This is a genomic window from Streptomyces sp. CB00316 (assembly GCF_001905595.1).
Lineage (GTDB): Bacteria > Actinomycetota > Actinomycetes > Streptomycetales > Streptomycetaceae > Streptomyces.
The window spans coordinates 1-48266 of the sequence record NZ_LIXI01000019.1 but is presented as its reverse complement, the minus strand read 5'-3'; the positions used below and the strand labels follow the sequence as shown (position 1 = coordinate 48266).

The following is a 48266-nucleotide window of genomic DNA, read 5'->3' as shown; positions in this document are numbered from 1 at the left end:
CCTCGCCCAACGCCCCGCCGAAGATCCGGAAATCATGCGCGTAGACGAAGACCGTCCGGCCCTCGACCGTGCCCCAGCCGGTGATGACACCATCGGTGTACGGCCTCTTCGCCTCCAGACCGAACCCGGTCGCCCGGTGCCGGCGCAACTGCTCGACCTCCTTGAACGACCCCGCATCCAGCAGCAGCCCGATGCGCTCACGCGCGGTCAACTTGCCCTTGGCATGCTGCGCCTCGGTCGCCTTGTCACTCGGTCCGCGTAGTGCTTCGGCGCGGACCGCGGCGAGTTCATCTCTTGCGGCCAGTGGCATACCCAACCCCTTTGTCGTATCTGCCGGTCAGCTCAGCGATTCGCTGCCACGGTCCGGGCGACGCGTGTGTCGACGTAGGCGCACAGGGCGTGCAGCGCCTCGCGCGCCGGTCCCGGAGGCAGCGGGTCCAGTGCTGCCCCGGCCCGGTCCAGTCGGAGGCGCAGATGGCCCCGGGCGGCGGCCGGAGCGGCCGACGCGGCGAACAGCTCCAGCGCGCGGTGCCGGTCTCCCGGGTCCGTCAAGGGCCCGTTCGCGAGGAGTCCGCGCAGTTCGGCGTTGGCCGGGCTCCGGTCCGCCACGGCCAGGATCACCGGAAGGCTCAGCACCCCGGCGGCCAGGTCCTTGCCCTGCTCCTTGCCGATGAGCGCGGTGGGCGCGGCCAGGTCGAGGAGGTCGTCGGATATCTGGAAGGCGATGCCGAGTTGGCGGCCGTACTCGGCCAGGGCGCGCCCGTGCGCCGCCGGAGCCCCCCCGCGCAGGGCTCCGGCCGCCGCGGCCATCGAGAGCAGGGCGGCGGTCTTGCCCGCGGTGACCTGGAAGAAGTGGTGCACCGGGTCCTCGCCCTCACCGGGTCCGGTCATCTCGCGCAGCTGCCCCACGACCAGGTCGCTCGCCACGTCCGCGTGGAAGCGCACCATGTCCGGGCCCAGCTCGGCCGCGAGACGGGCGGCCCGGGCGAGCAACCAGTTGCCGCCCGCCACCGCGAGGCGGGCACCCCAGCGGGCGTTGACGCTCTCCACTCCGTGCCGCAGGTCCGCCCCGTCCATCACGTCGTCGTGGTAGAGCGAGGAGATGTGGACGAGTTCGGCGACCACGGCCGTGTCGACGACGCCGTCCCGCCAGGGCTCCCCGAACTCCGCCCCGAGCAGTACCAGCAGCGGGCGCAGCCGTTTGCCGCCCGCCGCGGCGAGATGGCCGGTCAGCTCGGCCACCCGGGGGTCGGGGGCGCCCGTCGAGCAGTCGAGCAGACGCTTCTCGACGGCGCGCAGCGACTCGGCGGTCCGATCGCGGAATGACGGATCGTGGTCGACGACGTGGGCCAGCAGTTCGCGGCCGGGTGAGGAGGTGACCACCGTGCCGCCTCCTGCTACGGCCCTTCGCCTTCGTTCGGGAGCTGCGGCGGTCATCACCGGAACCTCTTTCTCCGCGCGTCGCGGGGTGCACGAGACTGACGCACACGCATCGGACCGGCGCCCGGCCTCCTGCGAGACCGGGCCCCGGCGTCCCGGCGGCAACGGGGGAGGTACCGCCGGTCAGGGAGGCTCCGCGAACGGGGCGAGCTCTGCGCCTGATGCGCCCATCGAACTCTGCCCGTGTCGTGCACGGCAATGGCCGCTACAGGAAGCTGCGAGGCGGTCGGGTCCGGGTGCTCGCGGGGGCCGGAGTATAGAACGGGGATAGGACGGGGATAGACGTGTACCCAACCCTGGAAGAAACGCCCGCCCTGGGCGGCTCGAAGAGGAGGGGAACATGAGCCAGGAGGCTGCACCGGATCCGACAGGAGCGCCGGAGGGCGACGATCACCCGCAGGCCCCGCGTCCGTCAGGCCCGGACCAGGCGGGAGCGACGGGCTCGTACGGGGACGGGCCGGCGGGGTGCGCGCCGTCCGCCAGGGCGGGCGCGGCGGTTGATGCCGATCCGGAGGACAGCTCGGCCGCGGACGAGGAGGGCCTGCGCTGGGCCGCCCTGCTGGCCGCGTTCATCAACGACATGCAGATGCCGCCGGCCGGCCAGGCGGACGAGCCGCTCAGCCCGTCGGCCGACTGACGGACCAAGGGCCCTTCGGCGTCTGGAACGGTGCTGCGGGGCGCCTCGTCCGGCTCAGCAGGCGGACCAGCGGCGTGCACCGGTAGTACGGCTGCGCGGGGTCCGGCCGGTCGGCCGCCGCACCGGTGGGGCGCCCGGCGGGCGGGGCCGTGCATTCCAGCAGCCCGCCCTCGACCAGCGCGTCCAGGGCGCCGCGTGCCTGGGACTCGGTCCAGTTCAGCCGTCGCGCCGCGTCGGCCGGGGCAAAGGCACCCGGCTCCGTCCGGGCCAGTGTGCGCAGCGCGGAGCGCAGGGGGGCTTCGAGCCTCATGACACCGGCGCGCAGCGCGTTCCGCAGGTCGTGCGCGCCCCCACCCCACTCGTCCACCCGGACCTCGCCCCGCTCCAGCCGGTCCACCAGCCGGGAGACCGGGTACTGGGGCCGGGCGACCAGCCGGGCGGCACAGAACCGCAGTGCCAGCGGCAGTCCGTCGCACAGGTCCAGCAGTGCGCGTGTGGCGTCGGGTTCGGCATGGAGGCGGTCGGCCCCTGCCCACGATTCCAGCAGCTCCCGTGCGGCCGCGGCGTCGAGCCGCCCGACCCGCACGGCCGAAACCCCCTCCAGCGAGACCAACGGGCGGCGTCCGGTGATCAGCACCCGGCAGCCGGGCCCGCTGGCCAGCAGCGGCCGCACCTGTCGTTCGTCCACGGCGTTGTCGAGCACCACGAGGACGCGGCGCCGGGAGAGCGCGCTGCGGAACAGCTGGACACGCTCGTCGAGACTGGCGGGCAGGTCCTCGCCCCGCAGGGGCAGCAGCGCGCGCAGGAAGCCGCCCAGCACATCCAGCGGATCCTTGGCGCGGCCGCTCTCGTCCCGGAGGTCGATGTAGAGCTGGCCATGACGGAAGTCCTCACGGCATGCGTGTCCCGCGCGCACGGCCAGGGCTGTCTTGCCCGTCCCGACCGCGCCGCTCAGGGCGACGCCCCGGCAGGAGTCGGGCCGCTCACGCAACCCGGCGGCTATCCGCTCCAGTTCGGCACGCCGACCGACGAATCCGGGTGTGTCCATCGGCAGCATGGCCGGTGCCAGACCGATCCAGGGGCTGAGTGCCCCCTGCCGCGCCTGGCCCGCCACCGCGGCGGGTCGCGGTGCGCCGCCGGCCGTGCGCGGTACGGTCAGGATCAGCGGCTCGGCGGCCGCGGGAGGGGGCAGCGCCTCCTCCAGAACGGCGCGGTGGAGCCGTCGCAGGCTGGCGCCGGGGGCCACACCCAGTTCCTCAAGGAGGACCCGCCGTCCCTGTTCGTACACCCGCAGGGCGTCCATCTGCCGGTCGCAGCGGTACAGGGCGGTCATCAGGTGCCCGCGCAGCGACTCCCGGGTGGGGTGCTTCGCCACCAGCCGGGTGAGTTCGGGCAGTGCGTTCTCGTGCCGTCCCAGAGCCAGGACAGCCGCCATGCGGTTGTCTACGGCGCGTAACCAGGCCTCCTCCAGCAGGGGCAGTTCAGCGCGTGTCAGGAACTCGGTGACGTCCGCCAGTGCCGGGCCCTGCCACAGTGCGAGCCCCCGCTCCAGGCACTTCGCCGCCTCGGCGTAGCGGCGCATCGCCACATCCGCCCGGCCCTGCTCCGCCAGTTGTTGGAACACCTCCCAGTCGAACCACGCGTCGCCCAGGTTCAGGCAGTACCCACGGTGTTTGCGCACCAGCCGCAGTCCGGGCCCGCAACCGCGCCGCAGTCGGGAGACGTACGTGTACAGCTGGGCGGACTTGGTCGCCGGTGGCGTCGTCCCCCACAGCAGGTCGGCGAGCCACACATCGGAGACGAACCGGCCGGGGGAGATGAGGAGCGCCGCGAGTACCGTGCGCTGCTTGGCCGCGGTGAGCAGGATGCGGGACCCTCCGGACCAGACCTCGGTGGGTCCGAGGATCCTGAACTCCATCCTCTCCGCGGGCTCTTCGCCACGCATCATACGAGCAGCCGCTCGCTCTCCGGGGGAGGCGGGGGTCATGCGTCCGACGCTTCGCCCAGCCTCAGGGCCGCGCCGCTCGCGGCGCTGACGGCCCCTCCGGCCGGGCCCCCGGTCAGCAGCGTGGCCGGACCGGTCAGGGCGAGCGCAGCGACGGCGCGGCCGCCCGGCCCGCGGACCGGGGCTGCCAGGGTGGCGGTGGAGCTGTTCGCCGAGTCGAGGGTCTGCGTCCAGCCCCGGCGGCGCACCTGGACGAGTGTCTCCGCGGTGAGGCGGGCACCGACGAGCCCCTTGTGCAGCGCTTCGGGTTCCTCCCAGGCGATCGGTATCTGGGCCGCCGCGCCGGGCCACGCCGTGAGGACGGTGCCCACCGGAACAGGGTGCGCCGTCAAGGTCCCGGCGGCGGCCACGCAGAGCTTCCCCTCCTCGCACGAGCGGTAGAGCCGAGCGCTGACACCGGTGCGTGCGCGCAGTTCCGGCAGCAGGGACCCGGCCTGGGACCGCATCCGGTCTCCGTGCTCCAGGATCGCCATCTCGCTGAGCCGGGGGCCGAGCTGGTAGCGGCCCCTCGCGTCGCGGGTGACCAGCCGGATTTTCCGGAGCGCCAAGGCCGGCCGGTATGCGGTCGGCCGGGTCGGTCCGGTGACCGCGACGATCCGGGAGACGGAGGCGGGCCCGCCCTCCAGCACGCTCAACAGTCGGGAGGCCTTGTCCTGGACGCCCACGCCGCTGTCGTGGTGAAGCGCGAACGCCGGGCAGGGGAAGGCGGTCATCAGTCACCCTTCGGGGAATCGGCCGACTCGGCACGCCGGACGATGAGAGGGGAGCGGCCGCCGGACGGCAACGCGACCGGGCAGCCGGGGGCGCACGACGCGAGGGTGGGGCAGGGGCCGTCCGCCGAGCCGGGGGGCGCAGCCTCGCGGAACCGTCCGCCGCCGATGCCGGCCTTCATCCTCTTCGCACCTCGCGTGAGCGGTACTTCGTAGCGTTGCTGCCTCCGGCTCGTCCTGGCGGACTCCGATCGACGCCACAAGTTCTAACCGGCCGCCTCCCAACCGGGCAACGGGCGCTTCAGGAAGCTGCTAGGTGTAGTGCCCTGCGAGGCTGGGGACGCGGCCTCGCCGCCGCACGCACCGTCGTCGCCCGAAAGATGGCCGGGGCCATCGGCGCTCACGGCTCGCCCCGAAGCGGCGCGCCGTGCGGGGCCACCGACTCGATACCGTTCAGCAGGCCCAGCTCAGCGGCCAGCACCCCGGCCTGGAAGCGTGAGCTCGCATCCAGCAGCGTCATGATCTCCGCGACATAGCGCCGGTAGGTGCGTACGGAGACCACGAGTTCGCGGGCGGCCACCTCGTCGGTGACACCGGCGCGCAGGGCACCGAGGATCTGCTGGGCGAGATCGGTCCTGCAGTGGTCACCGAACCTGATGCGGGCGGCGGCGGGCACCGCATTGCGCCACACTCCTTCGTAGAGCGTGCACAGGGTGTGGATGACATCGGGCACCCGGATGAGCGAAGCTCTGCGCCCGGTCGGCGACTCGGTCGAGACCAACCCGGTCGCCGCGTCGACGATGACCGCCTGGAGGGGCGGCACCCGAGTCACCCTCACCTCGACGGGGGAGTCCTGCCGGCTCTGCTCGCGGACGAAGTCCTCGTCGATCATCGCCGGCGAACAGAGCAGGCGCAGCCGCACGGTAGCCGGCACCAGCCCGATCAACTCGCGCAGGGTCGACCTGCTGTGGGCGCCGCAGCTGGGCCCCGAGGCCAGGACCACGTCGAGGCTGCTGGTGGCCCCCAGCACCAGCCTGCGCGCCTCTTCCAGCACCTTCGCCGGCCGGCCGTCCAGGGCGAGGATCTGCTGATCCCGGGAGACGCGGCTGCGGTGGCGTTCGACCGTGGACTCGATCAGGGCGCGGACCTCGAGCAGGGCTCGCTCGATCGCGTCCCGCCCCTCCCCCGGCCCGTCGGGGCGGCCCCGGGCGTCGTCCGACCCCCGCTCCTCGGGACCTTTTGCCGGTCTCCCGCCCTCGGCGCTGGGCTCTACACGCTCGCTCGATCCCGTCCCAGGCGTCATCCTGGCCATGTCCTCGTGCCCCCGATGTCCATGTCCCTGCCGCCGCGCACACGGTCAGCACCGTTCCAGCAGTCCCAGTTCAACGGCGCGTACCCCGGCCTGAAACCTGGAGTTCGCACCGAGCACGCGCATGATCTCCGCGACGTGCCGCCGGTAGGTACGCAGCGAAACGTCGATCTCCCGGGCGGCCACGTCGTCGGTGCGCCCCGCCCGGAGCTGCTCCAGAATGCGCCGCGCCAAGGTGCCTCGCAGATCCCGGTCCAGCCGTAGTTCGTCGGCGACTGGACGAGCGCTCGCCCACGCACCCGCGAAGAGCAGGTCGAGCGCGCCCACCGCAGCGGGATCGGTGATGACCGCCGCGTGCCGACCGGCGGATCCGTTGCCCGACTGGACCAGAGCGGTCCGTCCGTCCACGATCAGCGCCTCGCGTAGTTCGCCCTTGGCCATGCGTATTTCCAACGAGGTGCCGTCGAACGCCCGGCAGGCGTCGGCCGACAGCTCCAGCGCGCGGCCCGCCGCGAGCAGCCGTACAGCGAGCTGCCGTCGCCCCTGCGGCGGTTGCGGGGGCGGCCTCATCGCCCCCGCAACCGCCTGGATCACCACGGACGAGTGCTTCCAGTTGCCCGTTACCGCGAGGTGCGCCGAGTACTTCGCGCTCGCCATGACTTGCTTGACCGCCTCGTCCACCGAGCCGTCGTCCGCGCGCACCAGCAACGAGGTGCGGTCCGGTCGGCTCCGGTGCAGCGACATCGAGGACTCGATCAGCGCCCTCGCCTGCAGGAGCGCCCGCTCCACGGAATCGTCGTGCTGCACGTTCTCCGGTGCATCCGCTACCCCCGAACCCATTCCGTTCCCCATCAATGTTTCGTACCGCAGCCCGGAACCCAATGGCAGCGACTGAATGGAATTCCTTCAGGAGGCCCGCCTGCCAGACGAGATTGACCGAAAACAGTATCCGGATCCTTGGGAACTCATACGCCACCGCACAACTCGACTCGCCCAGACAGTAGATCGCGTGCGCGAACCAGTCAACGGTGGCTGGTTACATGTGGACCTCCCGCTTTCACGACGTGCCCGCCGATCCGGCACAGTTCGCCCCTTCGGCAGGAAGATGCCATCCAGTCGCCTCCGATCCTGCTATCCACTGCACTCACATTCCGCTTTCGGTGTAGAGCGTAAGCGAGCGGTCACCCTTCGTGGCCTCCCCTGTCTCGTAGTGGCCATAGGTCACATCTGCGCCACGGCGCGACCCGCCCTCCTCTCGTGGGCGAATCGGCCTACTGGAAAGGGGGTTGCTTGCCTGAAGGTGGCGCTGGGGGTCGAGGCGCGGCAGGTCGGCCTGGTCCGCCCGTGCCGGGGGGTCGCAACGGCCCCCTCGGCGGACGGTGGGCCTTTCCTCGCGCGTCGCGCCATCCGATCTGAGCGAAGTGCAACCGCGGCGGCACTGCACAGCGTCTCCATACGCGTGCACCCGCCCTTCGCCATTGCGATAGCTTTAGCAAATATGATTAATCCTCAACTCTTTCCGACTTTCCAGCCCCTGCCGGTAATGTCGCGTTCAGCCTCGCGACACACAAATTCTTCGGTGAACGCTCAATTACCCACGAGTAGAAGGGCTCCGCGCGCCTCCGTCACGCCTTTCCTCGAGCCCTTGACGGTGCCGGGTGCGAGGAATAACGCGAAGCTCCCGGAGCGGTGGGCCGCCCGGCCGTCTCCCGCCGTCGGCTCCCGCGCCCCTGGGGGCTCGTGGGGCCTGGGTGTGCGGCCGTTCCCGGCGCGGCTCCCGCGCCGAGCGGGAAGGGATGCGCGCGGGGCGGGGGGCGAACTCGGCCCGGTGCTGCCCGATGGCGACGGGCCCGTGCCGCGACCGTGAGTCCGAACTGCGGGCCGTTGCCGAGTGCGGGGGTGAAAAGGCGGGTCGGCGGCCGGCAGAGGAGCGCGGTCTTGTGATGAAGTAATGAGCATGTCAAATTCCTTCTCGGTACGTCCCCACACGTCACCCGAGAAGGAGCCCTCCATGAGACGCGACTCCCGTGCGCGCCTGAGCCTTTCCCTGCTGCTCGTCGCCGGCGCCCTCGGCCTCGGCGCAACCCCCGCCACCGCCGCCGAGGTCCACGCCGCCGCCGCTGCCTCCTCGGCGGTCCCCTCCGCGTCCGCGTACGCACTCGACGCCGCTGTCGAGCGCACGCTGGGCGCCGACACCGCTGGAACCTACCTGGACCGGAAGACCGGCGACCTGGTCGTCACCGTCACCACCGACCGGGCCGAGGGGCAGGCCCGCGCCACCGGAGCCACCGTGCGCCGGGTGACCCGCAGCGCCGCCCAACTCGACGCCGCCATCCAGACCCTGGAGGCCGAGGCGAAGATCACCGGTACCTCCTGGGGCATCGACCCGCGCACCAACCAGGTCGCCGTCGAGGCCGACTCCTCCGTCTCCGCACGGGACATGGCCCGCCTCGAAGCCGTCGCGAAGCGGCTCGGCGGAGCCGTGAGCATCAGCCGCGTACCCGGCGTCTTCCACCGCGAGGTGCTGGGCGGCGGAGCCATCTACGGCGGCGGCAGCCGATGCTCGGCCGCCTTCAACGTCACCAAGGGTGGGGCCCGTTACTTCGTGACCGCCGGGCACTGCACCAACATCTCCGCCAACTGGTCCGCCAGCTCCGGCGGTGCGGTCATCGGCGTCCGGGAGGGCACCAGCTTCCCGACCAACGACTACGGCATCGTCCGCTACACCGACGGCTCCTCGCCCGCCGGAACGGTCGACCTCTACAACGGCTCCACCCAGGACATCGCCTCCGCCGCCAACGCCGTCGTCGGCCAGGCGATCCGCAAGAGCGGCTCCACCACCAAGGTGACCTCAGGCACCGTCACCGCCGTCAACGTCACCGTCAACTACGGTGACGGGCCCGTCTACGGCATGGTCCGCACCACCGCCTGCTCCGCCGGAGGCGACAGCGGCGGCGCCCACTTCGCCGGTTCCGTGGCCCTCGGCATCCACTCCGGCAGCTCCGGCTGCTCCGGCACCGCGGGCTCGGCCATCCACCAGCCGGTGGTGGAGGCGCTCTCGGCGTACGGCGTCTCGGTGTACTGAGCCGCAGCCACCGCCGTACCGCGTACGACCCCGACGCCCGCCCGGACCCCACCGCGCACCCCGGTCCGGGCGGGCCTCGGCCGTGGCCCGCGTCGCCCCTGCGTGCCTGGTCGGAGCGGGTGCCTGGGAAACTGGGAACATGACCGAGCTCCCCGCGGTGCGCGCCGCCCACACCTATGAGCTGACCGCGGCTGTACGGGACGAGATCCGCACCCTGCTGGACACCGCCTTCGAGGGCGACTTCGGCGACGACGACTGGGAGCACTGCCTCGGCGGCGTGCACGCCCTGGTGCGCGACACCGGCGGACTCCTCATCGCCCACGGCTCGATCGTCCAGCGCCGGGTGCTCCACGACGGCCGCCCGCTGCGCGCCGGATACGTCGAAGCCGTCGCCGTCCGTCCCGGCCGCCGCCGCCAGGGGCTCGGCCACCGGGTGATGGCCGCGCTGGAGCGGGTCGTCGACGGGGCGTACGAGTTCGGCGCCCTCTCCGCCTCCGACGCCGGCGCCGCGCTCTACGCGGCCCGCGGCTGGCAGGTGTGGCCGGGGAGCCTCGCCGCCCTCGGCCCGCACGGGACCGTGGCACTGCCCCAGGAGGAGGGCGGTACGTACGTCCGCCCGGCCGCCGGCCGCACGCTGCCCGCCGCCGGTCACCCGCTCGTCTTCGACTGGCGCGACGGCGACCTGCTGTAGGGCGGGCGCGGGAGGCGGCCGTCTCAGATAGTAGGAAGTCCGACTAACTGTAGAGACAGAGCGGCCCGACTGTCCTAGCTTTGTAGGAGCCGAACGAATCGCTCGATCGAGCGTCTGTGGCGGTTGCGGGCGCACGCCCCGAAGCAGGTCACCCCCTGCGGCGTACGCTCCCCGCTCCTTCCGGCACCTCGAAATCCGATCCCGGCCCGGCCTCGGCGCCGCACCGCGATGTGCGGCCTGCCCCCGGCATCCATGCGATCTCAAGGAGTCGATCCATCATGGCCAACACCACCACCCGCCGCGTCCGTCACTCCTCCCGCCAGGCGGAGGCCGAGCGCAAGAACGCCGCCGCCGCCCTGCAGCGCGCCCTCGACCGCCGGGACAACGGCGGCGCGACCGGCCACTGAGCCGCCGCGGCGGCCGCGGAGGCCCGCCCGCTCGCACCACTCGCCGCTCGCCCCCACCCCGTGCGGTCCGCACGCCCCCAGCAGTCCGCACGCCCCGAACACCCTTGCACTCGTCCGCATGGTGGACGTCGGATGTCATGGGGTGGGACGCACCGTTAGGCTCCCCGCATGTCTCGCAGCATCGATCTCGCAGTGATCCCCGGTGACGGAATCGGCCAGGAAGTCGTGGCCCAGGGCCTCAAAGTCCTCAACGCTGTCCTCCCGCGGGATGTGAAGCTGGAGACCAAGGAGTACGACCTTGGCGCCCAGCGCTGGCACCGCACCGGCGACACCCTCCCGGACGCGGAGCTGGAGGCGCTCAAGAACCACGACGCCATCCTCCTCGGCGCGATCGGCGACCCCTCCGTGCCGTCGGGCGTCCTGGAGCGCGGGCTGCTGCTGAAGCTGCGTTTCGCCTTCGACCACTTCATCAACCTGCGCCCCTCCAAGCTCTTCCCGAACACCGCGACCCCGCTCGCCGGCCGCCCCGACATCGACTTCGTCGTCGTCCGCGAGGGCACCGAGGGCCCGTACACGGGCAACGGCGGCTCGCTGCGCACCGGTACCCGTGCCGAGGTCGCCACCGAGGTCAGCGTCAACACGGCGTACGGCGTCGAGCGCGTGGTCCGGGACGCCTTCGAGCGGGCGGCGGCCCGCCCGCGCAAGAAGCTGACGCTGGTCCACAAGAACAACGTGCTCGTCTACGCCGGCCACCTGTGGAAGAGCACCTTCGACCGGGTCGCCGCCGAATACCCGCAGGTCGGCACCGACTACCTGCACGTCGACGCCGCGACGATCTTCTTCGTCACCCAGCCGGAGCGCTTCGACGTCATCGTCACCGACAACCTCTTCGGCGACATCCTCACCGACCTCGCCGCCGCCGTGACCGGCGGTATCGGCCTGGCCGCCTCCGGCAACATCAACCCGACGGGCGCGTTCCCGTCGATGTTCGAGCCGGTCCACGGCTCCGCCCCCGACATCGCGGGGCAGGGCAAGGCCGACCCGACCGCCACGGTCCTCTCCGTCGCCCTCCTGCTGCGCCACCTCGGTCACGAGGCCGAGGCCGTGCGCATCGAGGACGCCGTCTCCGCCGACCTCGCGGAGCGTGGTGGGTCCACCACGCGCACGACCGACGAGATCGGTGACGCGCTCGCGGTACGCGTAGCGAGCTGACCCGACGACTCCACTTCGAAGCCGCCGGGTGGCATCAGCGCCCGGCGGCTTCACCTGTGCGGCCCCCGGGTGCCACCATCGACCCCTGGACCGCATTCCCACCATTTCGTGCACGGCCCCCCGCAAGAGATAATCGAACGCGGGGCCGTGGCTCGCGGTGAAGCTCGGACGTCCTAGGACCTGACCGGAAATCGTCGGTCATGAACGGGTGTGGGCGCGGTCCATCACACACAAGACCGGTGAAGGACACGCACTCATGACGACGCCCACGATCGAGCTCAAGCCCTCCTCGAACCCGCTGTCCGACGCGGAGCGCGAGGCGATCCTGGCCAACCCCGGATTCGGCCGGCACTTCACCGATCACATGGTGACGATCCGCTGGACCGAGGGCCGCGGCTGGCACGACGCGGAGCTGGTCCCCTACGGCCCGCTGTCGCTGGACCCGGCCAACATGACCCTGCACTACGCGCAGGAGATCTTCGAGGGGCTCAAGGCCTACCGCCAGCCGGACGGCTCGGTCGCCTCGTTCCGCCCCGACGCCAACGCCCGCCGCTTCCAGCGCTCGGCTGCCCGCCTCGCCATGCCCGAGCTGCCCGTCGAGACGTTCATCGAGGCGTGTGACGCGCTGGTCCAGCAGGACAAGGCGTGGGTCCCGGCGCACGGTGGCGAGGAATCGCTGTACCTGCGCCCGTTCATGATCGCCACCGAGGTCGGCCTCGGCGTGAAGCCGGCCAACGAGTACCTCTTCCTGGTCATCGCCTCGCCCGCCGGCGCCTACTTCCCCGGCGGCGTGAAGCCGGTCTCCATCTGGCTCTCGGAGAACCGCGTCCGCGCCGTCCCCGGCGGCGTGGGCGACGCCAAGACCGGCGGCAACTATGCCGCCTCCCTCCTCGCCCAGGCCGAGGCCGCCGCACACGGCTGCGCCCAGGTCGCCTACCTCGACGCCGTCGAGCACAAGTGGGTCGAGGAGCTCGGCGGTATGAACCTGTACTTCGTGTACGAGCAGGAGGACGGCTCCCGGAAGATCATCACGCCCTCCCTCACCGGCTCCCTCCTGGCCGGCGTCACCCGCGACTCCCTCCTCAAGGTCGCCCGCGACCTCGGTTACGGCTCCGAGGAGGGCCGCGTCTCCGTCGACCAGTGGCGCGACGACACCGCGAAGGGCACGCTCACCGAGGTCTTCGCCTGCGGCACCGCAGCCGTGATCACCCCCGTCGGCAACGTGAAGACCGCGAACGGCGAGTGGACCCAGGGCGACGGCACCCCCGGCGAGGTCACCATGAAGCTGCGCGACCGCCTGCTGGACATCCAGCGCGGCATCGCCGAGGACACCCACGGCTGGATGCACCCGCTCGGCTAGGGCTTCCCGCCCCAGGACCAGGCCGCACCAAGGCTCCTCGCCGGTGCGGCCTTTTCCGTACCGGCGAATAGAGCGCCGCTCCAAGAAGTCCGTACGGGGATTACATCCAGCCCAACAGCATGGTTAGAGTGGCACTCTAAAAACTGCGACCAGGAGCCCTCATGCCCGCCACCTCCGCCCCCTTCCGCATGCCCCCCGAGTGGGCCCCCCACGAGCGCACCTGGATGGCGTGGCCCGGGCCCAATCCCACCTTCGCCTCCGCCGCCGAGCTGGAGGAGGCCCGCCGCGCCTGGGCCGCCGTCGCCCGGGCGGTACGGCGGTTCGAGCCGGTCACGATGGTCGTCGGGCCGGGGCAGGAGGAGGGGGCCGCAGCCCTCCTCGGGCCCGATGTGGAGCTGGTCGTCCGGCCGCTCGACGACGCCTGGATGCGGGACATCGGGCCCACCTTCGTCACCGACGGCCGCACGCTCGCCGCCGTCGACTGGACGTTCAACGGCTGGGGCGCCCAGGGCTGGGCCCGCTGGGAGAGCGACCAGCACATCGCCCGGGCCGTCGCCGAGCTGACCGGGGCCCCGGCGCACAGCTCCCCGCTCGTCAACGAGGGCGGCGCCCTCCACGTCGACGGCGAGGGCACCGTCCTGCTCACCGAGACCGTCCAGCTCGGCAAGGAGCGCAACCCCGGCTGGAGCAGGGAGCAGGTCGAGACGGAGATCCACGCCCGCATCGGCACCGAGAAGGCCATCTGGCTGCCGCGCGGGCTGACCGGCGACTACGGGACGTACGGCACGCTCGGCCATGTCGACATCGTCGCCGCCTTCGTCCGCCCGGGCACCGTCGTCGCCCACGTCCAGCCCGACCCGGCCCACCCCGACCACGAGGTCACCCGCGAGCTGCTGGCCGTCCTGCGGGCCGCCACGGACGCCCAGGGGCGCCCTCTGGAGGTCATCGAGGTGCCCGCGCCCACCGTGCTGCGCGACGAGGACGGGGAGTGGGTCGACCACTCCTACATCAACCACTACCTCTGCAACGGCGGCGTGGTCCTCTGCGCCTTCGACGACCCGCGCGACGAGGAGGCGGCCGCGATCTTCCGGGGCCTCTTCCCGGACCGTACGGTGACCCTCGTCGACGCCCGTACGATCTTTGCCGGCGGTGGAGGCATCCACTGCGTCACCCAGCAGCAGCCGAAGATCTGACCCCAGCAGCCGAAGGCCCGAACCCACTCCGAAAGCCCGGTCCCATGACCCCCGTCCCCCGCCGCACCCACCACGCCGCCCCGCCTCGTGAGGACGTCCTGGCCGCCGCCATGGCCACCATCGCCGCGCGCGGGCTCGACGGGCTGACGATGGCGGGGCTCGGGCGCGAGGTGGGGATGAGCAGCGGGCACCTGCTCTACTACTTCCGTACCAAGGACGAGCTGCTGCTCCGGACCCTGGAGTGGAGCGAGGACCGCCTCGGGGCCGAGCGCCGCGCCCTCCTCGCCGAGCCGGGGACCGTCCGTGAGCGGCTGGACGCGTACATCGGGCTCTACCTGCCCGCCGGGCACCGCGACCCCCACTGGACGCTCTGGCTGGAGGTATGGGGCCGCTCACAGAACGCGGACGACGACGCACGCGCCCGGCAGGCCGCCATCGAGGGGGCCTGGCACCGGGATCTGGTGGCGCTGCTCGCCGAGGGCGTCTCGCGCGGGGAGTTCCGGACGGTGGACGCCGACCGGTTCGCGACCCGGCTGCGGGCGCTGCTGGACGGGTTCAGCGTGCATGTGACGGTGGGCATCCCGGGGACGGGCCGGGGGCAGGTGCTGACCCAGGCGGCGGAGTTCCTGGACGAGACGCTGACACCGGGCATCACCTGATGATGCGACCAGCGTCACGACCGCATCCTGAGACACCGGCGTCACGGACGCGTCACTGTGCGAGACTTCTGCCGTGTCCTCGTTCGTCATGATTATTGGCAGCAGGCGCGCCGGTCCGCAGTGACCGTCCCGTACCACCACGTACGGCGCGGCCATCGTGCCCCAGACCCGCGCGCAGACCTCTCGCACCCGCGAGGGGTTTTTTCGTTTTCCGGCCCGCACCCGGGCCGGGGCGGCGCGCGCGGGATGATGGGGGCAAGTGGAGCTGGGGGCTGTGCCGGGTTCCCCGAACAGCCCCAGACCGTCCGGATCCACTCATCCGACAGGAGTCAGATCAGCATGACCACCACGGCCAACGCCACCGACGACAGTTTCCATGTCTTCGACACCACACTGCGCGACGGTGCTCAGCGTGAGGGCATCAACCTGACGGTCGCCGACAAGCTGACCATCGCCCGGCATCTGGACACCTTCGGGGTCGGGTACATCGAGGGCGGCTGGCCGGGTGCCAACCCGCGCGACACGGAGTTCTTCGCCCGGGCCCAGCAGGAGATCGCATTCGAGAACGCTCAGCTCGTGGCGTTCGGCGCGACCCGCAGAGCCGGTGGCAGCGCGGCCGAGGACCCCCAGGTGCAGGCGCTGCTGAACTCCGGTGCCCCGGTGATCACGCTGGTCGCCAAGGCGCACGACCGCCATGTGGAGCTGGCCCTGCGCACCACCCTGGACGAGAACCTGGAGATGGTCCGCGACACCGTCTCCCACCTGCGCGAACAGGGTCGCCGGGTCTTCGTGGACTGCGAGCACTTCTTCGACGGCTACCGGGCGAACGCCGCGTACGCCAAGTCCGTGGTCCGTACCGCGTACGAGGCGGGCGCCGAGGTGGTCATCCTCTGCGACACCAACGGCGGCATGCTCCCCGCCCAGGTCCAGGCGGTCGTCTCCACCGTCATCGCCGACACCGGCGCCCGACTCGGCATCCACGCCCAGGACGACACCGGCTGCGCGGTCGCGAACACCCTGGCCGCCGTGGACGCCGGCGCCACCCACGTCCAGTGCACGGCCAACGGCTACGGCGAGCGGGTCGGCAACGCCAACCTCTTCCCGGTGGTCGCGGCCCTGGAGCTGAAGTACGGCATGAAGGTGCTGCCCGAGGGCGCGCTCGCCGAGATGACCCGGATCTCGCACGCGATCGCCGAGGTCGTCAACCTGACCCCCTCCACCCACCAGCCGTACGTGGGTGTCTCGGCCTTCGCCCACAAGGCCGGGCTGCACGCCTCCGCCATCAAGGTCGACCCCGACCTGTACCAGCACATCGACCCGGAGCTGGTCGGCAACACCATGCGGATGCTGGTCTCGGACATGGCGGGCCGTGCCTCCATCGAGCTGAAGGGCAAGGAGCTCGGCGTCGACCTCGGCGACGACCGGGCCCTGGTCGGCCGGGTCGTGGAGCGGGTCAAGGAGCGCGAACTCCAGGGCTACACCTACGAGGCCGCCGACGCCTCCTTCGAGCTCCTGCTGCGCGGCGAGGTGGAGGGCAGGGCCCGGCGCTACTTCCGTACGGAGTCCTGGCGGGCGATCGTCGAGGACCGCCCCGACGGCGTCCACGCCAACGAGGCCACGGTGAAGCTCTGGGCCAAGGGCGAGCGCATCGTCGCGACCGCCGAGGGCAACGGCCCGGTCAACGCCCTGGACCGGGCCCTGCGTGTCGCCCTGGAGCGGATCTACCCGCAGCTGGCCAAGCTGGAGCTGGTCGACTACAAGGTCCGCATCCTGGAGGGCCGTACGGGCACCGAGTCCACCACCCGGGTCCTGATCACCACGGGCGACGGCGACGCCGACTGGGCGACCGTGGGTGTCGCCGAGAACGTCATCGCCGCGTCCTGGCAGGCGTTGGAGGACGCGTACACCTACGGCCTGCTGCGGGCGGGCGTGGAGCCCACCGAGTAGCGCGACCGGTCCCGCCCGCGAGAGGCACACGAGAGGCATACGAGAGCCGCCGTCCCGACCTCGGGGCAGCGGCTCTCGTATGTTCAAGAGGTGAACGCGCAACGCCGCCTGCCTGGTCAGCAGATGGGTCCGGATCAATCTCGGTGTGAAGTATTGACGGCCCTGTGTCGGCGGGGTTAACTCCTGCCGCAACGCCGGTACCGGTTCCGGAACCGGTACCGGGCGCGTCTCCCGGTATGCCGCACCGCCCCTGCCCCGCCCCCGCCGTACCCCGCCCTGCCCTTGTCCTGCCCCTGCCTGGTCCAACGGAGGCCCAGATGCGTGTCACCATCGCCGATGTCGCCCGTGAGGCCGGCGTCAGCAAGACGACCGTGTCGCGGGTCATCAACACCAAGGGCGAGGTGGACGGTTCCACCGCCGCCCGCGTTCGTGAAGTGATCGCACAGCTCGGCTATGTGCCCAGCTCCGGAGCCGTGGGCCTGGCCCGCGGCTCCAGCCGTACCGTCGGCATGCTGGTCCCCTCGCTGACCTGGCCGTGGATGGGCGAACTGCTCCAGGGGGTCGTCGACACCGTCGAGGCCGCCGACTACGGGCTGCTGCTGTTCACCTGCAACCGGGGCGCCGAGTCCGTCCAGCGCTTCACCAGCCAGGTGTCGGCGCGCGCCTTCGACGGGCTCGTCGTCGTGGAGCCGGAGAACACCCTCGGCCACCTCACCGCCCTGCACCGCGACGGCCTGCCGATCGTGCTCATCGACGACCGCGGCCACCACCCCGAATTCCCCTCCGTCGTGACCACCAACCACGAGGGAGGAGCGTCGGCGGCCCGCCACCTGCTCGCCGCCGGACGCTCCCGGCCCGTCGTCCTCACCGGCCCCCAGCACTTCGGCTGCGTACGGGACCGGCTCGGCGGATTCCGCTCGGTCCTGCCCGAAGTCCGCGTCGTCGAAGGTGACTTCACCGAACTCGGCGGTCGGCTGGCCATGGAGGAACTCCTCGCCCGGGGCGTCGAGTTCGACTCCGTCTTCGCGCACAACGACATCAGCGCGGCCGGCGTGCTGCGGGCCCTGCGTGCCGCCGGGCGCCGGGTCCCGGACGACATCGCCGTCGTCGGCTTCGACGACATCCCGATGGCCGAACACACCGAACCGCCCCTCACCACCGTGCGCCAGCCCACCCGCCGCATGGGTGAGACGGCGGCCCGGATGCTGCTCTCGCACCTCGGCGGCACGCCCGTATTCGACGGCCCGGCCGTGCTGCCCACCGAACTGGTCGTGCGCCACTCGGCGCCGTGACGGACCCGGCCGCCCGGCCGCGCCCCGCCTCACCCCTTCCGCCCGCCGGATCGTCCCGACCCGGCAGCCCTTTCCTGGAGTCGCCATGTCGTCACGCCGTCGCACCACGCTCGGAGCGGTCGCCGCAGCCACCGTCGTGATCGCGCTCGCCGCCGGCTGCTCGAACGCCAACTCGGGTGCCAACAAGAACGGTGGCGCCTCCGCCACCGGCGTACTGACCCTCGGGAAGCCGGACGGGCCGCAGACCAACAACAGCAACCCGTTCCTCAACACCTCGGCGGGCGCCACCCTCGGCTACCGGTACATGATCTACGAGCCGCTGGCCATGACGAACATGATCAAGCCCACGGACAAGGCGGACCCGTGGCTCGCCACCGACTGGGAGTGGGAGTCCAACTTCACCAAGGTCACCTTCACCCTGGACGCCCGGGCGAAGTGGGCCGACGGCAAGCCCCTGACAGCGGCCGACGTGGAGTACACCTTCGACCTCCTGAAGAAGCACCCGGCGCTCAACGGCAACGGCATCCCCTTCGACGGGATCGCGGTCGAGGACGGGAAGGTCGTCCTGACTTTCAAGGAGTCCCAGTTCGTCAACCAGAACAAGATCATCCAGACCTTCATCGTGCCCAAGCACATCTGGGAGAAGGTCGAGAACCCGGAGACCTGGCCCAACCGCACGCCCGTCGGCTCCGGCCCGTACAAGCTCAAGACGTTCACCCCGCAGACCACCACCCTCATAGCCACGCCGACCTACTGGAACGGCAGGACGAAGGTCAAGGAGCTGCGCTACACCGCGTACAACGACAACAGCGCCGCCACCACCGCGCTGGCCACCGGCAAGGTCGAGTGGTCCTTCGTCTTCATGCCGAACCACAAGCAGCTCTTCATCGACAAGGACCCCAAGAACCACAAGCTGTGGTTCCCCTCCGGCCTCGGCATCCACGGCCTCTGGTTCAACACCGCCCGCAAGCCCTTCGACAACCCGGCGCTGCGCAAGGCGATGGCGATGGTCGTCGACCGCAAGGCCATCCACATCCAGGCCCAGGCCACGCTCTACCCGGAGATCACCAACCCGACCGGCATCCCGCTGCCCGCCGGCGAGCCCTTCCTGGCCCCCGAGTACCAGGGCGCCAACACCAAACCCGACGTCGCCGGAGCGAAGAAGCTGCTCGCGGAAGCCGGCTTCAAGCTCAGCGGCGGGGTGCTCAAGGACCCGTCCGGCAAGCCGGTGACGCTCACCTTCACCGACCCGGCCGGCTGGAACGACTACATCACCGGTCTCGCGATCATCAAGGACAACATCAAGCAGCTCGGCATCGAGGCCAAGGTCAAGACCCAGACCGCCGAGGCCTGGGGCGTGGACGTCGCCAACGGCAACTTCGACGCCACCCTGCACTGGACCAACAGCGGCGCCACCCCGTACGACATGTACCAGAACATCATGGACGGGGCGATCCTCCAGCCCATCGGCAAGAGCTCCCAGACGGGCAACTTCGGCCGCTTCAAGAACGACGAGGCGACCACCGCCCTGAAGGAGTACGCCAACGCCAAGGACGAGGGCACCCGCACCAAGGCGCTCCACACCCTCCAGAAGATCTTCGTCGAGCAGGCCCCCGTCATCCCGACGGCCGCCGCCCCCATCGGCGCCGAGTACTCCACGAAGAACTGGATCGGCTGGCCCACCGAGGCCAACCCCTACGCCCCGCCGCAGCACACCCAGCCCAGCGCGCTGGAGATCGTGCTGAACCTCACGCCCGCCAAGTAGTACGGGAAGAACCGGCCATGACCACCGATCAGTCCGAGACCGTGCGCACCGGCACCGACGTGGTGCTGGAAGCGCGCGGGGTCACCAAGCACTTTCCCCTGCGCCGCACCGCGCGCGACCTGTTCACCCGCGAGCGCCGCAGCGTCCACGCCGTCGACGACGTCTCGCTCCGGCTCAGGCGCGGCACCGTCACGGCCCTGGTGGGGGAGTCCGGCTCGGGCAAGTCCACCGTCGCCCGCCTGCTCGCCCAGCTCCACCCGCTCACCTCGGGTGAGATACGGCTGGGCGGCGAGCCGGTCGTGGCCGGTCGTGGCCGCTCCTTCCGCCGCTACGTACGCCGGGTCCAGCTGATCTTCCAGGACCCGTTCGCCTCGCTGAACCCCGTGCACACCGTGCGCTACCACCTGACCCGCGCCCTGAAGATCCACGACCGGGCGGGCAGCGGCGACAAGGTGCTGGAACAGGCCCTGGCCGACCTGCTGAACCGGGTCCAGCTCACCCCGCCGCACCAGTTCCTGGACAAGTTCCCGCACGAGCTCTCCGGCGGCCAGCGCCAGCGCGTCGCCATCGCCCGCGCCCTCGGCGCCGACCCGCAGGTCCTCCTCGCCGACGAGCCCGTCTCCATGCTCGACGTGTCGATCCGGCTCGGCGTCCTCAACCTGCTGCGCGACCTCAAGGAGCGCCTGCACCTGGCGATCCTCTACATCACCCACGACATCGCCTCCGCCCGCTACTTCGCGGACACCACCCTGGTGATGTACGCGGGCCGGATCGTCGAGGGCGGCGACAGTGAGGCCGTCACCCAGCACCCCGCCCACCCCTACACCCAGCTTCTCATCGCCTCCGCGCCCGACCCGGACCGGATCGTCGCCGAGGAGGAACAGGAGGAGACCGGCACCGGCGAGCCACCCTCCCTCATCGCCCCGCCGGCCGGCTGCCGCTTCCACCCGCGCTGCCCGAAGGCCATGGAGCGCTGCCGCACCGAACTCCCGCCGCGCTTCGACCTGGCGGACGGCCAGTGGGCGGCGTGCTGGCTGTACGACGGCACGGATACGCGGGCGACCGCGGCGGTCAAGGAGGTCTCCCGGTGAAGTACCTCCTCCAACGGCTCGCGTTCTACGCCGTCACCGCCTGGGCCGCCATCACCATCAACTTCCTGATCCCCCGCCTGATGCCCGGCGACCCGGTCCAGGCGCTGCTCAGCCGCTACCAGGGCCAGCTCGACACCAACGCCATCGATTCCCTCAAGGCCCTCTTCGGCCTCGACGAGCAGCAGTCGCTCTGGCAGCAGTACACCGACTACTGGGCCCACCTCCTCGACGGCGACCTCGGCCTCTCCTTCACCTTCTTCCCGACCCCGGTCAGCGAGGTGATCGTCCAGTCGCTGCCGTGGACGCTCGCCCTGGTCGGCGTCACCACCCTGCTCAGCTTCGTCCTCGGCACCGGCATCGGCGTCTACAGCGGCTGGAAGCGCGGCTCCTGGCTGGACGGACTGCTGCCGGTCACCACCTTCATCTCCTCCATCCCCTACTTCTGGCTCGGCCTCATCGCGATCGCCCTGTTCGCCGAGAAGTGGACCCTCTTCCCGAACTCCGGCGGCTACGACAACAGCCTCGTCCCGGCCTTCGACTGGCCCTTCATCTCCAGCGCGCTCTACCACGCGGTCCTCCCCGGCGTGACGATCGTGCTGAGCGCCGTGGCCGGCTGGATCCTCGGCATGCGGAACATGATGGTCACCGTCTCCTCCGAGGACTACGTGATGGTGGCGCAGGCCAAGGGGCTCTCCGAGCGGCGCGTGATGTTCGGCTACGCGGCCCGCAACGCGGTCCTCCCCAACATCTCCGGCTTCGCCCTCTCGCTCGGCTTCATCGTCGGCGGCACGCTGCTGGTCGAGATGGTCTTCACCTACCCGGGCATCGGCTTCCAGCTGCTCCAGGCCGTCGGCGCCAAGGACTACCCGCTGATGCAGGGCGTCTTCCTGATCATCACGCTCTCCGTCCTGGCCGCGAACCTGCTCGCCGACCTCGTCTACGCCGCCCTCGACCCCCGCACCCGGAAGGAGGCGTAGACCCCGTGTCCATCACCGCCACCGATGTCGCCGTCCTGGACGGCGCGCCCGCACCCGAGGCGCCCACGCGCCGGGCCCGGCTCCGGTTCCTGCGCGGGGGCAAGACCCGTACCGGGCTGCTCATGCTCGCGTTCTTCGTCCTGCTGGCCGTCATCGGCCCGTGGATCGCCCCGTACGACCCCGACGCGATGAGCGACCAGCTCCTCCAACCGCCGTCCGGCGCACACTGGTTCGGCACCACCCACACCGGGCAGGACGTCCTCTCCCAGATCCTGGTCGGCACCCGGGGCGTCCTGATCGTCGGGTTCGTCGCGGCGGTCATCGCCACCGTGCTCTCCGTCCTCATCGGGGTCACCGCCGGGTTCATCGGCGGGGCCGTCGACGAGATCCTCTCCGCGCTCGCCAACATCTTCCTGGTGCTGCCCGGACTCCCGCTGATCATCATCGTCGCGAGCTTCGTCCCGGACACCGGCGACCTGCTCATCGCCTTCGCCATCGCCCTGACCTCCTGGGCCTGGGGATCGCGCATCCTGCGCGCCCAGACGCTGTCGCTGCGCCGCCGCGACTACGTGGAGGCCGCCCGCGCCACCGGCGAGTCCACCTGGCGGATCATCCTCTTCGAGATCATGCCGAACCTCACCGCGGTGATCGCCTCCGGTTTCGTCGGCACGGTCATCTTCGCCGTCCTCACCGAGATCACGCTCGCCTTCATCGGCGTCGCGGACATCTCGCACTGGAACTGGGGCACGGTCCTCTTCTGGGCCCAGTCCAACCAGGCACTCGCCCAGGGCGCCTGGTGGTGGTTCGTCCCGGCCGGCCTCTGCATCGCCCTGCTGGGCACCGCGCTCGCCCTCATCAACTTCGGCATCGACGAGTTCGTCAACCCGCGCCTGCGCACCGCCACCGGCTCCTCCCGGAAGGTGAAGATGCGCGTCGGCTTCACCCCCGTCGCCCGCAGACCGCTGAGTGCCGACCACCGCAAGCACAGCGGCAAGGAGCCGCGCCCATGAGCGCCGAGCCGGTCCTCACCATCAGCGGACTGAACGTCGACTACGGCACCGACGAGCGGGCCGTGCACGCCCTGCGGGACATCGACCTCACCCTGCACCGGGGCGAAGTCCTGGGCCTGGCAGGGGAGTCGGGGTCGGGCAAGTCGACCCTCGCGTACGCCGTGACCCGGCTGCTGTCGCCGCCCGGGGTGATCACCGGGGGAGAGGTCCACTACCACCGGCCGGGCGGCGACCGGCTCGACATCCTCTCGCTCTCCCCGGAGCAGCTGCGGGCCTTCCGCTGGCAGGAGCTGTCCATCGTGTTCCAGGGGGCGATGAACTCCCTCAACCCGGTGCACACGGTCCACAGCCAGCTCACCGACGTCCTGAAAGCCCACCGCCCCGACCTGAAGAAGGCCCGACGGACGGACCGTGCGAAGGAGTTGCTCAGCCTCGTCGGGATCTCCGCCGACCGGCTCGCCGCCTATCCGCACCAGCTCTCCGGCGGGATGCGGCAGCGCGTGATGATCGCCATGGCGCTGGCCCTGGAGCCCGAGATCGTCATCATGGACGAGCCGACGACCGCGCTCGACGTGGTGATGCAGCGCCAGATCCTGCGGCGGCTGGTCCAGTTGAGGGAACAGCTCAACTTCTCCGTCGTGTTCATCACCCACGACATCTCGCTCCTGATCGAATTCTCGGACCGGATCGCGATCATGTACGGGGGCCGCATCGTGGAGGAGGCGGGCGCGGCGGAGATCTACCGCGACCCCCGCCACCCCTACAGCGACGGGCTGCTCCACTCCTTCCCCGCGCTCCACGGCCCGCGCCGCGAGCTGACCGGCATCCCGGGCTCGCCCCCGCACCTGTCCGCGATGCCCACCGGCTGCGCGTTCCACCCGCGCTGCGGCAAGGCGTTCGAGCCGTGCGGCGTACGGGTCCCGCTGCTGGCCGCTCCGGCGCTGTCGCCCACCGACGACCGCCGCACGGTCGCCTGCCATCTGCACGCCTGACCAGGACCACCCGACCAGGACCCTCCCTACGTACGGAGACCGGATGACCCTCGCCACCACCCCGCAGCGAATCCTTCGGCCCACCGCGGTACGCGGGCTCCCGGCCGGCTTCCGCTGGGGCGTCGCCACCTCCTCGTACCAGATCGAGGGAGCGGCCACCGAGGACGGCCGCACCCCCTCCATCTGGGACACCTTCTGCCGGGTGCCCGGCGCCGTCGAGGGCGGCGAGAACGGGGATGTGGCCTGCGACCACTACCACCGGATGCCGCAGGACGTGGAGCTGATCGCGGGCCTCGGCGTCGACACGTACCGCTTCTCGCTCGCCTGGCCCCGCATCCAGCCGGGCGGCCGGGGCCCGGCGAACGCGAAGGGACTCGACTTCTACAAGCGGCTGATCGACGAGCTCCAGAGGCGGGGCGTCACCCCCTGGGTCACCCTCTACCACTGGGACCTGCCGCAGGAGCTGGAGGACGCGGGCGGCTGGCCCGCGCGGGACACGGCCCTGCGGTTCGCGGAGTACGCCTCCCTCGCGTACGAGGCCCTCGGCGACCGGGTCGAGCACTGGACCACGCTGAACGAGCCCTGGTGCTCGGCGATGCTCGGTTACGCGTACGGCGTCCACGCCCCCGGCCGCAAGGACTTCGGCGCCTCGATGCACGCCGTCCATCACCTGCTCCTGGGCCACGGTCTGGCCGCGCGGGCGATGCGGGCGGCGGCGGGGAGCAACCCGCTGGAGCTCGGCATCACCCTCAACCTGGGCACCGCGACCCCACAGACCCCCAGCGAGGCCGACCGCGATGCGTGCCGCCGCGCCGACGGCATGGGCACCCGCCTCTACCTGGACCCGATCGTCCACGGCCGCTACCCCGAGGACGTCGTCGCGGACCTGGCCGCCCAGGACGTCGAACTACCCGTATGTGAGGGCGACTTGGCGGCCATCTCCACGCCCCTCGACGTTCTCGGCGTCAACTTCTACCGGGGTATGCAGTTCTCCGGCACCACCGAGGACGGATCGACGGCCGACGCCGAAGGGCTGCCCGTGGTCCGGATGGTGGAGCGGGACCTGCCCCGTACGGCCATGGACTGGGAGATCACCCCCACCGAACTCACCGACCTGCTGGTGCGGTTGGAGCGGGACTACGGGCTCCCGACCGTCATCACCGAGAATGGCGCGGCCTTCGAAGACACCGTGGCCGCCGACGGCTCGGTCCCCGACGCCGACCGCACCGCCTACCTCGCCGACCACATCGACGCCGTCGTCGCCGCCCGCGCACAAGGGGCCGACGTCCGGGGCTACTTCGCCTGGTCGTTGATGGACAACTTCGAGTGGGCCTACGGTTACGACAAGCGGTTCGGCATCGTCCGCGTCGACTACGCCACCCAGACCCGCACGCTCAAGGACAGCGCCAAGTGGTACCGCGACACGATCCGGCTCACCCGGGGCGATTAGCGGTACATCCCGGCCCGCCCGGGACTCCACCGTGTGATGCGTCAACACCACTGATCCATAACACCGTTAGGCCCATCCGACCCCAAGACGAGAGCGCTCTCAAAAATGCCTCCCACCCCGTACCGCCGCCCCCGCAAGGGCAGAAGCAGACCCGCGACAGCCGCCGTGGCCGCCGCCGCGGTCCTGGCCACCCTGCTCGCCGGCGCCGCGCCCAGTCAGGCCGCCGCCGAAGACCCGGCCCCCGTGCTCATCGACCGCTTCGAGGGCGAGGTGCCGCTCGGCAACAACCCGCCCGCCGACGCCATCTTCACCTGGGGCGGCGACGCGGACGACCACCCGCAGCTGAAGCTCGCCGAGCGCGCGGACGCCCCCGAGGGCGAGCAGGTCCTCGAAGGCTCCTACGACATCAGCGCCTGGGGCGGGTTCAGCCACGAGTTCGCCGTGGACACCCCGCCGCGGAACTGGACCGCGCACCAGGGCATCCGCTTCTGGTGGTACGGCCAGAACACCGCACCGCTGCCGCCCGGTTCGGGCAAGCGCATCCACTTCGAGATCAAGGACGGCGGCGCCAACGGCGGCGCGTCCGAGCTGTGGACCACCTCCTTCACCGACGACTGGGAGGGCTGGCAGCTGGTCGAGATCCCGTTCGCGGACTTCGTCTACCGGGCCGACTACCAACCCGTCGGCGGCATCGACCAGATCCTCGGCCTGAACGAGATGTGGGGCTACGCCCTCACCCTCCCCGGCGGTGCCCCCGGCACCTTCGCCCTGGACGCCGTGGAGCTGTACGGGAAGGCGGACCCGGCGCTCACCGCGAGCGTGGTCACCGACACGGCAGTCCGCCCGGTGAAGAACGGCGCCGCCGCCGACATCACCCTCTCCGTCGCCACGACCGGCTCCGTCCCGACCGAGGAACCCGTGACCGTCACCTACGCCACCAAGGGCGGCACAGCGGTGGCGGGCAAGGACTACACCCCGGTCACCGGCAGCCACACCTTCCCCGCGGGCACCGCCTCCGGCACCACGCACGAGGTCACCGTCCGCACGGCGAAGGCATCCAAGCCCGCCGGGGCGAAGACGATCCCCCTGGAGCTGACCGTCACGGGCGCCAAGGCCCCCGCGGAGAACCCGCAGGTCGTCATCGACGCCCACGGACTCCCGTACCAGAACGCCAAGCTGCCGGTGAAGCAGCGCGTGGCGGACCTGCTGGCCCGGATGTCGCCCGCCGAGAAGGCCGGCCAGATGACCCAGGCCGAGCGCAACGCGCTCCGCACCCCCGGTGACATCGCCGCCTACGACCTCGGCTCGCTGCTCTCCGGCGGCGGCTCGGTCCCCGCCCCCAACACGGCCGCCGCCTGGGCCAGGATGGTCGACGCCTACCAGCTGCGCGCCCAGGCCACCCGCTTCCAGATCCCGCTGATCTACGGCGTGGACGCGGTGCACGGCCACAACAACGTCGTCGGCGCGACGATCATGCCGCACAACATCGGCATCGGCGCGGGCCGCGACCCGAAGAGCGCCGAGAAGACGGGCGCGATCACCGCCAAGGAAGTCCGCGCCACCGGCGTCCCGTGGGACTTCGCCCCCTGCGTCTGCGTCACCCGCGACGAGCGCTGGGGCCGCTCCTACGAGGCGTTCGGCGAGGACCCGGCTCTGGTCGAGGCCATGGAGACGGTCATCCAGGGCATGCAGGGCGCCCCGTCCGGCAAGGACCTGCACCGCAACGACAAGGTCCTCGGCAGCGCGAAGCACTTCGTCGGCGACGGCGGCACCGAGTACGGCTCCGCCACCACCGGCTCGTACACGATCGACCAGGGCATCACCAAGGTGACCCGCCAGGAGCTGGAGGCAGTCCACCTGTCGCCGTTCGCTGAGTCGGTCAAGCGGGGCGTGGGCACGGTCATGCCCTCGTACTCCTCGCTCGACATCCTGGGCGACGACCAGGGCCCGGTGAAGATGCACGCCAACGCCGAGATGATCAACGGCGTCCTCAAGGACCGGATGGGCTTCGAGGGCTTCGTCATCAGCGACTGGCAGGCCATCGACCAGATCCCCGGCGACTACCCGAGCGATGTCCGTACGTCCATCAACGCCGGACTCGACATGATCATGGTCCCGACCGCGTACCAGGAGTTCACCAAGACGCTCAAGGACGAGGTCGCGGCGGGCCGGATCAGCCAGGCCCGGATCGACGACGCGGTCTCCCGCATCCTCACCCAGAAGTTCCGCCTCGGCCTCTTCGAGAAGCCGTACGCGGACACCACGCACCTGTCGAAGGTCGGCTCGGCCGAGCACCGCGCGGTGGCCCGCGAGGCGGTCGCGAAGTCGCAGGTGCTCCTGAAGAACGAGGGAGCCGTCCTCCCCCTCAAGCCGGACCAGAAGGTGTACGTCGCCGGGTCCAACGCCGACGACATCGGCAACCAGGCCGGCGGCTGGACGATCAGCTGGCAGGGCTCCTCCGGCAGGATCACCCCGGGCACGACGATCCTGGAGGGCATGAGGAAGGCGGCGAAGACCCCCGAGTCCGTCACCTACTCCAAGGACGCCTCGGCCGCCACGGACGGTCACGACGTGGGCGTGGTGGTCGTCGGCGAGACCCCGTACGCCGAAGGCATCGGGGATGTCGGCAACGGCCACGACCTGGAGCTGACGGCCGCCGACAAGGCCGCGGTCGACAAGGTCTGCGCGGCCATGAAGTGCGCGGTCCTCATCGTCTCGGGCCGCCCGCAGCTCATCGGCGACCAGCTCGGCGAGATCAACGCGCTGGTGGCCTCCTGGCTGCCGGGCTCCGAGGGAGACGGCGTCGCCGACGTCCTCTACGGCAAGCGCGCTTTCACCGGACAGCTCCCGGTGACCTGGCCGAAGTCGCAGGCGCAGCTCCCGATCAATGTCGGGGACACGGCGTACGACCCGCAGTTCCCCTACGGCTGGGGCCTCACCACCCTGACCAAGCCGCCGGCCGGCGGCGAGCTGACCCTCGCGGCTCTCGCCGTGGCCGCCCAGGTCGCGGAGAAGGCGAAGCTGGGGAAGACCCCGGCGGGCAGGGCGATCGTGGACCAGGCGCGGCTGCTGGTCCAGCAGAAGATCAACGGGAAGTTCGGGCAGGGCGTCTCCAAGCCCTTCGCGGAGGCGGACCACCTGCTGCTGAAGGGGGATCTGACCGGCGCGGTGGCCAAGCTGCGCACGGCGTACCGCGCGGCGTAGCAATCCGGTGCTCCGGACGGGCGACGGCGTTCGTCGCCCGTCTGGAGTAGCGTTAAGTATGAGGAAAAGGCTCTTCCCCACGCTGTTGGCGGGCCTGCTCATCATCGCAGCGGCTGCACTCGCCCTGACCTCCCCTGCGTCGGCCGCCCCCGCGGCGACCATCACCGACGCCGCCCAGGCCCTGCGCGAGGACCCGGTCTACGTGGACCCGGCCGCCCGCGACCAGCTCTCCGTCGCTGACGAGAAGGCCCTGGAAGCCACCATCGAGAACGCGGACAAGCCGGTCTTCGTCGCCGTCCTGCCCGACACCGAGGCCTTCCCCGAGGAGGGCCTCCTCGAGACGTTGCGCAACGACACCGGCATCACCGGCGTCTACGCCGTACGCCTGGGCGAAGGCTTCGACGCGGGCGCGGACCCGCAGGTCATGCCGGTGAGGGCGGTCGACAACCTGACGGCCTCGGTCAAGAACCCGGCCACCGACACGGACCCGGCCTCCCAGCTCAACGCCTTCGTCGACCGGGCCGTCGAACAGGCCCGGGGCACCGCCCCCGCCTCCTGGTCCGGCGGCTCAGGCACGGCCGACGACCCCGGCGCCCCGGTCTCCGGCCTGATCACGCTCGGCGCCCTGGTGGCGGCGGGCGGCGCGGGTGCGTACGCGATCTCCCGCCGGAACAAGCGTCGCAAGGCGGAGGAGGAGCGGGCGGCCCTCGACAAGCTGCGGGTCGTGGTGGACGAGGACATCACCGCGTACGGCGAGACCCTGGAACGTCTGGACTTCCACCCCGCCGAACCGGGCGCCGACGACACCATGCGCGGCGACTACGAACGCGCCCTGGACTCCTACGAGAGCGCCAAGACGAAGATGGCCAAGGCCGAGCACCCGTCCGACGTGCGCGGGGTCACCCAGTCCCTGGAGGACGGCCGCTACTCCCTGGCGGTCCTGGAGGCCCGCCGCACGAGGGCGGCGATCCCGGCCCGCCGCCCACCGTGCTTCTTCGACCCGCGCCACGGCCCCTCGGTCACCGACGTGCTCTGGACCCCCTCAGGCGGCGCGTCCCGCGAGGTCCCGGTCTGCGGCGCCGACGAGATCCGGCTGACCCGGGGCGAGGACCCCATGAGCCGTACGGTCGACGTCGGCGACGGCAACCGCCGCCCGTACTGGGAGGCGGGCCCGGCCTACGGCCCCTGGGCCGGCGGCTACTTCGGCGGCGGCCTGCTCCCCGGCCTCCTGGTCGGCACGATGCTCGGCTCCATGCTCGCCACCCCGGCGTACGCCTCCGAATACGGCGGCGGTGACTTCGGCGGCGGCGCGGGCGGCGAGTGGGGCGGCGGCGACTTCTCCGGCTCCGACTTCGACTCGTCCGGCTTCGGCGGGGGAGGCGGCTTCGGCGACGGCGGAGGGTTCGGCGGCGGCGGATTCGACGGCGGCGGCTTCTAGACGAGTCATTCCAAATGATCAGTGGTCGTAGGCGGTCAGTGATCGCGGGACGGGCTGGCTCTTCTTGTGGTCGTGCCGGCGCTGTCCCATGGGCGGTAGAGCTCTTGGGCACGGGCGGAGTCGATGGCCGCCCCGTCCTGGGGCAGGTGCAGGAAGTAGTCCAGCTGCCACGCCTGCGCCATGCTGGCTTGGCGGTTGGTGGTGGTCACCCAGGGCGGGTAGACGCGGAAGGCTCGTTTCCCACCGGAACCGTTTGCCGACACGACACCGTGCCGGCGGAGCGCGTCCATGGGAATGACGAACTGGCCGAGGTTGTGCTGGTCGCGGGTGCTGATGACGAAGAGGTCGACGGGGTCCGTCGCGTCGAAGGGCTGGATGGGCCCGCCCGGGGACCTCTTCCATACGGTGACGAACTGGCCGACCTTGGTGGGGGTCGTCCTGGCTGCGCGGAATCGGATGGAGAGTCCGTCAAGGGTGAATGCGTGGGCGGCGTACGCGGCACTCTCGGCTTCGGGGACCGGCTGCGAGCAGGTGAACCCGCAGGGTTCGTAGATGAGGGCTTTCGCCGCAAGGAGATCACCGTGGGCCGGGGCGGTGCCCGGCCACGGTGTGAATCCGGTGGGGTGGAGATCGGATGAGTACTCGCGGTTCGTCGCCATTCGTTCACCCTGTCACGAATGCCTGGACGGTCGCCGACCGGCCGGGGCTGCTGATGGGCGAGAGCCTCCTGAAATCGGTGCGACAGCTGATCGAATCGGTCAACGACACCCTCAAGGGCCAGCTGGACCTGGAACGGCATGGCGGCCGGACCTTCGAAGGCGTCGCCGTCCGCGTCGCTCAGCGCATCCTCGCTATGGCCGCAGCGATCTGGCACAACCACAAGACCGGACAGTCGATCACACGCTCCCTCATCGCCTACGACCACTGATCACATCGGAATGACTCGTCTGGAAGCCTCTGCCGCCTACCGCACAGCCCACCAGACGAGCACCCCACCCGAGGCGATCAACAGACACAGCACCACGTTGGTCCGCTTGTAGTCGACCAGGACGGCGGCGAACTCGCGGAGGGTGGCGTTGGGCCAGAAGTACGCGGCGGTGGGCGAGCCCACGACCTGCCCCCGGATCCGCACCCGGCGGGCGGTGAGGGCGGCCCGGAAGGCGTGGAAGTTGTTCGTGACGACGACGCACCGGTAGTCGGGCTTCGCCTCCTCCATGATCGCCTTGCTGAACCGCAGGTTCTCCTCGGTGTTCGTCGACCGGTCCTCGCGTCTGATCAGATGGGCCGGAAATCCCTCGGCCACCAGGTGGTCGGCCATGGCATGGGACTCCGGCAGCTCCTCGTCCGGCCCCTGCCCTCCCGAGGTGATGAGCAGGGGCGAGCCCCCGCGCCTGGCGAGCCGCGCGTGCACGGCCTGCCCCCGCTTCAGCCGGCTCGCCAGCAGCGGCGACACGGTGGAGCCGCCGATGAGCCCGGACCCCAGCACGACCACGAAGTCGGCCTTACGGCGCACCCGCAGCCGCCCGTAGAGGAACGCGTAACAGACGAAGCACAGGAACAGGAACGAGAAGTAGAGCGCCAGCCCGCCGGCGGCGGCCGCCACCCCGGTCAGCACCGGATTCCGCACGCTCACGGCGGCGGCCAGCAGCGCGACGACCCCGACGATGGCGAGGGCGGCGGCCAGCGAGAGCAGGTTGGACGGACTCCTGCCCTCCTTGCGCAGCATCCGTACGCCGTTGACGAACAGGAAGTACGTCAGCAGAAGGACGGCCACCGCCCCCACCACGAGCAACGACCAGGCGGCGACCGTGCCCGAGGTGGACTCGGACCGGATGAGCTCGTACAGCCAGGCGGCCAGGGCGCAGAGCACGGCGAGCCCCAGAACGACGGCGTTGCTGAACTTCCTGCGGTCGTGCAGCACGCTCACGCAGAAGACGAGGAAGAGGAGCGCCGCAGGGGCGTAGACGAGCATGGGCACAGGGTAGAGGGCGGGGTGCGGGCGGTCGACGGCGAGGTGAGCCCCCGGCAGGGGCCGGACACGGCGGCTGTGTCAGGCTGCGGCGCATGGGGTGGACATACAAGCTGCATGGGGGCGTCGCGGCCGGGTTGGGCGCCGCGCTCATGGCGATGGCCGCACTGAGCTGGGTGCCGGGAACCTTGCAGCTGTTCGAGCCGCAGTGGCCGATGGTGGCGGGGGTCGCGCTGGCCCTCCTGGCCATGGTGTCGGCGCTCGTACGCCTGGCCCTGGCGGGGGCGGCGGACAAGCATGTGCTGTGGCAGGCCTTCCGGTGCCTTACCGGCAGGGCGCAGGCTGGACTCGCCGCCCTGGCCGTGGCGGGCGTAGCCATTCTGGTGTTCGACGGGCCGGGAGGAGTGCGGGACACCGAGGTGAGGGACGGCCGCTACCTCGCCTACGACTCGCAGGTGCACCGCGTGGTCGAGGTCTCGAAGTCCGAGTACCAGGCCCTGTTGCCGGGCAGCCGCCGGACATTCCTCGCGATCCCTGGCGTGCTGCTCGTCGGCGCCTCGTGCATGGTGCTGGCAGCGGGTGAGGTGCGCCGGGCCGACCGCGGCCAGACGGGTGCGGGGAACCGCCACCGCTGACGGCGCGTGAATTCAGGGCGTGCCCTTTCCCGGGGCTGAGCCGTTGAACCCGTCATGAAGAAGCGAAGCGTTCTCGCCGCCGTCACTCTCGCCACCGGAGCGGTCATCGCCGCCATCGCCCCGCACCCCGGAGGCGGGGACACCGCCCACGCGGCCGAGCCGCCCATCAGCCTGGGCGCGCTGGACAACGTCAGCGAGCTCGGCAAGGTGGTCGACGGCGCGGCGGAGACGACCTCCTCCACCGCGGGCACGGTGACCACGACCCTCTCCGACGCCCGGTTCAGCTGAACCGACCGGCACCACGGGGCGGCCCACCGGGGAGAACCGGTGGGCCGCCTTTGGCATGCCCGGCTTCCCTCCCGACCGATCCGGGCACGGACGGTCGGGTCCGGCAGGCTGGTCCCTTCCTACGGTGAACGGGATAGGAAGGCGGGACAGGGTTTGCTGGAACGACTGAACGAGACCATGGAGTACATCGAGTCGCACCTCGGTGAGCGCATCGAGGCCGCAGAGCTGGCGCGCATCGCGATGACCTCGGAGTACCACTTCCGCCGGATGTTCTCCGCGCTGGCGGGCGTTCCGCTCGCGGAGTACATCCGTCGTCGCCGTATGACCCTCGCGGGCTCCGAGGTGCTCGGCGCCCCCGACCGGACGCTGCTGGACGTGGCGGTGCGGTACGGCTACGACACGGGGGAGGGCTTCGCCCGCGCCTTCCGTGCTGTGCACGGCATCGGACCGGGCGAGGCGCGACGCACCGGCGCGGTTCTGCGGTCCCAGCAACGCCTGACCTTCCGGCTCGTCGTCGAAGGGAGCAGTGCCATGCGTTACAGGCTGGTGGAGAAGGAGGCGTTCCGGGTGGTGGGGAGGAGGGCGCGCGTCCCCCTGATCCACGAGGGGCCGAATCAGGCCATCGCGGAGTTCATCCGTGGCATCGGCCGGGAGGAGCTGGACCGCATCGCGGCCCTCTCCGACCAGGAGCCCGCCGGGCTGGTCGGCGTGAGCGACCAGCTCGACCCGAGCCGGGCCGAAGGGACCGAACTGGACTACTACCACGGCGTGGTGACGGGACGGCAGGAGCCTCCGGAGGACTTGGACTCGCTCGCCGTACCGGCCGGTTCCTGGGCCGTCTTCGAGAGCGAGGGGGAGTTCCCGCAGGCCCTTCAGTACCTCTGGCGGGACGTGTTCACCCAGTGGTTCCCGTCGAACCCGTACGCCTCCCGGCCCGGCCCGGAGATTTTGCGCGTGCGGTTGTCCGAGGAGGGGAAGCGGGCGGAGGCGGAGCTCTGGATCCCGGTGGAGCGGTCGGACGGCGGGCCGGGCGAATAGGGGGAGGCCGAGGGTGAGCTCCGCGTGTACGAGCTGTACGAGCCGTGGGCGCGCTACCAGGCCGTCCCGTACTCATGGGAACCGCCCCGTTTCCGGCCGAGCGGCCGGGAGCGGGGCGGGCGACGCCCTCCGCCATGGCGTCCCGCCGGGGCGTGGCTTCCGGGTCCAGATCTTCCTGGAGCGGATGGAGATGGCGCTCCGGATCGAGCTGCACGACAGCGGCGACGGTGAGGTCCGTGTGGCGGACGGTCTGCCGGGCGTGGAGGACGAGGGCGGTCGCGGGCTGCTGCTGGTCTCGGCGCTGGCGGACAAGTGGGGGGTGGCGGAGCGGAACCCCGGCAAGATCGTGTGGTGCGAGTTCGACCTCGGGTGATCCTTGCCGTTTCGGCAAGTGTATTTGTCGTTCCGGCTGGCCTGCGCGCACTATCTCCATCAACTGGAGGTGGTCCGCATGACCGACATGAAGCAGCAGCGGTACGACGTGGTGATCGTGGGAGGCGGGGCGGCCGGCCTGAGCGGGGCGCTGACCCTGGCGCGGGCCCGGCGCTCGGTGCTGGTGATCGATGCGGGGGAGCCCCGTAACGCTCCCGCGTCCCATGTGCACAACTACCTGGGCCGCGAGTCGACCCCGCCCGGGGAGCTGCTGGCGATCGGCCGGGGCGAGGTGACCGGGTACGCCGGGGAGATCGTCGAGGGCCGGGTGGCCTCGGCCGAGCCGCTGCCGGGGGAGGGGAAGCAGGGCTTCCGGGTGGTGACGGAGGACGGCACCACCGTCGAGGCGCGCAGGCTCCTGGTGACGACGGGGCTCGTCGACGAGCTGCCGCCCGTACCGGGGCTGGCGGAGCGCTGGGGGCGCGAGGTGCTGCACTGCCCGTACTGCCACGGGCGCGAGGTGGCGGACCGTCCGGTCGGGGTGCTGTCCACCGGCCCCCTCGCCGTACATCAGGCGCTGATGTGGCGGCAGTGGAGCGACGACGTCACCCTCTTCCGCCACACGGGCCCGGAGCCGACGGACGAGGAGTACGAGCAGCTCGCCGCACGCGGGGTGGCGGTGGTGGACGGCGAGGTGTCCGGTCTGGAGGTCAGGGACGACCGCTTCACCGGCGTACGCCTGGCGGGCGGCCGGGTGATCCCGCGCGAGGCCCTCGTGATCCAGGCCCGCTTCACCGCCCGCTCGGCCGTACTCGAATCGCTGGGCCTGGTCCCGGTCGCGCAGGAGATGGGCGGCGAGGTGATCGGTACGTACATCCCCACCGACCCGGTCGGCGCGACGGAGGTCCCCGGTGTCTGGGCGGCGGGCAACGTCACCCGCCTCACCGAACAGGTCATCGGCGCCGCCGCGGCCGGGCTCATGGCGGCGGGCGCGATCAACGGCGACCTGATCGCCGAGGACACCCGTACCGCGGTGGAGGCTCGGCGGCGCGGCTGAGGGCGAGCGCCGGCCGGGATCCGGCGGGTGCCGTTACGAGAACAAGGCAGAGAGGAGGTCCCGCGCCCACCCGAAGAACGTATGCACCAGCACCGCGAGCAGCACGAAGATCCCGAGGATCACCACGGTGACCCAGGAGCAACCGCCCCGTCCCCCGCCTCGGGCTCGTCCCGCCCACCCAGCTCCGCATCGAACAGATCCACGGTTCGACCCACCCCATCGCGCCCGTACCCGTCGCCGGAGCCCCCCGGCTCCGTGGGGTGAACTCTCGCGGGGGCGGGGCCCGGTGATGGAGGGGCTGTCGTACTCGGGGCGGGGGTGGAAGGTACTCATGCGGCAAGGTGCTCAGGAGGCGGGCGTACTCGGGAGGCGGAGCACTCAGGCGGCGGGGTCGAATCGTGCCTCGTCCACCTCGGTCGCCGGGAGCGGCCCGCCTGCCTCGTCGACCCGGTCGGGGGCGAGCAGCCACGTACCGTCCGTCCCCCGGGCGAAGGTCATGGTGCGGGGGAGCGACGACTCCTCGCACTCCGGCGAACCGTCCTCGACCTCCTGCGGAGTGAGCGCGAAGTACAGGCGGGTGTGGTCGGTGAGTTGCAGTGTGGCCGTGCGGCCGGTGACGTCCGCGGAGGTGACGTCGACGTCGACCCGCGCCTTTGTGTAGCGGAGGTCGGTGCCCTCGTACCGCAGGCCCTTCTGCACGAGGGCGGCCAGCTCGCTCCGGGCGCGGGTCGCCATGGCCGGGGTGGTCCGGAGGCGTCCGCTCGCCGCTTCCACCGTCGGACGGGCGGCCGTCAGCATGTCGGCCCGCTGCTGGAGGTAGCCCTGGGCGAGCCGGGTGAGTTCGGTGGTGCCGGTGGTACCCACCGATGACGTTGCCCGGGGTGGCGGGGTCCCGGTGGGAGCCGGCAGGTGGATGAGCGCGAGTACCGCCACCGTCGCGGTCGCGCCGGTGGTGATGATGCGGCTGAATCCTGGATCGGCCATGCTCCCTGATCCCCCTCGGTCGTGGGCCGGCCTCCTGCACCTTTAGGTAAGGAGGGGGAGTGGGGACGTGCCGTTCCCGTACGGCGATTTCCCGTCCGGGAGTGACCGGTTCAGCCGCGCGGCTCGCGCCACATCCCCCACAGCTTCGGGCCGCCGTCGCCCGGGAGTTGGAGCTCCTCGCGCACGGTGAAGCCGAAGTGTTCGTAGACGGGGAGGTTGGAGGCCTTGGAGGACTCCAGGTAGACGGGCTGCCCCGCCGCGTCGGCCTTCGCCAGGCCTGATCGGAGGAGGCGGGAGCCGTGGCCCTGGCCTTGGGCGGCGGGGTCGGCGCCGATCAACGCCAGGGACCAGTGCGGTTCCTGGGGCGTGTGGCGGGCGGCCGTCTCCACGGCGTCGCGGAACATGCCGGCCCGGTCGCCCAGGAGGTTCTGGAGCTCCTGGACGGTCTCCGCGTCGGGGACCGCCTTGGCCTGCGCCTGCGGCGCCACCCAGAACGCGGCCGCCGCCCCGGTCCGCTCGCACACGCCGTGGCGGACGTACTGCCGGGTGAGGATCGTGGTGAAGTAGCGGCCCAACGCCTCCTGGCGGGAGGCGGCTTCGGGGAAGAACCAGCGCATCATCGGGTCGTCGTCGAAGGCGAGGGCCAGAATGCGGCTGATGTCCGGGGCGTCGTCGGCCGTGGCCGTGCGCAGTGTGCTCGATATCGGCATAAAGGCCATTCTGCCCGCGACGATCTTGGGCGGACGGGTGGGGTGCCGAGCCCGGGCTCCCGCGGTCACGGCCGGACTTCGGCCCTCTTTCCGTTGCGCAGGGACATCGCCGCCCAGATGCCCGCCAGTGCCGGCGCGGCCGCCGCCATCGCGGCCAGCTCCGGTGCCTCCGGGCGCCACCCCAGGGAGAGGCGCGTGCCTATGACGAGGAGGAGGACGGCGATCGTGCCCGGGGAGGGGACGGGCACCCTGGCCGCCGCGGCCCGCAGGACGGCGGCCGTCGCCAGGCCGGTGACGCCCCAGGTGCCGACGTACGTCCAGGGCGACCCCGGGGCGGCGGCGAGCAGCCCGTAGTCGTCGGGGCCCAGGCGGAACAGTGAGCCGGCCCAGCCCATGCCCACCCCGAGGGCGGCGACGCCCACCACCCACAGGGCGTGGCGCCACAACGGGCCGGGCCGTACGGTCGCTTCGTCGTCCGCGGTGTCGCCCGGATCGGACGGGTCAAGGAAATCGATCACGTCTGTACGGACGCGCGGAGGGGGCCGGACGTTGCGTCCGACGTGCCGGTGAACCGGCCTCGGGCCTCCTCGATATGGCCGAGGTGCTGCTGGGTCCAGTCGCACATGAGGTGGACCGTCCCGCGCAGGCCCTGGCCCGGCTCGGTGAGGGTGTACTCGACCTTCGGCGGCACGGTGGGGTACACGGTCCTCTCGACCAGGCCGTTGCGCTCCAGCATGCGCAGGTTCTGGGTGAGCATCTTGTGGCTGATGCCGTCGACCTCCTTCAGCACCTCGCTGAAGCGCAGGGTGCGGTCACCCAGGGCTTCGATGATCAGGAGCGCCCACTTGTTGGCGACGTCCGAGAAGATCTCCCGCGCCAGGGAGTCCGCGCTCCGGAGGTCCGACTCGTCGGGCGAGCCGCTGAACTGCTTGGTCACCATGAGGTTCCTCCGTCACCCAAAAGTGCGTTCTTCCACGTCAGAGCTGACTCTCCTACGGTTCCTGGGTAACCACAAGAGACCGAGAGGTCTTCCCGAGGAGGCGTCGGACATGGCCATCACTCTGCTGGACCCCGAAGGGCTGCCCAAGGTCGGTGTGTACCGGCAGGTCGCGATCGCGACGGGCTCGAAGCTCGTCTTCATCGCCGGGCAGGTCGCCTGGGACGCGGACGGCACCACGGTCGGCGAGGGCGACCTCGCCGCCCAGGTGGAGCGGTGCTACCTCAACATCGGTACCGCCCTGGCCGGGGCGGGCGGCACCCTCGACGACGTGGTGAAGGTGACGGTGTACGTCGTCGACTGGACGCCCGACAAGATGCCGCAGTTCCTGGAGGGCGCGGCCCGGGCGGCGCAGAAGCTGGGCGTCACACCGGTCCCGCCGGGCACGCTGGTGGGGGTCGCGGCACTCGACGTGCCGGAGCACCTGGTCGAGATCGAGGCGACGGCGGTGCTGGACTGAGCCACCCCCCGGCCCCCGGGCCCCCGGCCTCCCGACCCCTCGGCTCCTGGTCACCCGTCCCCTTCCGGCGTAACGCAGGGCTGCGAATGACGGAGCCCTGGACCGGTGACCTTGCCCGGCCCATGTGTGAGCTTCCGCTACGGGGATACGCGGAGGGGGCCGGGCGCCACAGGGGTGCCGGCACGTCGGCAACGTAAAGGGAGAATTTCGTGAGCATCATCGCCTGGATCCTCATCGGCCTGTTCGCGGGACTCATCGCCAAGGCGCTGACTCCCGGCAAGGACCCGGGGGGCTGTCTCCTCACGATGGTGATCGGCATCGTGGGCGGGCTGCTCGGCGGCTGGCTGGGCAAGGTGATCTTCGGTGTCGACTCGATCGACGGATTCTTCAGCCTGTCGACGTGGATCGCCGCCATCGTCGGTTCGGTGATCGTGCTGCTGCTCTACCGCGTGGTCACGGGCCGGCGATCGCACTGACCCGGCCCGGCCCGGCACCCCGGAGTGTGCCCTACCTCGCCCTCGACGGGTCGATTCGTCCTTGTTTGCCTACATTGGCAGAGGGTCAGTAGGGCAGCCGTAGTAGGAGCCATCGCCGACACGTCTGCGGAAGACAAACAAGAGGAAACGACGACATGACCGACACCTCGCGCAAGCCGACCACCTCCGACTCCGGCGCCCCGGTGGAGAGCGACGAGCATTCGCTCACCGTCGGCCCGGGCGGGCCGATCCTGCTCCAGGACTCGTACCTGATCGAGCAGATGGCCCAGTTCAACCGCGAACGCATCCCCGAGCGTCAGCCGCACGCCAAGGGCAGCGGGGCCTTCGGGAAGTTCGAGGTGACCTCGGACGTCTCCGCGTACACGAAGGCCGCGCTCTTCCAGCCCGGCGCCACGACCGACCTGGTCATCCGGTTCTCCACCGTCGCCGGGGAGCGGGGCAGCCCGGACACCTGGCGGGACCCGCGCGGCTTCGCGGTGAAGTTCTACACCAGCGAAGGCAACTACGACATGGTGGGCAACAACACCCCCGTGTTCTTCGTGAAGGACCCGATGAAGTTCCAGCACTTCATCCGGTCCCAGAAACGCCGGGCGGACAACAACCTCCGCGACCACGACATGCAGTGGGACTTCTGGACGCTCTCGCCGGAGTCGGCCCACCAGGTCACCTGGCTGATGGGCGACCGGGGCATCCCGCGCACCTGGCGCCACATGAACGGCTACACCTCGCACACGTACATGTGGATCAACGAGGCCGGCCAGCGGTTCTGGGTGAAGTACCACTTCAAGACCGACCAGGGCATCGAGACGTTCACGCAGGACGAGGCCGACCAGATGGCCTCCGCGGACACGGATTACCACACGCGTGATCTGTTCGAGCACATCCGCGACGGCGAGTACCCGAGCTGGACGCTGAAGGTCCAGGTCATGCCGTACGAGGAGGCGAAGGACTACCGGTTCAACCCGTTCGACCTGACCAAGGTGTGGCCGCACGGCGACTACCCGCTGATCGAGGTCGGCCGGATGACGCTGGACCGCAACCCCACGGACAACCACGCGGAGATCGAGCAGGCGGCGTTCCAGCCGAACAACTTCGTCCCCGGCATCGGCCCGAGCCCGGACCGGATGCTCCTGGCCCGGCTGTTCAGCTACGCGGACGCGCACCGCTACCGCATCGGCGGCAACTACCAGCAGCTGCCCGTCAACGCTCCCGTCGTCCCGGTGCACACGTACTCCAAGGACGGGGCGATGGCGTACCGGAAGAGGACCGACCCGGTCTACGCCCCGAACTCCAAGGGCGGCCCGGCGGCCGACACGGAGCGCTACGGGACCCCGCCGAGCTGGTACGCCGACGGTGACATCACCCGGGCGGCCTACGTCGACCACGCCGAGGACGACGACTGGGGCCAGGCGGGCACCATGGTCCGTGAGGTGCTGGACGACGCGGCACGGGACCGGCTGGTGGACAACGTGGTCGGCCACCTGCTGAACGGCGTGACCGAGCCGGTTCTCCAGCGGGCGTTCACGTACTGGTCGAACATCGACAGCACCATCGGCAAGCGCATCGAACAGGGCGTCCGCGCGAAGGCCGACGAGAAGGACCCCAAGGCGGCGAAGCAGGCCAATCCCGCCCGCTCGTCGATGCAGCACAAGGCCTGAGGCGACGGCCCACCCTCAGGACCACGGCACAGGCCCCCTCCCCGCTGTCGGCGGGGAGGGGGCCTGTCGGGTGCAGGGCGCCCCGTGCTCAGGCAGCGGCGTGATGCGGGGTGAGCTCGATGGTCAGGTCGGCGTCGAGGGCGTGGGCCAGGCGCCGCAGGAGCGGAATGGGCGGCATGGTTCCGCCGCCCTCGATGCGGGAGATCTGCGGCTGCTTCACGCCGCGGCGTTCGGCGAGTTCGGCCTGCGACAGGCCGAGCGCCGCTGCGGTCAGGTGCGGGTCACGCCTGAGGTGCCGCCTTGATCGCGGAGATGTCGAAGTTCAGCTTGACCTTGTCGCTGACCATGACTCCGCCGGTCTCCAGCGCCGCGTTCCAGGTCAGGCCCCAGTCGGAGCGCAGGATGTCCGCGCTGCCCTCGAAGCCGACGCGCTCGTTGCCGTAGACGTCGGTGGCCGAGCCGTTGAACTCCAGGTCGATGGAGAGCGGGCGCGTGACGTCCTTGATGGTCAGGTCGCCGGTGATCCGGTACGCCTCGCCGCCCAACTGCTCGGCGCGTGTCGACCGGAACGTCATGAGGGGGAACTTCTCGGCGTCGAAGAAGTCGCCGCTGACCAGGTGGCCGTCGCGGTCGGCGATGCCGGTGTCGACGCTCGCGATCTTCACGTCGATGGCGGCGGAGGAGTTCGCCGGGTCGGTGCCGTCCAGGGTCAGGGTGCCCTCGTGCTCACCGAAGGAGCCGCGCACGTTGGTGACCATCGCGTGACGCACCGTGAAGCCGATGCTGCTGTGGGCCGGGTCGATGGTGTACGTGCCGGTCAGGGCGGCCAGCGCCGGGTCCACCGCGGGGGCCTCGGCGGTGGCGGTCGGGGTGGCGGCGGTCGACTTGCGGGTGAACAGAGCCATGGCTCCTCCTCGGGGGACGTGTGCGAGCGGTGCTGTGCGCGGGTGGCACGGGTGCAGCGGTGCCGTCGGTGTTGTTTAACCTTCAACGAGATTGACTCTAGCTCCATCTTGTTCAAGTTTCAATCTTTCTCCGTGCCGAGGATGCGCCGAGGGTGCGCTGTCAGGTGTTGCCCTCTGGCGGACGCGCGTGGAACTCGGGCACTGTCTCCCTGCCCGGCATGCGTGGCGCGTACGCGGCGACGGCGCCCGTCAGTACCGGTCCGGCTCCGGGAGCATCTACGCCGACGAGGGCGGCCACTGGACGTGACCTACTACACCGCGGCGGCTGCTGACCGTTCCCGCACGGGCCGCCCCCTCGGGAGGGGCGGCTCGCTCACCCCCGAAGACTCAGCCGACCGGCTCCACCGTCGGCCCCTCCCGCTTCAGCAGGTCCCGGGCGAACTGCTCCCACTGCGCGTACCGGTCCGGGTGCGCCGACCGCTGCACCGCCTGGCACGCCTTGCCCGGCTCCATCGACTCCCAGTCCTTGATCTGGAGCAGCCCCGGATTGCTGGTCGGCGACGGCAGCCCGTAGAAGGACTTCGAGGCGGTCGGGACGTGGGTGATCTGCTGCGGGGTGCCCCAGCCCATGCTCGGGCGCTGCTGGAAGACGCCGAGCGAGTCGTGGTCCACCGGGGTCGTGTAGTTGACGAACGTCGACTCCTGCATGGCTGTCATCAGGGCGATCACCTGCCCCTGCTCCGGAAGGTCCGCCCCCTTCCCGACGCCGATGACCGTACGCGCGTGCGCGAGCTGTTCCGGGCCGAGGTCCGACGGGTCGGCGAAGGCCGCGCGCAGTTCGCTGTCCGGGGCGGTCTTGAGTAGGTGGGCCGTCGCGGTGTCCATCAGGCCGGTGGGGGTGAGGCCGTAACTCTGCTGGAAGGCACGCAGGCCCTGGGCGGTGACGGGCGGCGGCGGGGGTGCGGCGGCGTGGGCGGTGGCCGGGGACGCCAGTAGGAAGGCGGCGGCGAGTGCCGCGAGCGTGCGGCGGGGGAGCCTGTTGTTTCGCATACGGAACGGTTCCGGGACACGGAAGCGAAAGTCAAGAACGCCGTGGATAGTATGAATTGACGGTGTGTCGCGATCCCCATGCCGCACGGACAGACGGGTGCCCTCCGCCGGCCGGGTCCGGCGGAGGGCACTCACCTGCTGGTCACGACGGCCGTCAGGACCCCACGCTCACAGTGAAGCGGCGCGGGTTCCCGTCGTGCGCCGCGCCCGAGACGTCGGGCTCGCCGTCCGGGCGGACGTCGTCGTACGGGAACGCGTAGCCGATCGGGCTGTTGGCGTGGACCACGCGGGACCTCGCCTTCTTTCGGAGTCGCCAGGGTTGTTGGTGAACGGGCCGTGGTTGCAGGTGAAGACGTCCCTCGTCTCCGGCTTGGTGAACGTGTGGCCGCCCTCGAAGATGAGGACGTCCCCGCTGACCCGCCCCGCCAGCGTGCCCCGGCCGCCCTGGAGGTCGATCCGCAGGTCCTCGGAGCGGTACTTCTCCCAGACCTCGTCGATCTGGGCGGTGAACAGGTCCCGGAACGGCATCTCGTCGGGCCGGTCGAAGTACGGCGCCATGATGTTCTGCGGCGAGACGACCCGCAGCACGCCGCCGTCGTCGCCCCGGGTGATCAGCCTGTCCCACGGCTGCCCGTCGGCGACCGCCTGGGCGGTCAGATCCGCCGCGATCCGCTCCGCCGCGCCCTCGGGGTGGGGGGCCACGACGAGGGCGCCGTCGCCCTCCAGCGTGATGCCGATCGGGAGGGCGGTGATCAGGTCCACGTAGCTGATGTTGGAGTACAGCTGCTCGGTGTTGAAGGTGAACTCGGCGAACGCCCAGGTACGCCCGTAGTTCGGGTCCGTCGGCGTCGCGAAGGCGGGCTCCACCAGCGAGGGGCCCGGGTTGAGGAAGAAGTCCAGCTTGTCGTCGCGGACGAAGTAGATCCGCGCCCCGTACATCTGCGGCAGGGGCAGCACCACCGGGGCCGCGCCCGCGCCGTTGAGCGGGATCGCGCAGTCCACCGGGAGCGGGGTCTGCGGGGCGCCCGGGGAGTCGGGGCGGTAGACCCGGGTCTTCACAACTCGACGCCCGGAAGCGGTACTTGCCGGAATCGAGCGGGTGCGAACCGTGACCGGACGGAGGCGGCAGCTGCCAAGAGGTGAACAAGTCGCCGCGACGACCGGCGGGCCGACGTGATGGCCCGCGCCCTCCCCACTTGGACTAACGGACCACGGTTGTTGGACGGAGACGGCCCCCGGGACCGCCATGCGTTGACGGTGTCCCGACACGGCGACTACTCAGGGGCCATGTCGCCAAGATTCCCCTCCGCCGGCCTGGTCGCCGTCGCCTCAGCAGCCGTCCTGGCGCTCGTGGGGACCGCCCTCCCCGCCGCAGCCGCCGATCCGTCCCCCGCACCACCGGCCGGGGCGGCGAAGCCCAGCGGCTCCGTCACCATCGGCTCCGCCCACCTCGCCGTCGCCGTGGCCGACGACTTCCCGCGCGTCCTCTCGTACACCGACCGGGCCAGTGGCAAGCGGCTCCTCGGCAGTACGCGGCCGGTCACCGCCGTGACCCTCAACGGCACCGCCCACCCGGTGAAGCTCAAGGCCGCGCCGAAGGTCGACGGTTCCTCCGCCCGCTACACCCTCACCTTCACCGGTCTGCCCGGCGTCGAGATCGACGCCTCGCTCACCGTCTCCGGCCGGACCACCGCCTTCCAGGTGACCGCCGTCCGCGACACCGCCGCCTTCCGGGTGGGGACCATCGACATCCCCGGGCACGACCTGATCTCCGTCGGCTCCACCGAACCCGGCGCCGCCACCGCGTTCACCACGCTCGACCCGGACTCCACGCGTACCGCCGACGTCTTCGGAAAGGTCACCGGCGAGACCAAGCCGGACCCCGCACCCGTCGGCGCCACGTACGCCATCCTCAACACCTCCTCCCTCGCCGCCGCCGTCGAGTCCAACTCCTCCTACGACAAGCCCTCAGGCCCCACCGGCGGCGACGACGCCCGCTTCTGGCGCCAGGCCCGCACCGAGGCCGACGGAAGCGGTGTCCGGGTCGGCGTCAGCTCCGGCCAGTGGACCTACCGGGGCGAGGGCGCACCGGAGCCCGAGAGCGGCGAGAACCTGCCCTGGGCCAAGGTCGTCGTCACCCCCGACGCCAACGGGGACCGGGCCGTCGACTGGCAGGACGGGGCCATCGCCTTCCGTTCCATCGGCATCACCGCCCCGGGCAGCGAGGAGACCGCCGACCGGGTCGTCACCCACATCCCGTTCAACTTCGCCAGCCAGGCCACCCACCCCTTCCTGCGCACCCTCGACGACGTCAAGCGGATCTCGCAGGCCACCGACGGCCTCGGTCAGCTCGCCGTCCTCAAGGGGTACGGCTCCGAGGGACACGACTCCGCCCACCCGGACTACGGCGGCAACTACAACAAGCGGGCCGGCGGGCTCAAGGACCTCAACACCCTTCTGGAGAACGGCAAGAAGTGGGGCGCCACCTTCGGCGTCCACGTCAACGCCACCGAGTCCTACCCGGAGGCCAACGCCTTCAGCGAGCAGCTCGTCGACAAGACCAAGCCCGGCTGGAACTGGCTGAACCAGAGCTACTACATCGACCAGCGCCGCGACATCAACAGCGGCGACCTGGCGAAGCGCTTCCAGCAGTTGCGCGACGAGACCGACAGGAACCTCAGCTTCCTCTACATCGACGTGTACTACTCCCACGGCTGGATCGCCGACAAGACCATCCAGTCCGTGCAGAAGCAGGGCTGGACCGTCGGCACCGAGTGGGCCGACAAGTTCGAGCGGGCCTCGCTCTGGTCGCACTGGGCGAACGACCTGAACTACGGCGGGGCCACCAACAAGGGCCTCAACTCGCAGATCATCCGCTTCATCCGCAACGGTGAGAAGGACGTCTGGAACAACCACCCGGTCCTCGGCCAGAGCGTCCTGGAGGAGTTCGAGGGGTGGACCGGCGAGACCGACTGGAACGCCTTCACCGCCACCATCTGGCAGAAGAACCTCCCCGCCAAGTACCTCCAGCAGCAGAAGATCACCCGCTGGGACGGCAACGACATCACCTTCACCGGTGGTGTGCGCGGCACGGTCGAGGACGGGAGGCGGACGTTCTACGACCAAGGCCGCAAGGTGCTCAGCGGCACCGGCTACCTGCTGCCGTGGGACGGCGGGAAGAAGCTCTACCACTACAGCGAGACCGGGGGCACCAGCACCTGGGCGGTGCCCGGCAAGGGCCCGTACACGGTCTACGAACTGACCGACAACGGCCGCGAGAAGGCCGCCACGGTCCGCCCGGTGAACGGGAAGATCACGCTGACCGCCACCGCCGGACAGCCGTACGTCCTCCACCCGGGCCAGGCGCCCCGGGCAGCCGACCCCGCATGGGGCCAGGGCACGCTCCTCAAGGATCCCGGTTTCAACGACCGTACGCTGAAAGGCTGGACGAAGTCCGGCACGGTCGTACGGGACACCGACGAGCAGGGCCGCAACAGCGCCGCCCTGTCCGGCACCACCACGGCCGCGCTCTCCCAGCCCGTCACCGGCCTCAAGCCCGGCAAGCGCTACACCGCCTCCGCCCTCATCGAGGTGGAGTCCGGCCAATCCCGTCGTACGGTGCTGAGCGCGGGCGGGAAGTCCGTCACCGTCGAACGCTCCACGGCCGAGGACTTCGTCGCCGCGTCCGACTGGCACGGCACCCGCTTCCAGCGCGCCAAGGTCACCTTCACCGTACCCGCCGACGGCCGCACCACCCTGCGCATCGAGGCGGCGGCCGGCTCCCCGGCGGCCGTCCGCGCCGACGACGTACGGATCGTCGAGAACGCCCCCGCCACCCGGCCCGGCACCCTCGTGTACGAGGACTTCGAGGCGGTCGACCAGGGCTGGGGCCCCTTCCTCAAGGGCAACGCGGGCGGCTCCACCGACCCCCGCACCAGCATCTCCCAGCTCCACGCCCCGTACACCCAGTCCGGCTGGAACGGGAAGCTGGTCGACGACGTGCTCGGCGGGAAGGAGTCCCTCAAGTCCCACGAGGAGAACACCGGGCTCGTCTACCGCACCGCCCCCTGGACCGTCCCGATGCGGGACGGCCACCGCTACCAGGTCGCCTTCGACTACCAGTCCAGCCACGCTGGCGCCTACACCTGGGTCGACGGCTACGACCGGGTCGCCGACGGCAAGGCCTCCTCCACCGAGACCCGCGCCACCCCCATCGGGCAGCAGCGCACCACCGGCCGGTTCACCCAGACCCTCACCGCGGGCTGCGGCGACACCTGGACCGGGCTGCGGAAGCGGGCCGGTGCACCCGAGGGCGCGGACTTCGTGCTCGACGGGTTCACCGTGACCGACCTCGGCCCCGCGCCCGCCGGGCAGGAGGCCGTCTGCGGGACGCTCGGTGTCGCCGCCGACGCGGAGACCCTGGAGCCGGGTGCCCCGAACACCGTGAAGGCCACCTTCGGCAACGACGAGGCGAGCGCCGCCACCGGCGTGAAGCTGGCGCTGACCGTGCCCGAGGGGTGGCAGGCCGAGCCCGCGGGGCCGGTCGCCTTCGACACGGTCGCCCCGGGCGCCAAGGTCATCGGCAGCTGGCGGGTCACCCCGCCGGTGGACGCCGCCTACGACACGTACCGGCTGGGTGCGGAAGCCACGTACGCGGTCCAGGGCTCCCCGCGCACGCTCGGCGCGCAGACCTCCGTACGGACTCTGCCACCGCCGCCCACCGAGGACGGCTGGGCCAGTGACCTCGACTGGACGGCCTCCCAGAACGGCTGGGGGCCCGTCGAACGCGACCAGTCGAACGGGGAGACCGGGACCGGCGACGGCAGGCCGCTGACGATCGGCGGTGTCGCGTACGCCAAGGGCCTCGGCACCCACGCCCCGGCGAAGATCCGCTACTACCTGGGCGGGAAGTGCACCTCGTTCACCGCCGAGGTCGGGGTCGACGACGTCCAGGCCACGCGCGGCAGCGTGCGGTTCTCCGTCACCGCCGACGGCACGGAGAAGGTGAAGTCGCCGGTCCTGGGGGCCGCGGACCCGGCCTGGAAGCTCACCGCGGACGTCACCGGCGCCGCCTACGTCGAGCTCGTCGTCGACGACGGCGGTGACGGCAACGGCAACGACCACGCCGACTGGGGCAACGCCCGCTTCCACTGCGGAGGTTGAACCTCCGTCGCCTGAACGCGAAGTCGCGGTGGAGCCGGGCCGAACAGTGCTGGTCCATACTGAGGGGGCCTTCGGGCCCCCTCAGGCGCATGTGGCCCACGGCACAGTGCCGCTTTGTAGGGTTCTCACAGCGTGGGGCGGCGTTTCGCTGGTGGATCGTGTGCCCGGCGGGATGCTTCTGTCCACACCCACCACGAAACCGGGCAGGAGACTGTACGGAGTCGACGGCACGATTTCTGGGTCGGGGTTCGTAGGGTCGATGCATGACCGTTGTGGACGAAACCCAGGGTGAGCCGAGCGACACGCGTGGCCGGGTGGCCGAACTGGTGGCTTTGCGCGAGCAGGCCGTGCGGGGCCCCGGTGAGCGGGCGACGCAGGCGCAGCATGCCAAGGGCAAGTTGACCGCGCGTGAGCGCATCGGGCTGCTGCTGGATGCGGGGTCGTTCAAGGAGGTCGAGCAGTTGCGCCGGCACCGGGCGACCGGGTTCGGTCTGGAGGCGAAGAGGCCGTACACCGATGGTGTCATCACCGGCTGGGGCAGGGTCGAGGGCCGGACGGTCTTCGTCTACGCGCATGATTTCCGGATTTTCGGCGGGGCGTTGGGCGAGG

The 48266-nt window shown here is 71.0% G+C and carries 43 protein-coding genes and 3 pseudogenes; 29 read left to right on the top strand and 17 right to left on the bottom strand.

The features are described from left to right. Positions 1-310, bottom strand: a 310-nt coding sequence (locus AMK21_RS33065; RefSeq protein WP_324613933.1) for a carboxyl transferase domain-containing protein, incomplete at its 3' end; no start/stop codon positions are given. A 32-nt stretch (positions 311-342) separates the two neighbouring features. Beyond that, entirely contained in the window at positions 343-1383 is a 1041-nt protein-coding gene (locus AMK21_RS33060) for a polyprenyl synthetase family protein (protein ID WP_073882841.1), read from the bottom strand. Between the two features lie 397 nt (positions 1384-1780). Here AMK21_RS33060 and AMK21_RS33055 point away from each other — a divergent pair, with 397 nt between their 5' ends. Continuing rightward, complete coding sequence (locus tag AMK21_RS33055; RefSeq protein ID WP_073882840.1) at positions 1781-2077, top strand: hypothetical protein; 297 nt, start codon at positions 1781-1783, stop codon at positions 2075-2077. Here AMK21_RS33055 and AMK21_RS33050 read toward each other — a convergent pair. From AMK21_RS33050 to AMK21_RS33030, 5 genes are all read right to left on the bottom strand, one after another. After that, positions 2058-3995 (bottom strand): AfsR/SARP family transcriptional regulator, encoded by a 1938-nt coding sequence (locus tag AMK21_RS33050; protein WP_073882839.1) that lies wholly within the window; start codon positions 3993-3995, stop codon positions 2058-2060. The two genes, AMK21_RS33055 and AMK21_RS33050, sit on opposite strands and share 20 nt — an antisense overlap. Positions 3996-4060: 65 nt before the next feature. Then, positions 4061-4795: an IclR family transcriptional regulator C-terminal domain-containing protein gene (locus AMK21_RS33045; protein WP_073882838.1), complete on the bottom strand. Its 735-nt coding sequence runs from the start codon at positions 4793-4795 to the stop codon at positions 4061-4063. Then, positions 4795-4974, bottom strand: coding sequence for a hypothetical protein (locus AMK21_RS35215; RefSeq protein WP_073882837.1), 180 nt, complete (start codon positions 4972-4974; stop codon positions 4795-4797). Before AMK21_RS35215 ends, AMK21_RS33045 begins: the two co-directional genes overlap by 1 nt. Positions 4975-5192: 218 nt before the next feature. Next, a complete protein-coding gene (locus AMK21_RS33035) occupies positions 5193-6095 on the bottom strand; it encodes a LuxR family transcriptional regulator (RefSeq protein WP_234422119.1) in 903 nt (300 codons plus the stop codon). A gap of 54 nt (positions 6096-6149) precedes the next feature. Further along, complete coding sequence (locus AMK21_RS33030; RefSeq protein WP_079181322.1) at positions 6150-6908, bottom strand: helix-turn-helix transcriptional regulator; 759 nt, start codon at positions 6906-6908, stop codon at positions 6150-6152. Between the two features lie 1204 nt (positions 6909-8112). On the opposite strand from AMK21_RS33030, the gene AMK21_RS33025 reads away from it, so the two are divergent. The 17 genes from AMK21_RS33025 to AMK21_RS32950 all read left to right on the top strand — a co-directional run bounded on the left by AMK21_RS33025 (position 8113) and on the right by AMK21_RS32950 (position 29874). After that, a complete protein-coding gene (locus tag AMK21_RS33025; protein WP_073882835.1) occupies positions 8113-9186 on the top strand; it encodes a S1 family peptidase in 1074 nt (357 codons plus the stop codon). Between the two features lie 139 nt (positions 9187-9325). Further along, entirely contained in the window at positions 9326-9877 is a 552-nt protein-coding gene (locus AMK21_RS33020; protein ID WP_073882834.1) for a GNAT family N-acetyltransferase, read from the top strand. Positions 9878-10155: 278 nt separating this feature from the next. Further along, positions 10156-10284 carry a hypothetical protein gene (locus AMK21_RS36770; protein ID WP_093692577.1) on the top strand — a complete coding sequence of 43 codons (129 nt, stop codon included), beginning with the start codon at positions 10156-10158 and terminating at the stop codon, positions 10282-10284. Positions 10285-10452: 168 nt separating this feature from the next. Further along, entirely contained in the window at positions 10453-11496 is a 1044-nt protein-coding gene (locus AMK21_RS33015) for a 3-isopropylmalate dehydrogenase (protein ID WP_073882833.1), read from the top strand. A gap of 256 nt (positions 11497-11752) precedes the next feature. Beyond that, positions 11753-12856 carry a branched-chain amino acid aminotransferase gene (locus tag AMK21_RS33010; RefSeq protein WP_073882832.1) on the top strand — a complete coding sequence of 368 codons (1104 nt, stop codon included), beginning with the start codon at positions 11753-11755 and terminating at the stop codon, positions 12854-12856. Positions 12857-13017: 161 nt separating this feature from the next. Beyond that, the gene (locus tag AMK21_RS33005; RefSeq protein ID WP_073882831.1) at positions 13018-14049 is read left to right on the top strand and encodes an agmatine deiminase family protein; all 1032 of its coding nucleotides are present in this window, start codon (positions 13018-13020) and stop codon (positions 14047-14049) included. A gap of 44 nt (positions 14050-14093) precedes the next feature. Then, complete coding sequence (locus AMK21_RS33000) at positions 14094-14708, top strand: TetR/AcrR family transcriptional regulator (RefSeq protein ID WP_073882830.1); 615 nt, start codon at positions 14094-14096, stop codon at positions 14706-14708. A gap of 339 nt (positions 14709-15047) precedes the next feature. Beyond that, positions 15048-16655, top strand: coding sequence for a citramalate synthase (gene cimA, locus AMK21_RS32995; protein ID WP_073882829.1), 1608 nt, complete (start codon positions 15048-15050; stop codon positions 16653-16655). A gap of 317 nt (positions 16656-16972) precedes the next feature. Further along, complete coding sequence (locus AMK21_RS32990) at positions 16973-17947, top strand: LacI family DNA-binding transcriptional regulator (RefSeq protein ID WP_073882828.1); 975 nt, start codon at positions 16973-16975, stop codon at positions 17945-17947. Between the two features lie 85 nt (positions 17948-18032). Continuing rightward, positions 18033-19712, top strand: coding sequence for an ABC transporter substrate-binding protein (locus tag AMK21_RS32985; RefSeq protein WP_073882827.1), 1680 nt, complete (start codon positions 18033-18035; stop codon positions 19710-19712). Positions 19713-19729: 17 nt separating this feature from the next. After that, positions 19730-20803, top strand: a complete 1074-nt coding sequence (locus AMK21_RS32980; protein WP_073882826.1) for an ABC transporter ATP-binding protein — start codon at positions 19730-19732, stop codon at positions 20801-20803. Beyond that, positions 20800-21780, top strand: coding sequence for an ABC transporter permease (locus tag AMK21_RS32975; protein ID WP_073882825.1), 981 nt, complete (start codon positions 20800-20802; stop codon positions 21778-21780). Before AMK21_RS32980 ends, AMK21_RS32975 begins: the two co-directional genes overlap by 4 nt. Positions 21781-21785: 5 nt before the next feature. Then, positions 21786-22790 (top strand): ABC transporter permease, encoded by a 1005-nt coding sequence (locus AMK21_RS32970; RefSeq protein ID WP_073882824.1) that lies wholly within the window; start codon positions 21786-21788, stop codon positions 22788-22790. Beyond that, entirely contained in the window at positions 22787-23782 is a 996-nt protein-coding gene (locus AMK21_RS32965; protein WP_073882823.1) for an ABC transporter ATP-binding protein, read from the top strand. The genes AMK21_RS32970 and AMK21_RS32965 overlap by 4 nt, the downstream gene beginning before the upstream one ends. A 43-nt stretch (positions 23783-23825) precedes the next feature. Further along, positions 23826-25232: a GH1 family beta-glucosidase gene (locus AMK21_RS32960; protein ID WP_073882822.1), complete on the top strand. Its 1407-nt coding sequence runs from the start codon at positions 23826-23828 to the stop codon at positions 25230-25232. Positions 25233-25337: 105 nt separating this feature from the next. Then, entirely contained in the window at positions 25338-28436 is a 3099-nt protein-coding gene (locus AMK21_RS32955) for a glycoside hydrolase family 3 N-terminal domain-containing protein (RefSeq protein WP_073882821.1), read from the top strand. Positions 28437-28494: 58 nt separating this feature from the next. Then, positions 28495-29874 (top strand): hypothetical protein, encoded by a 1380-nt coding sequence (locus tag AMK21_RS32950; protein ID WP_073882820.1) that lies wholly within the window; start codon positions 28495-28497, stop codon positions 29872-29874. A gap of 35 nt (positions 29875-29909) precedes the next feature. On the opposite strand, the gene AMK21_RS32945 is transcribed toward AMK21_RS32950, so the two are convergent. Continuing rightward, entirely contained in the window at positions 29910-30533 is a 624-nt protein-coding gene (locus AMK21_RS32945) for a MepB family protein (RefSeq protein WP_079181321.1), read from the bottom strand. Between the two features lie 59 nt (positions 30534-30592). Between AMK21_RS32945 and AMK21_RS32940 the strand changes: the two are divergent. Continuing rightward, positions 30593-30802 (top strand): annotated as a pseudogene (locus AMK21_RS32940) (IS982 family transposase); the annotation flags it as partial. Between the two features lie 36 nt (positions 30803-30838). Here AMK21_RS32940 and AMK21_RS32935 read toward each other — a convergent pair. Continuing rightward, on the bottom strand, positions 30839-31846 hold the full coding sequence (locus AMK21_RS32935; RefSeq protein ID WP_073882819.1) for a YdcF family protein: 1008 nt from the start codon (positions 31844-31846) through the stop codon (positions 30839-30841). Positions 31847-31938: 92 nt separating this feature from the next. Here AMK21_RS32935 and AMK21_RS32930 point away from each other — a divergent pair, with 92 nt between their 5' ends. The 5 genes and pseudogenes from AMK21_RS32930 to AMK21_RS32910 all read left to right on the top strand — a co-directional run bounded on the left by AMK21_RS32930 (position 31939) and on the right by AMK21_RS32910 (position 35233). Then, positions 31939-32478 carry a hypothetical protein gene (locus tag AMK21_RS32930; protein WP_073882818.1) on the top strand — a complete coding sequence of 180 codons (540 nt, stop codon included), beginning with the start codon at positions 31939-31941 and terminating at the stop codon, positions 32476-32478. Positions 32479-32532: 54 nt separating this feature from the next. Beyond that, the gene (locus tag AMK21_RS32925; RefSeq protein ID WP_030574839.1) at positions 32533-32766 is read left to right on the top strand and encodes a hypothetical protein; all 234 of its coding nucleotides are present in this window, start codon (positions 32533-32535) and stop codon (positions 32764-32766) included. Between the two features lie 153 nt (positions 32767-32919). Continuing rightward, positions 32920-33804, top strand: a complete 885-nt coding sequence (locus tag AMK21_RS32920; RefSeq protein ID WP_073882817.1) for an AraC family transcriptional regulator — start codon at positions 32920-32922, stop codon at positions 33802-33804. 115 nt (positions 33805-33919) lie between these two features. Continuing rightward, positions 33920-34177, top strand: a pseudogene (locus AMK21_RS32915) (ATP-binding protein); the annotation flags it as partial. A gap of 87 nt (positions 34178-34264) precedes the next feature. Next, positions 34265-35233 carry an NAD(P)/FAD-dependent oxidoreductase gene (locus tag AMK21_RS32910; protein WP_234422120.1) on the top strand — a complete coding sequence of 323 codons (969 nt, stop codon included), beginning with the start codon at positions 34265-34267 and terminating at the stop codon, positions 35231-35233. A 378-nt stretch (positions 35234-35611) separates the two neighbouring features. Here AMK21_RS32910 and AMK21_RS32905 read toward each other — a convergent pair whose 3' ends face one another. The 4 genes from AMK21_RS32905 to AMK21_RS32890 all read right to left on the bottom strand — a co-directional run bounded on the left by AMK21_RS32905 (position 35612) and on the right by AMK21_RS32890 (position 37867). After that, positions 35612-36217 (bottom strand): hypothetical protein, encoded by a 606-nt coding sequence (locus AMK21_RS32905; RefSeq protein ID WP_073882815.1) that lies wholly within the window; start codon positions 36215-36217, stop codon positions 35612-35614. 110 nt (positions 36218-36327) lie between these two features. Further along, complete coding sequence (locus AMK21_RS32900; RefSeq protein WP_073882814.1) at positions 36328-36927, bottom strand: GNAT family N-acetyltransferase; 600 nt, start codon at positions 36925-36927, stop codon at positions 36328-36330. 65 nt (positions 36928-36992) lie between these two features. After that, complete coding sequence (locus AMK21_RS32895) at positions 36993-37442, bottom strand: hypothetical protein (RefSeq protein WP_073882842.1); 450 nt, start codon at positions 37440-37442, stop codon at positions 36993-36995. Then, positions 37442-37867 (bottom strand): winged helix-turn-helix transcriptional regulator, encoded by a 426-nt coding sequence (locus tag AMK21_RS32890; protein ID WP_073882813.1) that lies wholly within the window; start codon positions 37865-37867, stop codon positions 37442-37444. The genes AMK21_RS32895 and AMK21_RS32890 overlap by 1 nt, the downstream gene beginning before the upstream one ends. 109 nt (positions 37868-37976) lie before the next feature. Here AMK21_RS32890 and AMK21_RS32885 point away from each other — a divergent pair, with 109 nt between their 5' ends. From AMK21_RS32885 to AMK21_RS32875, 3 genes are all read left to right on the top strand, one after another. Then, the gene (locus tag AMK21_RS32885; RefSeq protein ID WP_073882812.1) at positions 37977-38384 is read left to right on the top strand and encodes a RidA family protein; all 408 of its coding nucleotides are present in this window, start codon (positions 37977-37979) and stop codon (positions 38382-38384) included. A gap of 209 nt (positions 38385-38593) precedes the next feature. Next, positions 38594-38860, top strand: coding sequence for a GlsB/YeaQ/YmgE family stress response membrane protein (locus AMK21_RS32880; protein ID WP_073882811.1), 267 nt, complete (start codon positions 38594-38596; stop codon positions 38858-38860). Positions 38861-39015: 155 nt separating this feature from the next. Beyond that, on the top strand, positions 39016-40539 hold the full coding sequence (locus AMK21_RS32875; protein WP_073882810.1) for a catalase: 1524 nt from the start codon (positions 39016-39018) through the stop codon (positions 40537-40539). Positions 40540-40627: 88 nt separating this feature from the next. Here the strand turns inward: AMK21_RS32875 and AMK21_RS32870 are convergent, their stop codons facing one another. The 4 genes and pseudogenes from AMK21_RS32870 to AMK21_RS32855 form a co-directional block, all read right to left on the bottom strand. Continuing rightward, the gene (locus tag AMK21_RS32870; RefSeq protein WP_374194578.1) at positions 40628-40792 is read right to left on the bottom strand and encodes a helix-turn-helix domain-containing protein; all 165 of its coding nucleotides are present in this window, start codon (positions 40790-40792) and stop codon (positions 40628-40630) included. A 28-nt stretch (positions 40793-40820) separates the two neighbouring features. Further along, positions 40821-41444: a YceI family protein gene (locus AMK21_RS32865; protein WP_073882808.1), complete on the bottom strand. Its 624-nt coding sequence runs from the start codon at positions 41442-41444 to the stop codon at positions 40821-40823. A 387-nt stretch (positions 41445-41831) separates the two neighbouring features. Then, on the bottom strand, positions 41832-42494 hold the full coding sequence (locus AMK21_RS32860; RefSeq protein ID WP_073882807.1) for a peptidoglycan-binding domain-containing protein: 663 nt from the start codon (positions 42492-42494) through the stop codon (positions 41832-41834). Between the two features lie 154 nt (positions 42495-42648). Further along, positions 42649-43742, bottom strand: a pseudogene (locus AMK21_RS32855) (beta-1,3-glucanase family protein). 39 nt (positions 43743-43781) lie between these two features. On the opposite strand from AMK21_RS32855, the gene AMK21_RS32850 reads away from it, so the two are divergent. Together AMK21_RS32850 and AMK21_RS32845 are read left to right on the top strand one after the other, a co-directional pair. Then, positions 43782-47657 carry an endo-alpha-N-acetylgalactosaminidase family protein gene (locus AMK21_RS32850; protein ID WP_073882806.1) on the top strand — a complete coding sequence of 1292 codons (3876 nt, stop codon included), beginning with the start codon at positions 43782-43784 and terminating at the stop codon, positions 47655-47657. A 263-nt stretch (positions 47658-47920) separates the two neighbouring features. Further along, a partial coding sequence (locus AMK21_RS32845) for a carboxyl transferase domain-containing protein (protein WP_324613932.1) occupies positions 47921-48266 on the top strand: 346 nt, incomplete at its 3' end.

What these genes read in the sequence shown, in the direction of transcription:
- AMK21_RS33035 (WP_234422119.1), bottom strand. Translation starts at nt 6,095, where the DNA reads ATGACGCCTGGGACGGGATCGAGCGAGCGTGTAGAGCCCAGCGCCGAG.
- AMK21_RS32945 (WP_079181321.1), bottom strand. Translation starts at nt 30,533, where the DNA reads ATGGCGACGAACCGCGAGTACTCATCCGATCTCCACCCCACCGGATTC.
- AMK21_RS35215 (WP_073882837.1), bottom strand. Translation starts at nt 4,974, where the DNA reads ATGAAGGCCGGCATCGGCGGCGGACGGTTCCGCGAGGCTGCGCCCCCC.
- AMK21_RS32935 (WP_073882819.1), bottom strand. Translation starts at nt 31,846, where the DNA reads ATGCTCGTCTACGCCCCTGCGGCGCTCCTCTTCCTCGTCTTCTGCGTG.
- AMK21_RS33050 (WP_073882839.1), bottom strand. Translation starts at nt 3,995, where the DNA reads ATGGAGTTCAGGATCCTCGGACCCACCGAGGTCTGGTCCGGAGGGTCC.
- AMK21_RS32965 (WP_073882823.1), top strand. Translation starts at nt 22,787, where the DNA reads ATGAGCGCCGAGCCGGTCCTCACCATCAGCGGACTGAACGTCGACTAC.
- AMK21_RS32925 (WP_030574839.1), top strand. Translation starts at nt 32,533, where the DNA reads ATGAAGAAGCGAAGCGTTCTCGCCGCCGTCACTCTCGCCACCGGAGCG.
- AMK21_RS32905 (WP_073882815.1), bottom strand. Translation starts at nt 36,217, where the DNA reads ATGGCCGATCCAGGATTCAGCCGCATCATCACCACCGGCGCGACCGCG.
- AMK21_RS32875 (WP_073882810.1), top strand. Translation starts at nt 39,016, where the DNA reads ATGACCGACACCTCGCGCAAGCCGACCACCTCCGACTCCGGCGCCCCG.
- AMK21_RS32955 (WP_073882821.1), top strand. Translation starts at nt 25,338, where the DNA reads ATGCCTCCCACCCCGTACCGCCGCCCCCGCAAGGGCAGAAGCAGACCC.
- AMK21_RS32930 (WP_073882818.1), top strand. Translation starts at nt 31,939, where the DNA reads ATGGGGTGGACATACAAGCTGCATGGGGGCGTCGCGGCCGGGTTGGGC.
- AMK21_RS32960 (WP_073882822.1), top strand. Translation starts at nt 23,826, where the DNA reads ATGACCCTCGCCACCACCCCGCAGCGAATCCTTCGGCCCACCGCGGTA.
- AMK21_RS33005 (WP_073882831.1), top strand. Translation starts at nt 13,018, where the DNA reads ATGCCCGCCACCTCCGCCCCCTTCCGCATGCCCCCCGAGTGGGCCCCC.
- AMK21_RS33020 (WP_073882834.1), top strand. Translation starts at nt 9,326, where the DNA reads ATGACCGAGCTCCCCGCGGTGCGCGCCGCCCACACCTATGAGCTGACC.
- AMK21_RS32850 (WP_073882806.1), top strand. Translation starts at nt 43,782, where the DNA reads ATGTCGCCAAGATTCCCCTCCGCCGGCCTGGTCGCCGTCGCCTCAGCA.
- AMK21_RS32910 (WP_234422120.1), top strand. Translation starts at nt 34,265, where the DNA reads ATGAAGCAGCAGCGGTACGACGTGGTGATCGTGGGAGGCGGGGCGGCC.
- AMK21_RS32985 (WP_073882827.1), top strand. Translation starts at nt 18,033, where the DNA reads ATGTCGTCACGCCGTCGCACCACGCTCGGAGCGGTCGCCGCAGCCACC.
- AMK21_RS33025 (WP_073882835.1), top strand. Translation starts at nt 8,113, where the DNA reads ATGAGACGCGACTCCCGTGCGCGCCTGAGCCTTTCCCTGCTGCTCGTC.
- AMK21_RS32890 (WP_073882813.1), bottom strand. Translation starts at nt 37,867, where the DNA reads ATGGTGACCAAGCAGTTCAGCGGCTCGCCCGACGAGTCGGACCTCCGG.
- AMK21_RS33015 (WP_073882833.1), top strand. Translation starts at nt 10,453, where the DNA reads ATGTCTCGCAGCATCGATCTCGCAGTGATCCCCGGTGACGGAATCGGC.
- AMK21_RS32900 (WP_073882814.1), bottom strand. Translation starts at nt 36,927, where the DNA reads ATGCCGATATCGAGCACACTGCGCACGGCCACGGCCGACGACGCCCCG.
- AMK21_RS33055 (WP_073882840.1), top strand. Translation starts at nt 1,781, where the DNA reads ATGAGCCAGGAGGCTGCACCGGATCCGACAGGAGCGCCGGAGGGCGAC.
- AMK21_RS36770 (WP_093692577.1), top strand. Translation starts at nt 10,156, where the DNA reads ATGGCCAACACCACCACCCGCCGCGTCCGTCACTCCTCCCGCCAGGCG.
- AMK21_RS33000 (WP_073882830.1), top strand. Translation starts at nt 14,094, where the DNA reads ATGACCCCCGTCCCCCGCCGCACCCACCACGCCGCCCCGCCTCGTGAG.
- AMK21_RS32950 (WP_073882820.1), top strand. Translation starts at nt 28,495, where the DNA reads ATGAGGAAAAGGCTCTTCCCCACGCTGTTGGCGGGCCTGCTCATCATC.
- AMK21_RS32865 (WP_073882808.1), bottom strand. Translation starts at nt 41,444, where the DNA reads ATGGCTCTGTTCACCCGCAAGTCGACCGCCGCCACCCCGACCGCCACC.
- AMK21_RS33010 (WP_073882832.1), top strand. Translation starts at nt 11,753, where the DNA reads ATGACGACGCCCACGATCGAGCTCAAGCCCTCCTCGAACCCGCTGTCC.
- AMK21_RS33045 (WP_073882838.1), bottom strand. Translation starts at nt 4,795, where the DNA reads ATGACCGCCTTCCCCTGCCCGGCGTTCGCGCTTCACCACGACAGCGGC.
- AMK21_RS32980 (WP_073882826.1), top strand. Translation starts at nt 19,730, where the DNA reads ATGACCACCGATCAGTCCGAGACCGTGCGCACCGGCACCGACGTGGTG.
- AMK21_RS32885 (WP_073882812.1), top strand. Translation starts at nt 37,977, where the DNA reads ATGGCCATCACTCTGCTGGACCCCGAAGGGCTGCCCAAGGTCGGTGTG.
- AMK21_RS32860 (WP_073882807.1), bottom strand. Translation starts at nt 42,494, where the DNA reads ATGCGAAACAACAGGCTCCCCCGCCGCACGCTCGCGGCACTCGCCGCC.
- cimA (WP_073882829.1), top strand. Translation starts at nt 15,048, where the DNA reads ATGACCACCACGGCCAACGCCACCGACGACAGTTTCCATGTCTTCGAC.
- AMK21_RS32990 (WP_073882828.1), top strand. Translation starts at nt 16,973, where the DNA reads ATGCGTGTCACCATCGCCGATGTCGCCCGTGAGGCCGGCGTCAGCAAG.